At 48.0% G+C, this 45,870-nt stretch carries 47 protein-coding genes, 2 tRNA genes and 2 rRNA genes; 3 read left to right on the top strand and 48 right to left on the bottom strand.

Translation table 11 applies throughout. From position 1 onward, the window contains the following. The 15 genes from BW952_RS18400 to spoIIE all read right to left on the bottom strand — a co-directional run. Positions 1–94: ribosomal RNA gene (locus tag BW952_RS18400) — 16S ribosomal RNA — on the bottom strand; the annotation flags it as partial. A gap of 444 nt (positions 95–538) precedes the next feature. Beyond that, positions 539–2,023, bottom strand: a complete 1,485-nt coding sequence (lysS, locus tag BW952_RS18390; protein WP_045850883.1) for a lysine--tRNA ligase — start codon at positions 2,021–2,023, stop codon at positions 539–541. 19 nt (positions 2,024–2,042) lie between these two features. Continuing rightward, positions 2,043–3,041, bottom strand: a complete 999-nt coding sequence (dusB, locus tag BW952_RS18385; RefSeq protein ID WP_045850882.1) for a tRNA dihydrouridine synthase DusB — start codon at positions 3,039–3,041, stop codon at positions 2,043–2,045. Positions 3,042–3,061: 20 nt separating this feature from the next. Then, positions 3,062–3,574: a 2-amino-4-hydroxy-6-hydroxymethyldihydropteridine diphosphokinase gene (gene folK / locus BW952_RS18380; protein WP_045850881.1), complete on the bottom strand. Its 513-nt coding sequence runs from the start codon at positions 3,572–3,574 to the stop codon at positions 3,062–3,064. Next, on the bottom strand, positions 3,571–3,936 hold the full coding sequence (folB, locus tag BW952_RS18375) for a dihydroneopterin aldolase (protein ID WP_045850880.1): 366 nt from the start codon (positions 3,934–3,936) through the stop codon (positions 3,571–3,573). The genes folK and folB overlap by 4 nt, the downstream gene beginning before the upstream one ends. Beyond that, a complete protein-coding gene (gene folP / locus BW952_RS18370; protein ID WP_045850879.1) occupies positions 3,929–4,750 on the bottom strand; it encodes a dihydropteroate synthase in 822 nt (273 codons plus the stop codon). Before folP ends, folB begins: the two co-directional genes overlap by 8 nt. Positions 4,751–4,826: 76 nt before the next feature. Then, positions 4,827–5,747, bottom strand: a complete 921-nt coding sequence (gene cysK / locus BW952_RS18365) for a cysteine synthase A (RefSeq protein ID WP_045850878.1) — start codon at positions 5,745–5,747, stop codon at positions 4,827–4,829. Positions 5,748–5,895: 148 nt separating this feature from the next. Further along, a complete protein-coding gene (gene hslO, locus BW952_RS18360) occupies positions 5,896–6,771 on the bottom strand; it encodes an Hsp33 family molecular chaperone HslO (protein ID WP_045850877.1) in 876 nt (291 codons plus the stop codon). A 13-nt stretch (positions 6,772–6,784) separates the two neighbouring features. Continuing rightward, positions 6,785–7,549: a type III pantothenate kinase gene (locus BW952_RS18355; RefSeq protein ID WP_045850876.1), complete on the bottom strand. Its 765-nt coding sequence runs from the start codon at positions 7,547–7,549 to the stop codon at positions 6,785–6,787. A 107-nt stretch (positions 7,550–7,656) separates the two neighbouring features. After that, on the bottom strand, positions 7,657–9,660 hold the full coding sequence (ftsH, locus tag BW952_RS18350; RefSeq protein ID WP_045850875.1) for an ATP-dependent zinc metalloprotease FtsH: 2,004 nt from the start codon (positions 9,658–9,660) through the stop codon (positions 7,657–7,659). A gap of 104 nt (positions 9,661–9,764) precedes the next feature. Next, a complete protein-coding gene (gene hpt, locus BW952_RS18345) occupies positions 9,765–10,319 on the bottom strand; it encodes a hypoxanthine phosphoribosyltransferase (RefSeq protein WP_045850874.1) in 555 nt (184 codons plus the stop codon). A 23-nt stretch (positions 10,320–10,342) separates the two neighbouring features. Beyond that, positions 10,343–11,704, bottom strand: a complete 1,362-nt coding sequence (gene tilS / locus BW952_RS18340; RefSeq protein ID WP_045850873.1) for a tRNA lysidine(34) synthetase TilS — start codon at positions 11,702–11,704, stop codon at positions 10,343–10,345. A gap of 28 nt (positions 11,705–11,732) precedes the next feature. Further along, entirely contained in the window at positions 11,733–12,623 is an 891-nt protein-coding gene (locus BW952_RS18335) for a protein kinase domain-containing protein (protein WP_052698445.1), read from the bottom strand. Next, positions 12,607–13,311: a vWA domain-containing protein gene (locus BW952_RS18330; protein WP_231581384.1), complete on the bottom strand. Its 705-nt coding sequence runs from the start codon at positions 13,309–13,311 to the stop codon at positions 12,607–12,609. Before BW952_RS18330 ends, BW952_RS18335 begins: the two co-directional genes overlap by 17 nt. A gap of 49 nt (positions 13,312–13,360) precedes the next feature. Then, the gene (gene spoIIE, locus BW952_RS18325) at positions 13,361–15,832 is read right to left on the bottom strand and encodes a stage II sporulation protein E (protein WP_052698444.1); all 2,472 of its coding nucleotides are present in this window, start codon (positions 15,830–15,832) and stop codon (positions 13,361–13,363) included. Between the two features lie 187 nt (positions 15,833–16,019). Here spoIIE and BW952_RS18320 point away from each other — a divergent pair. Together BW952_RS18320 and BW952_RS18315 are read left to right on the top strand one after the other, a co-directional pair. Then, positions 16,020–16,093: transfer RNA gene (locus tag BW952_RS18320), tRNA-Met, on the top strand. 86 nt (positions 16,094–16,179) lie between these two features. Next, positions 16,180–16,251: transfer RNA gene (locus BW952_RS18315), tRNA-Glu, on the top strand. A gap of 41 nt (positions 16,252–16,292) precedes the next feature. On the opposite strand, the gene BW952_RS18310 is transcribed toward BW952_RS18315, so the two are convergent. The 23 genes from BW952_RS18310 to metG all read right to left on the bottom strand — a co-directional run bounded on the left by BW952_RS18310 (position 16,293) and on the right by metG (position 38,480). Further along, positions 16,293–17,363, bottom strand: a complete 1,071-nt coding sequence (locus BW952_RS18310) for a dipeptide epimerase (RefSeq protein ID WP_045850871.1) — start codon at positions 17,361–17,363, stop codon at positions 16,293–16,295. Positions 17,364–17,471: 108 nt separating this feature from the next. Then, a complete protein-coding gene (locus tag BW952_RS18305; protein ID WP_045850870.1) occupies positions 17,472–17,912 on the bottom strand; it encodes a S1 domain-containing RNA-binding protein in 441 nt (146 codons plus the stop codon). A gap of 87 nt (positions 17,913–17,999) precedes the next feature. After that, positions 18,000–18,398: a septum formation initiator family protein gene (locus tag BW952_RS18300; protein ID WP_045850869.1), complete on the bottom strand. Its 399-nt coding sequence runs from the start codon at positions 18,396–18,398 to the stop codon at positions 18,000–18,002. Between the two features lie 18 nt (positions 18,399–18,416). After that, the gene (gene yabQ, locus BW952_RS18295; RefSeq protein ID WP_052698443.1) at positions 18,417–18,887 is read right to left on the bottom strand and encodes a spore cortex biosynthesis protein YabQ; all 471 of its coding nucleotides are present in this window, start codon (positions 18,885–18,887) and stop codon (positions 18,417–18,419) included. After that, positions 18,884–19,144: a YabP/YqfC family sporulation protein gene (locus BW952_RS18290; protein WP_231581383.1), complete on the bottom strand. Its 261-nt coding sequence runs from the start codon at positions 19,142–19,144 to the stop codon at positions 18,884–18,886. Before BW952_RS18290 ends, yabQ begins: the two co-directional genes overlap by 4 nt. Before the next feature lie 80 nt (positions 19,145–19,224). Then, positions 19,225–19,485 (bottom strand): RNA-binding S4 domain-containing protein, encoded by a 261-nt coding sequence (locus BW952_RS18285; RefSeq protein ID WP_045850867.1) that lies wholly within the window; start codon positions 19,483–19,485, stop codon positions 19,225–19,227. Then, a complete protein-coding gene (gene yabN, locus BW952_RS18280; RefSeq protein ID WP_045850866.1) occupies positions 19,482–20,948 on the bottom strand; it encodes a bifunctional methyltransferase/pyrophosphohydrolase YabN in 1,467 nt (488 codons plus the stop codon). The genes BW952_RS18285 and yabN overlap by 4 nt, the downstream gene beginning before the upstream one ends. 5 nt (positions 20,949–20,953) lie before the next feature. Continuing rightward, on the bottom strand, positions 20,954–22,510 hold the full coding sequence (locus BW952_RS18275) for a putative polysaccharide biosynthesis protein (RefSeq protein WP_045850865.1): 1,557 nt from the start codon (positions 22,508–22,510) through the stop codon (positions 20,954–20,956). Positions 22,511–22,613: 103 nt separating this feature from the next. Next, positions 22,614–23,150, bottom strand: a complete 537-nt coding sequence (spoVT, locus tag BW952_RS18270; protein ID WP_045850864.1) for a stage V sporulation protein T — start codon at positions 23,148–23,150, stop codon at positions 22,614–22,616. A gap of 92 nt (positions 23,151–23,242) precedes the next feature. Continuing rightward, positions 23,243–26,758: a transcription-repair coupling factor gene (gene mfd / locus BW952_RS18265; protein ID WP_045850863.1), complete on the bottom strand. Its 3,516-nt coding sequence runs from the start codon at positions 26,756–26,758 to the stop codon at positions 23,243–23,245. 73 nt (positions 26,759–26,831) lie between these two features. Further along, positions 26,832–27,392, bottom strand: coding sequence for an aminoacyl-tRNA hydrolase (pth, locus tag BW952_RS18260; RefSeq protein ID WP_045850862.1), 561 nt, complete (start codon positions 27,390–27,392; stop codon positions 26,832–26,834). Between the two features lie 95 nt (positions 27,393–27,487). Beyond that, positions 27,488–28,126 (bottom strand): 50S ribosomal protein L25/general stress protein Ctc, encoded by a 639-nt coding sequence (locus BW952_RS18255; protein ID WP_045850861.1) that lies wholly within the window; start codon positions 28,124–28,126, stop codon positions 27,488–27,490. Between the two features lie 358 nt (positions 28,127–28,484). Further along, positions 28,485–29,444 carry a ribose-phosphate diphosphokinase gene (locus BW952_RS18250; RefSeq protein WP_045850860.1) on the bottom strand — a complete coding sequence of 320 codons (960 nt, stop codon included), beginning with the start codon at positions 29,442–29,444 and terminating at the stop codon, positions 28,485–28,487. A 21-nt stretch (positions 29,445–29,465) separates the two neighbouring features. Continuing rightward, positions 29,466–30,842: a bifunctional UDP-N-acetylglucosamine diphosphorylase/glucosamine-1-phosphate N-acetyltransferase GlmU gene (gene glmU / locus BW952_RS18245; RefSeq protein WP_045850859.1), complete on the bottom strand. Its 1,377-nt coding sequence runs from the start codon at positions 30,840–30,842 to the stop codon at positions 29,466–29,468. Positions 30,843–30,995: 153 nt separating this feature from the next. After that, entirely contained in the window at positions 30,996–31,289 is a 294-nt protein-coding gene (gene spoVG, locus BW952_RS18240; protein WP_045850858.1) for a septation regulator SpoVG, read from the bottom strand. Between the two features lie 157 nt (positions 31,290–31,446). Continuing rightward, complete coding sequence (locus BW952_RS18235) at positions 31,447–31,821, bottom strand: RidA family protein (protein ID WP_045850857.1); 375 nt, start codon at positions 31,819–31,821, stop codon at positions 31,447–31,449. Next, the gene (gene purR, locus BW952_RS18230; RefSeq protein ID WP_045850856.1) at positions 31,818–32,663 is read right to left on the bottom strand and encodes a pur operon repressor; all 846 of its coding nucleotides are present in this window, start codon (positions 32,661–32,663) and stop codon (positions 31,818–31,820) included. The genes BW952_RS18235 and purR overlap by 4 nt, the downstream gene beginning before the upstream one ends. Positions 32,664–32,731: 68 nt before the next feature. Further along, complete coding sequence (gene ispE, locus BW952_RS18225) at positions 32,732–33,601, bottom strand: 4-(cytidine 5'-diphospho)-2-C-methyl-D-erythritol kinase (protein WP_045850855.1); 870 nt, start codon at positions 33,599–33,601, stop codon at positions 32,732–32,734. A 139-nt stretch (positions 33,602–33,740) separates the two neighbouring features. Further along, a complete protein-coding gene (veg, locus tag BW952_RS18220; RefSeq protein WP_045850854.1) occupies positions 33,741–33,998 on the bottom strand; it encodes a biofilm formation stimulator Veg in 258 nt (85 codons plus the stop codon). Positions 33,999–34,177: 179 nt separating this feature from the next. Then, entirely contained in the window at positions 34,178–35,062 is an 885-nt protein-coding gene (gene rsmA, locus BW952_RS18215; RefSeq protein ID WP_045850853.1) for a 16S rRNA (adenine(1518)-N(6)/adenine(1519)-N(6))-dimethyltransferase RsmA, read from the bottom strand. Further along, the gene (gene rnmV, locus BW952_RS18210) at positions 35,059–35,616 is read right to left on the bottom strand and encodes a ribonuclease M5 (RefSeq protein ID WP_045850852.1); all 558 of its coding nucleotides are present in this window, start codon (positions 35,614–35,616) and stop codon (positions 35,059–35,061) included. Before rnmV ends, rsmA begins: the two co-directional genes overlap by 4 nt. Before the next feature lie 49 nt (positions 35,617–35,665). Beyond that, positions 35,666–36,433 (bottom strand): TatD family hydrolase, encoded by a 768-nt coding sequence (locus BW952_RS18205; protein ID WP_045850851.1) that lies wholly within the window; start codon positions 36,431–36,433, stop codon positions 35,666–35,668. Between the two features lie 31 nt (positions 36,434–36,464). Continuing rightward, the gene (gene metG, locus BW952_RS18200) at positions 36,465–38,480 is read right to left on the bottom strand and encodes a methionine--tRNA ligase (protein ID WP_076496376.1); all 2,016 of its coding nucleotides are present in this window, start codon (positions 38,478–38,480) and stop codon (positions 36,465–36,467) included. Between the two features lie 363 nt (positions 38,481–38,843). On the opposite strand from metG, the gene BW952_RS18195 reads away from it, so the two are divergent. After that, entirely contained in the window at positions 38,844–39,128 is a 285-nt protein-coding gene (locus tag BW952_RS18195; RefSeq protein ID WP_045850850.1) for a transition state genes transcriptional regulator AbrB, read from the top strand. Positions 39,129–39,166: 38 nt separating this feature from the next. Here the strand turns inward: BW952_RS18195 and rsmI are convergent, their stop codons facing one another. The 10 genes from rsmI to rrf form a co-directional block, all read right to left on the bottom strand. Next, the gene (gene rsmI / locus BW952_RS18190; RefSeq protein WP_414735802.1) at positions 39,167–40,039 is read right to left on the bottom strand and encodes a 16S rRNA (cytidine(1402)-2'-O)-methyltransferase; all 873 of its coding nucleotides are present in this window, start codon (positions 40,037–40,039) and stop codon (positions 39,167–39,169) included. Next, on the bottom strand, positions 40,017–40,298 hold the full coding sequence (locus BW952_RS18185; protein ID WP_045850848.1) for a GIY-YIG nuclease family protein: 282 nt from the start codon (positions 40,296–40,298) through the stop codon (positions 40,017–40,019). Before BW952_RS18185 ends, rsmI begins: the two co-directional genes overlap by 23 nt. Beyond that, on the bottom strand, positions 40,267–41,031 hold the full coding sequence (locus BW952_RS18180; RefSeq protein ID WP_045850847.1) for a tRNA1(Val) (adenine(37)-N6)-methyltransferase: 765 nt from the start codon (positions 41,029–41,031) through the stop codon (positions 40,267–40,269). Before BW952_RS18180 ends, BW952_RS18185 begins: the two co-directional genes overlap by 32 nt. 62 nt (positions 41,032–41,093) lie before the next feature. After that, complete coding sequence (gene yabA, locus BW952_RS18175) at positions 41,094–41,411, bottom strand: DNA replication initiation control protein YabA (RefSeq protein WP_045850886.1); 318 nt, start codon at positions 41,409–41,411, stop codon at positions 41,094–41,096. A 49-nt stretch (positions 41,412–41,460) separates the two neighbouring features. Beyond that, entirely contained in the window at positions 41,461–42,288 is an 828-nt protein-coding gene (locus tag BW952_RS18170) for a PSP1 domain-containing protein (protein WP_045850846.1), read from the bottom strand. Beyond that, entirely contained in the window at positions 42,281–43,288 is a 1,008-nt protein-coding gene (gene holB / locus BW952_RS18165; RefSeq protein WP_076496373.1) for a DNA polymerase III subunit delta', read from the bottom strand. The genes BW952_RS18170 and holB overlap by 8 nt, the downstream gene beginning before the upstream one ends. 14 nt (positions 43,289–43,302) lie before the next feature. Then, positions 43,303–43,632: a cyclic-di-AMP receptor gene (locus tag BW952_RS18160; RefSeq protein ID WP_045850845.1), complete on the bottom strand. Its 330-nt coding sequence runs from the start codon at positions 43,630–43,632 to the stop codon at positions 43,303–43,305. A gap of 45 nt (positions 43,633–43,677) precedes the next feature. Then, positions 43,678–44,304, bottom strand: a complete 627-nt coding sequence (gene tmk / locus BW952_RS18155; RefSeq protein ID WP_045850844.1) for a dTMP kinase — start codon at positions 44,302–44,304, stop codon at positions 43,678–43,680. Position 44,305: 1 nt separating this feature from the next. Then, entirely contained in the window at positions 44,306–45,709 is a 1,404-nt protein-coding gene (locus BW952_RS18150) for an aminotransferase class I/II-fold pyridoxal phosphate-dependent enzyme (RefSeq protein ID WP_045850843.1), read from the bottom strand. 66 nt (positions 45,710–45,775) lie between these two features. Then, positions 45,776–45,870: ribosomal RNA gene (rrf, locus tag BW952_RS18145) — 5S ribosomal RNA — on the bottom strand; the annotation flags it as partial.

Genomic DNA, 45,870 nt, shown 5'->3' with positions numbered 1-45,870 from the left:
TGACCAGAGCAAGCTCTGATCAAATCCGCTCGACTTGCATGTATTAGGCACGCCGCCAGCGTTCGTCCTGAGCCAGGATCAAACTCTCCAAAAAGTGTTTGACTTGCTCATTTGTTTCTTATAAGAATACGGGGTGTATTCTTATAAGAAGATAAAACTTAAAACGTTGACGTTTTTATTGATTTTGTTCAGTTTTCAATGTTCAATGTTCAATTTGTCATTTGCGACTTTAATATCTTAACATTTCATATTTGTAATGTCAATCACATTTTTGAAATGTTTTTGTTTTTGTTGTCGTGTGTTGCTGACAACGAATATAAATATACCACCGCCCAGGAGCGGACGCAAGCTTTTTTTAAAAGTTTTTTCAAAAAGAGTATTTGTTTTGCAGATTGCAAATTTCTTATCATTTGCGGACAATCGTTTTGCCTCATTCACACTATCTTAAATTAAGCGAAGATCTGTTATGGTCAGCTCGCTTTTTAAGTACATGTGATCAAAAAAATCCCTCCGGCGGTGAAGCCGGAGGGATTTTTATTTAGTCTTTATGTCTCATAAGCGGGAATAACAGCACATCCCGAATTGATGGAGAATTCGTTAGCAGCATAACCAACCGGTCAATCCCGATACCGAGACCACCTGTTGGCGGCATGCCGTATTCAAGCGCCTCGATGAAGTCATCATCCATTTCATGCGCCTCGTCATTTCCTTGCTCGCGCTCTTTTAATTGTGATTCAAAGCGTTCGCGCTGATCAATCGGATCGTTTAGCTCCGTGAAAGCATTGGCGTGTTCACGCCCAACAATAAACAATTCAAAGCGGTCCGTGAAGCGCTGATCTTCCGGGTTCTTTTTTGCTAGCGGGGAAATTTCAACCGGATGGCCGTAAATGAAGGTTGGCTGAATAAGCTCTTCTTCAACCTTTTGTTCAAAGAACTCATTCACAATATGGCCGTACTGCATCGTTTCTTTGTGATCAATGCCGTGTTCCTTTGCCAGTGCACGTGCTTCTTCGTCGCTCATTTCTTTCCAGAAGTCAACGCCTGTGTATTCCTTAACGGCGTCTACCATGTGAAGACGGCGCCATTCCGGCTTCAGGTCTACTGAGTAATCGCCGTATGCAACAGTTGTAGAACCAACTACTTCCTCTGCCACATGCGCAATGACATTTTCTGTTAACTGCATAATATCTGTATAATCTGCGTACGCTTCATACAGCTCAATCATCGTAAATTCAGGATTGTGGCGTGTTGATACCCCTTCATTACGGAAAACACGTCCGATTTCGTACACCTTCTCCATACCGCCGACGATTAAACGTTTCAAGTGAAGCTCAATCGCGATCCGCATGTACAGCTCCATATCAAGCGCATTGTGGTGTGTTACGAATGGACGGGCAGCAGCGCCACCGGCAATAGAATGCATCATTGGGGTTTCCACTTCCAGATAACCGCTGTTGTCCAGGTACCGGCGCATAGACTGGATAATCCGGCTGCGCGCGATAAAAGTTTGCTGGCTTTCCTGGTTCGTCATTAAATCCAGGTAACGCTGACGGTAGCGCTGTTCGATGTCCTTTAAGCCGTGATGCTTGTCAGGAAGCGGACGAAGTGACTTTGTCAGGAACACGTATTCCGTCGCTTTTACGGAAAGCTCGCCTACGTTCGTTTTAAATACTTTTCCTTTGATGCCGACAATGTCCCCAAGGTCTGTTGCAGTGAATAGCTCATATTGCTCTTCTCCGACAGCATCTTTACGCACATAAATTTGAATTTGGCCGCTCAAGTCTTGTACATGTGCAAAGCCAGCTTTTCCTTTGCCGCGCTTTGTCATGATGCGCCCTGCAATCACTACTTCTGCTTCTTTTGTTTCAAGCTCTTCTTTTGAAAAAGACTCGAATTCAGCTGCAATGCTTTCCGCTGTATGCGTACGATCGAAACGGCCGCCGAATGGGTCCATTCCTTTTTCCTGCATTGTCCGTAATTTTTCTCTTCTGACCAGCAGCTGGTCGTTTAATTCTTCGCTCATTTGTTTTTCACTCCTAAAGTTAAACCGCCTGAATGGACGCTTCTTTTTCTTCTACTTCACTGACGAAAGCGTATAACAGATTGGCAAGATCTTCACGCGTCTCGCATTGGTTGACTTCTTTGCGCACCTGTCCGTTTCCACGGATGCCTTTTAAATACCAGGCTGCATGCTTTCTCATTTCGCGTACCGCTACATGTTCATTTTTCAACCCGATTAACCGGTCTAAATGCAAAAGACAGACGTCTATTTTTTCACGCGGCGTTGGTTCAGGCTTTAGTTCGCCTGTTTCAAGGTAATGAATGGTCTGGTACATCATCCATGGATTGCCGAGAGCAGCGCGTCCGATCATAACCGCATCGCAGCCCGTTTCATCCAGCATTCGTTTTGCGTCCTGCGGGGTTTGCACATCACCGTTTCCAATCAGCGGGATATTTATGGACTGCTTTACTTCTTTAATGATATCCCAGTTCGCGACTCCCTCGTACAATTGCACACGTGTCCGTCCATGAAGAGCGACTGCATTTCCGCCGGCACGTTCAACAGCGCGAGCATTTTCCACTGCGAAGATGTGATCCTCATCCCAGCCCATGCGCATCTTCACCGTCACTGGCTTATCTACTGCATCAACAACAGCAGCCACCATTTCATAAATTTTGTTCGGGTCGAGCAGCCATTTCGCACCGGCATCACACTTTGTAATTTTCGGAACAGGGCAGCCCATGTTGATGTCGATAATGTCTGCGTTGGTATGTTTATCTACAAAGCTGGCGGCTTGAACGAGCGTTTCTTTTTCTCCGCCGAAAATCTGCAGGCTGAGCGGGTTCTCCCGTTCATCAATGTACAGCATGTTCATTGTTTTTTGATTTTGCAAAACAATTCCTTTGTCACTGACCATTTCCGCACATACCATGCCGGCGCCGAACTCTTTCACCGTAAGGCGGAATGCAGAGTTGCACACCCCAGCCATCGGCGCCAGCACTACCCGGTTTTTCAGTTCAACCGGTCCGATATTCAACATGAATAATCACCTTTCTGTTTTCACAAGCGGTAAAAAGCGTCCGCTGTTTTCCAAAGCTTGACGCCTTCTTTCCCTTGAACATTTCGTATATATTGCTCCAGTGACAAGCGTTCATTCGGAAGTTCGATCGATGCATCTATTTCCGCCAGCGGGATCAGCACAAAAGCGCGCTCGTGCATCCGCGGGTGGGGAATAATAAGACTATCTGATTTAATATTGTCGTGATTATAAAGTAAAATGTCAAGGTCTATTGTGCGCGGCCCCCACCGGATGTCCCGTTTGCGTCCAAGTTCATTCTCGATCTGCATACAAACCGTCAATAGTTCTTCAGGAGCCGCGGATGTCATGGCCTTCACCACAATATTGAAAAAGGGCGGCTGATCGGTAAAGCCGACCGGATCTGTTTCATAGATAGAAGAAACGGCTGCCAGACGAATTTCCGGCCGGCCTTCAAGAAGCTGCAGCGCTTCTTTTAAGTGCCCTTCCCGGTCGCCTATATTAGTACCGAGCGATAAATAAGCGATGTTAGTCATTTCGCGCGGTCTCTCGTAATTTCAATCGCCACAAATTGATAGTGACCTGGAATAGGCGGGTCCGGCTTAATAATTTTCACAGTGCATGACTGAACGGATGAAAATTGCCCGAGAATATCCGCTGCTATTTTTTCAGCTAATGTTTCCACGAGCTTGACCGGATTGCCTTCGATCACCTTTTTGCACGCCTCATAAATATCTGCGTAATTCACAGAGTACTCAAGGTTATCTGTTTCCCCAGCTTTCTTTAAAGGAACCTGAAGCGTCACATCTGCTTTAAACCGCTGGCCGAGCTTGTTTTCTTCTTGAAATACACCATGGTATCCCCAAAACTCCATGCCCGTTACGTAAATTTTATCCATGATTGATCTCCTTCCCAAGTAACGCATCCATCATTTTCATCATTCTGGCTACTGGCTTTACGTCGTGCACACGCATAATACTGCAGCCTTTTTGTGCACCGAAGCAGCATGTGGCGCCCGTTCCTTCCATTCGCTCGTCCACCGGAACGTGCAGGACATAATCAATGACCCGCTTTCTGGATGTGCCGAGCAGCACCGGGTAGCCAAGCGCCACAACCCGTTCCAGGTTTTGCATCATTTCGATGTTTTGCTCCATTGTTTTGGCAAAGCCGATGCCCGGGTCCAGAATGATCTGGTCATCCGGAACCCCCGCTTTTTGAGCGATCATGATGCTCTCGTATAAATCCTGCAGACAGTCTCGCATAAAATTCGCGTAATCGGGCTTTTCCCGGTTATGCATTAAAATGATCGGCACACCTTTTTCTGCCGCAACAGCCGCGATGTCCGGGTCTTTTTTCGCTCCCCATATATCATTGATGATGGAAGCCCCCGCTTCTACCGCACGTTCCGCTGTTCGGGCCTTGAATGTATCAATGGATACAGGAAGATCCACTGCAGCTGCGACTGCTTCGATCACCGGCGCTGTCCTGCTTATTTCTTCCGGGACAGAAACAGGTGTATAGCCCGGACGGGTCGACTCGCCGCCAATATCAATGATATGAGCCCCGTCTGCCGCCATTTGAGCTGCATGACGAACAGCCGATTCCATTTCGTCGTAGCGGCCGCCGTCTGAAAATGAATCGGGTGTTGTGTTTAAAATGCCCATAATATGTGTTTTCTCATGAAGATTTACTCTATACTTTCCTGCTTGCATGCTTAACCAACACTCCTTTTTCTTATTTTAACACGAAAAAAAGCCAGACTGGTTAACCAGTCTGGCTGAAGGTCTATTAATCAAATTGGTAAAGCGGTGTGCTCAAGTAGCGTTCGCCGTTTGATGGAAGAATCGCCAGCACTTTTTTGCCTTTGCCCAGTTTTTCAGCTACTTGAACGGCAGCGGCGATCGCAGCACCTGACGAGATGCCGCCAAGAATGCCTTCTTCACGCGCGACGCGGCGAGCTGTTTCAAATGCTGTATCGTTGTCGATTTGAATGACTTCATCATAGATTTTTGTATCCAGAATAGCTGGGACAAATCCAGCGCCAATCCCTTGGATTTTATGCGGGCCTGGTTTTCCGCCTGAAAGAACCGGTGAATCCTTTGGCTCGATCGCGTAGATTTGTGCGTTTGGCCATTTTTCCTTGATCACTTGACCCGCTCCCGTAATCGTACCGCCCGTACCGATACCAGAGACGAAAGCGTCTAATTCATCGAACTGCTCAACAATTTCTTTTCCTGTTGTCAACCGGTGAATCTCAGGGTTTGCTTCGTTTTCAAATTGCTGCGGCAGGAAATAGCCGTTTGCTTCGGCCAATTCTTTCGCTTTGCGGATGGCGCCGCCCATTCCTTCTGGTCCTGGCGTTAAAACGAGTTCTGCTCCGTATGCACGCAGCAAGTTGCGGCGCTCCATGCTCATCGTTTCAGGCATAACAAGAATGGCTTTATAGCCTTTAGCGGCAGCAATCATCGCAAGACCAATTCCAGTGTTGCCGCTTGTCGGTTCAATTAATGTTCCGCCAGGCTGCAGATTGCCTTTTTTCTCTGCGGCTTCAATCATCGCAAGAGCAATACGGTCTTTGACGCTGCTTCCCGGATTCATGTACTCAAGCTTTACATACACATCCGCGCTGTTTTCGCTTACTACATTGTTTAGCTTTACTACAGGTGTTTGGCCGACTAGATCGGCTACTGAATTCGCTACACGTACCATTAATTTGTGACCTCCATTTTAAATGCCGAGTATTTTCATTGGTTATATAGAATTTAACAGCTTTTGTTTGAAAAGTCAATTACTTTGCTTATATATACTTCGGGAGCCAGACGAAAAAAACCTGCCTACGCAGACAGGTTTTTAAGCTTTATGCTTCTTGTTTTAATTGTTTTAGTTCTTCTTCCGTGAACTGGTACGTTTCATTGCAAAAGTGGCATTGCGTTTCTGCACCGCGGTCTTCATCAATCATTTCCTGGATTTCCTGCTGGCCAAGGCTGATAATGGCACTTCCGAAACGCTCTTTAGAGCAGTTGCATTCGAAATGAACAGGCATCGTCTCTAAAAATTTCACGTTTTCTTCCCCAAGAATATACGTAAGCAATTGCTCCGGCGTTAAGCCGCGTTCGATCAGCTTTGATACCGGCTCCATCGTCGTAATGCGCTCTTCTAAAATTGTAATGGTATCATCATCTGTATTCGGCATCAGCTGAATAATAAATCCGCCTGCCGCTAAAATCGTGTTGTCTGGATTAACGAGCACCCCGACTCCGACAGAAGAAGGCACCTGCTCCGATACCGCAAAATAATACGTGAAATCTTCGCCAAGCTCCCCGGAGACAATTGGCGTCTGGCCGCTGAAGTTTTCACGCAGTCCAAGGTCTTTGACAACCGTCAGCATGCCGTCCGTTCCAACTGCCCGGCGAACATCCAGCTTGCCCTGGTCGTTTAAATCAAAATGGGTTTGCGGACGGGCGATATAGCCGCGAACCTCTCCTTTTGAATTGCTGTCCACCAGAATCGGACCGGCTTCCCCGCCGCCTTCGATCTTCAGTGTAATTTTTTCTTCGCCCTTCATCATTGCGCCCATCATCACGCCCGCTGTCATCGCACGCCCGAGTGCGGCAGAAGCGGTTGGCCATGAACCGTGTCTTCTTTGAGCCTCGCCAATGGTTTCCGTTGTATCAACAGCATACGCGCGCACTTGACCGTTAAACGCTAATGCTTTCACTAAATAATCGCTCACATTCCTCTTCCTTTCATCCGTTTCGTTTATAAATTAATAAAAGCCCTTTTAATGTTAAATCCGGGTCTACGACATCAATCATGCTGCATTCTTTTGCAATCAGCCCCGCCAGCCCGCCTGTCGCAATAACAGTAGGATTGGCATTCCATTCTTTTTTAATGCGGCTGACAATTCCCTCGACCTGCCCGACGTATCCATATAAAATACCGGCCTGCATGGCGGAAACGGTGTTTTTACCAACAACTGATTCAGGACGGGTGATTTCAATCCGGGGCAGCTTGGAGGCTCTTGTATAGAGAGCTTCGGTTGAAATGCCAATACCCGGCGCGATCAGCCCCCCCATGTAGTGGGCATTTTCATCAATATAGCAATACGTCGTCGCTGTCCCAAAATCAACGATAATGAGCGGTGTTCCATATTCATGAATACCGGCAACCGCATTGACAATACGGTCCGCCCCAACCTCACGCGGATTTTCATATTTAATGTTTAATCCGGTTTTGACACCGGGTCCAACAACAAGCGGCTTCACGTGAAAGTACTTTTCACACATGCGCTCCAGTGCCGCCATAATCGGCGGGACGACTGACGAAATAATAACTCCTTCGATTTGCTCAAACTGCAGGCCGTCATGCTGAAACAAGCTTTTGATCATCATGCCGTATTCATCCTCGGTTTTATTCCGATTTGTTTCAATGCGCCAGTGATGCTTGAGCGTTTCCCCTTCGTATACACCGAGCACAGTATTGGTATTCCCTACATCCAGTACAAAAATCACCTTCACCACACCTGTCCGTTCAATTTTCGATTCCCATCATACCATACCCGTTTTAAAAAGAAGAGAAAAGACGCCCGAAAAGAATTCTTTTCGGACGCCTGCTTCGTTTATGCTTTTGGCCCGCCGCTGTTCGGTGGGTTTTGGAGATCGTCTCGCACTTCAGGTTCACCCGCTGCATCAGCCGGAAGATTCGTCGTCTCCGTTGCAGGTGTTCCTTCCGTTTCAGCGGTTTCTCCCGCTTGATCGCCGTTGTCTTTTGATGGCTCATTATCTGAGTAATCACGCTCCGGCAATGTGCCGTGGTCCGCCAGGTGACGGATTTGGGCTGCATCAAGCGTTTCGATATCAAGGAGTGTATTCGCAATAAGCTCAAGCTTATCGCGGTTCTCTGTTAAAATTTGCTTCGCACGTTCATAGCATTCTTTAATAATCGTTTGGATTTCCGTATCAATTTCGTACGCAATCCGGTCTGAATAGTTTTGCTCGCTATTGAAATCGCGGCCTAAGAATACTTGTCCCTGCGCTTGACCGAACTGAAGCGGTCCAAGCTTGTCGCTCATTCCGAATTCCGTTACCATGCGGCGGGCAATGCCTGTCGCACGCTGGAAATCATTGTGAGCGCCTGTTGACACTTCACCGAAGATAATATCCTCTGCCACTCGGCCTCCAAGGAGTCCCGTAATCTTATCCAAAAGCTCCGGCTTCGTCATAAAGTAACGATCCTCTTTCGGAAGCATAACAGCATAGCCGCCTGCTTGTCCGCGTGGAACGATGGTTACTTTATGAACGATATCGGCGTCATCAAGCACAAGTCCGATAACGGTATGACCGGCTTCGTGGAAGGCAACAATTTTGCGTTCTTTTTTGGAAATGACGCGGCTCTTTTTCGCAGGACCTGCAATAACACGGTCCGTTGCTTCATCAACGTCAATCATGTCAATTTTCTTTTTATCCGAACGAGCTGCAACCAGTGCTGCTTCGTTCAATAAGTTTTCAAGATCTGCACCGGAAAAGCCAGGTGTGCGCTGTGCGATAGCTTTTAAGTCAACCGATTCATGAAGAGGCTTGTTTCTCGCATGAACGCGAAGAACCGCTTCACGGCCTGTTACATCCGGACGGTCAACCGTAATTTGACGGTCAAAACGGCCTGGACGAAGAAGAGCCGGATCGAGAATGTCGGCACGGTTCGTTGCCGCAATCATAATGATGCCTTCATTGGCGCTAAAGCCATCCATTTCAACAAGCAGCTGGTTCAATGTTTGCTCACGCTCATCGTGACCGCCGCCAAGACCGGCACCACGCTGACGTCCGACTGCGTCAATTTCATCGATGAAAATGATGCAAGGTGCATTCTTTTTCGCGTTTTCGAACAAGTCGCGAACACGGGATGCCCCGACGCCGACAAACATTTCGACGAAATCCGAACCACTGATAGAGAAGAACGGCACGCCTGCTTCTCCTGCCACCGCTTTGGCAAGCAATGTTTTACCTGTACCAGGAGGTCCAACAAGCAGCACCCCTTTTGGAATACGGGCACCGAGCTCAGAGAATTTGCGAGGGTCTTTTAAGAACTCCACAACCTCCACAAGCTCCTGCTTTTCTTCATCCGCACCGGCTACATCGTTAAACCGGACTTTTTTCTTTTCATCATTGTAAAGGCGTGCTTTACTTTTACCAAAGTTCATCACACGGCCGCCACCGCCGCCCTGTGCTTGGTTCAGTAAGAAGAAGAAGAAAATAAAGATGATCAGGAATGGGATGATGGTTGTGAAAAACTGAACCCACCCACTCGTTTCTTTTGCCGGAAGAACTTCCGCTGTTGTGCCTTGAGACGCTTCGTTAATCTGGTTCAGCATTGTGTCATTGCCTGTGATGTAAGCAACGAACACCTCACCCTCTTCTGCCCCTTTTAACTGTCCGCGTATTTCATACACGCCGCGCTCTGGCTGAATCGTGAATTCTTCAACGTCATCCTGCTCCAGGTATGTTAGGAATTCATTATACGTGACGTCATTCGTTGGTGCATTATTGTTGTTGAAGTAACTGACAACTCCAATAATTACAAGGAAAACGAGTAAATAAAATATCGTATACCGAAAAATTCTGTTCATCCCTTACCTCCTCCCGAGAAAAACTGACTATATGCAATGTTATCATACAAAAAGTTGGCGTTACAACTATTTGAACCTTCTTTTAGCCTATTCATTCCGACTGATTATTCCTCTTCAGCCGTCGTGTAAATCTCCGGCTTTAAAACACCGATATACGGCAGGTTGCGGTAGCGTTCCGCGTAATCAAGGCCATACCCGACAACAAACGCATCCGGCACGGTAAAGCCGATCATGTCTGCTTTGATTTTTGCCTTGCGTCCGGTCGGCTTGTCAAGAAGCGTGACAATTTTCACGGACTTCGCTTTCCGGTAATGGAAAAGCTCAGCCAGGTAGCTTAATGTCAGGCCGCTGTCGATAATATCCTCGATAATCAGCACATCCCGTCCTTCAACGGAGGTGTTCAAGTCTTTTACAATCTTCACTTCTCCTGATGAAACCGTCGATGCACCATAGCTTGATACATCCATAAAGTCGATTTCAAGATGGGTGTCGACACGCTTGATTAAATCGGACATAAACGGCATTGCACCCTTTAAGACACAAACGAACAGCGGGAAGCTGTCCCCATACTCTTCCGTTAATGAAGCACCGAGCTCCTTTATTTTCTCTTGTATTTCTTCTTCCGAAATCAATATTTCTTCGATATCGTTACGTAGCAATAGATTTTCCTCCCAAAGTTGGTTCATTCCTTTTCATAAATCAACAGCAGCGGCCCATCGCCTTCATGAACCGATTTACGGATTCCCGGTAACCAGAGAATCGTGTCGGACGCGTCCGTTACAACCGGAATATGCTCCCGATAAGCAAGAGGAATTTTTTCGTCGATCAAAAGCCTGGAAAGCTTTTTCGACCCATTCATGCCTCTCAGCTGCATTCGGTCTCCCTGCTGCCTCGTCCGAATCCAAATCGGCAGAGCCGCCCCCTCCTTCAAACGAAAACATGATGCTTCATCAGAACAATCATCGGCTGCTGCCAGGGTAAAGCTCCCGATTCCTTTCCGGTGTACGCACTCCCCTTCACGCAAAAGAGCGGGCTGATCGTCCGGCTCCTGATCAATCTCGTAAGCAAAAAGACAATGGTCGGCAATTTTACTCACAGTGAGATGGGCTGGAAGAGTTAAAGTTCCGGATGGGGCAGTTGATTGAAGCAGGTGTAAAATGTCTTGAATATGTAGAAAAGAAAACGCTGTTTTTCCATGATAAAGATAGTTTAATATTAGATGAATCGCCCTTCTTTGTAAAGGCAAAGGCACCTGCAGAAACGGCTTGATTTGAAGGGAGACGCTTTCTTGTTTCCAGATCGACATATTCTGTACCATTTCCTCTGCCAGCGACCGCAAAAACACCTCGTCCTCCTGCCGCTCCTGCGCAAACCGCTGCACATGCAAGGGCGCTTTTCGATTTTCCATTTTCAGAAAAGGAAGCGCCTGCTTCCGGAATCGATTTCTTGTATACGTCTCTTTGTCATTGCTTGGATCTTGACGGTACAAAATGGCCTGTTCGGCTGCATAGCCCTCAATGTCCTCCTTCATCACAGATAAAAACGGACGAATCATCTGTCCTTCAGCAAACGGACGGATAACGGGAATGCCCGAGTACGAATGACTGCCCCGCGCCAGCTGCATGAGCACCGTTTCCGTCTGATCATCTGCATGATGTGCTGTCGCCAGCTTGTTTGCCCCGAGCTCCTGCATGCCTTTTTGGAACAGATCATACCGCACATGACGGGCCGCCTGCTGAATACCCGTCCGGCTCCTTGCTGCTTCTGCTGCTGCATCAGCCTGCCTTCCCCAAAACGGAATGCCCTTTTCCCGGCAATAGGCCTGTACAAATAGAAGGTCAGCGTATGACTCTTCCCCCCTCAGCATATGGTCCACATGAATAGCGCTAACAGAAATGCCGAGCCTTTCCTGCTGGTCATGCAAAAAAGCGAGAAGCACCATTGAATCGATGCCGCCGGACACTGCTGCCGCCAGGTGGTCCCCCGGTTGAATCAACTTATGCTGTTCGATAAACGATTTCACTTTTTCTTCAAAAAATCGCACCTGCTCAAGCCGCCTTTCCGCTTTTCTTTCAGTTTAACAAAAAGAAGGCGAGGATGGCGGCAAAAGCACCCGCATATACCATCCACCTGGCTTGCAAAACCACTTTGCGTTTCGTTTTTTGTGGAGATGAGCTACTTTGAGCAAAACAATAAAGCAGCTCCTTCCTCATTGTCACGGCTTGATCATACTCATTATAAAGAGCCTTCGTCAAAACCGGTGCGATTTTTTGGAGGACGGCCGATGACTGAATGATGCGGACCAGTGCTTCCCGGTCGCCGAGTGCCTGGTGAACGGGCTGCCTGTGGACAAGAGCCGCGATCAAAACCGCCGCTCCGAATAAATCATAAGAAGGCTCCGCTTTTCTTGTTCCGGCCTGCCAGGCGGCCCGGTCATAGAGGGCTGTGTATTCCTTGACAGACCGGCCAAATTTGGTGATTCCGCCTACATCCACAGCGCGAATTTTATTTTTATCGCCTGTTACGATGAAATTTTCCGGCTTTAAATCACCCATCACACAGCCTGCGTGATGAAGCGCTTCTAAAAAGTGCAGCAGCCAGATCAGCAGAATAATCGCCCATTCTTGTTTTTTTTGTTTCATAAACGTATGAAGCATCGGCCCTTCAATGTACTCCATAATGTAAAACGGATGCACAGCGCCTCCTTGTTCTGCATCGTCTGCTTCAATAAAAAAAGGGCCTGGAGATGATCCCCTGACCCGCTCAAGCGCTGTGAGTGAATTGGTTTCAGCTGCGACTGAAGAGGAATCTGCAAACTTCAGTGCCGCCTGCCCGACCACTCCGGTCACGAGGTATACAATGCCGTTTGCGCCCCGGCCAATTTCGCGCTCCACCCTCCATATATGCCCGGTCCACTTTCCTTTAATCAAGTCGCCGCTTTTCACTTCATATTGATTTCTCATCATATACATCCATTTCTAAAAAGGACGATAGCGCCTGCCGCATCGCAGGACCGGTCGGTGTAATGCCGCCTGATACGAGATGAGGAAACGATTCTGCCAGCTTGCCCGCTTGGTTCGTCCAGCCGATCCGCTCTTCTGCCGCGCTGTATTTCCCGGGGAATATCCACAGCGAAAAGGAAGACGGGCCGATTCGGGACTGCATCGTAACGGATAAATCGTACAGTGCTTCTTTAACGGCCGGCAGCTTCTGCTTCATGCTGGCGCTCATATCGGTCAGAACGAGCAGCTCAAGCGCTGATTCTTCACTAATATCCTCTACTTTTTGGGCAATTTCACTTCTCGTTTTCGGCGGAAGCGACTCGATGCTGGACTCTTTGTTTAAAATGCCTCTCAGCTCTTCATTAATGATGCTGTAAATCGTTCCAGTCATCGCCTGCCTGGTTACGTTTACGACGGTTTCCGATAAGGAAGCTGCCTGTACAATCCGGCTTTCCCCTCCTCCGGCTCTGGCAATGGCCTCTACTTCATCGAGCCCCGACTCGCTGCCGTTTTCCTCAATAATGCCAATGACATTGACGGTAATGCCGTGGCGCCGGGCGAAATGAGCCATATCAACCGGGCTTTCCCCTGTATTTGAACAACCGTCTGTGAGCAGCAGCAATTGTTTCATCGTTCCTCTGTTCATCATCGTTCCGCCTTTCATTCGTTTTCTTCATAGTCGACGGAAACCGATCATTTTATACAGCACGGCGGCGGTCTGGCTTTTTTTTCTTTTTCTCGGCAGGCTCAATATCATAAATCGGAATCGCCGCCCACTCCGGTACGTTATGTTCAATGCGCGCCACACAAAGAGTCATATCGTCTTTTATTTCGTTTGACTGCGTTCGAATCACTTCATCCATCAGCAAATCCGCAAAAGCCTGTGGATCGGTGGTATCAATCGATTTAATCTTTCGCTTCATCCAAACGTCGGCGTTTTCGATAAACTCCGGTCCTTCAAACACACCGTCGCTCATCGTTATAAGCAGATCACCTGATTTTAACTGCTCGTGGACCGTTTCCACTTCGAACTGCTGCAGGATGCCGATTGGCACATTTCCTGCCTCGACCTTTAAGACTTGATCGCCCCGTTTAATAAAGCTTGGGGCAGAACCGACCTTTAAAAACACGGTGCGCGCATCCTGCAAATCAATAATCGCCAAATCCAGCGTCGAAAAGACTTCATCATTTGTGCGCAAAGACAAAATCGAGTTGATCGATTTAACGGCGACCGTTTCTTCAATGCCGGATTGTAAAATTTGCTTTAACAGCCGGATCGTCGCACTGCTTTCATCATGTGCACGGCCCCCGTTGCCCATTCCGTCGCTGATCGCAATGGCAAACTTGCCTGTCCCAATTTCAATCGCTGAAAAGGAATCCCCCGATATGAGCCCTCCGCCTTTTGCGGTGTGCGCGAGGCCTGTCACGACTCTAAAGGCTGTGGCGGACCGGAAGATGCTGCGAACCCCTGAGCCGTCCTGCTGCTCGTCCACCACAATAATGTATTCATTTAACAGGTCCGATAAAATAGGCGCAATGATCTTTTCACTTTCTCCATGTCCTTTCGAATACGGTACAGTCATTTCAATGTCCACTCCTCCTTTTTGAACACTAAATACGCGAATATCCGTTATTTCCATCCCAAACGATTCAATGGCCGTTGTAATTTTTTCTTCCTGTGTGATGTGCGTTTCTTCCTCCCGCTTCATTTCTTCAGCAAAATCCCTCATCACCTTGGACATGCCTTCAAGCTGCTCTGCCACAATTTTCCGGCTTTCCTTCATCTGCTGCTTTAGCTTTTTGTTTGCCCGGTAATACGTCAGCTGCGAGCGAATCTCTGCTTCAACGCGTGCCGGACGGAAGCAGTACTGTTCCAGCTCCTTGGCCAGGTGCGGCGAAAGAACCTCCTGCCCGCTGTCTGCATCCTCCAGTATATTTTTCATGAGCTCGTACGTTTCATTAAATTGATACGCCCAGCACTGTTCTTTTTTAAAACATGTCTGGCACGTTTTTTCCGTGATGCCGCTTAAAAATAAATCCACCTCCCGCTCTGCCGTTTCCTGCTGGACAGATTGTGCAAAGCTGCCTGACAGTGCATCAAACAAATCAGAGAATTGCTCCATTCGATTCGCGGTCACATCCCTCACCTTTCGCAAATAACGCTGCTGTTCAATGGAATGCTCGGCTGTGCCTGGAATTAACTTAGACAAATGGTCTGTCCACAATTTAGGGGTTAAGCATAATAAAACAGCGGCCGCAGCTGATTCATACAAAGCGGCCATATCTGTCACATTGCCTTCTCCGTAAAAACCGGCCAAGACGGTAGCGGTCATCAGTCCCGCAATCGCACCGCTTCGCTTCCACTCTTTAAATAAGCCCCCGAGCAGTCCCGCAAACGCCAGAATACTCATTTCATGAAAGTCATTCACACCGGCTAAGCTTAAAATAAGCCCGCTCACCACACCGGCGGCCGAACCAAATGCCGCACCTGACAGGAAAGAAATCGCTGTCACCAGATAGCGTGCCGCAATATGATCGACTTCGAGAGAGCCAATCATCCAGCCGGCCATGCCGGTTGCCGCCGATGCAAAGACAATGAGCAGGCTGATCCATTCCTCTGTTTTTAATGTCCGAATTCGGCCTGACAGGGATAAAAAAGGCATGCACTGCATAAAGATAAGCGTCAGCACAAAGGCAAGAGAGGCTTCAATTGCAGCCAGAACCAGGTCATAGGCCGGAACGAACGCGGAGCCATTGACGATATACGAAAAGACGCTTTTCACCACAATGGTCGTAAAAAAAACGAAGAATGGAACCGGTGCTGTTTCGCCTTTATGAAGTGTCCGAAAAAGCCTGTGCATCAGAAGAAAGCCAAACAGCAGCGAAAACACAACTGCTGCCTGCACTGTTGAAACGGTTAGCGCGCCTGCTAACACCGCAAGAAATACCCGTGGGCCCACTTCTTTTTTCATCATCAGCACCGCTGCAAAAAAGGAAAGCGCAAATGGCGACAGCTGCGACAGCAGCAGCGCCCGTCCAAACAAAAAGCCGGCCGGCACCAAAATCCATCCGCGATCCAGCAGAATAAAGGCCATTTTCCCCGCCATTCCTTTTTCAAAGACCTGGCCCAATACCGCTTCTCCCGACATTCCCAGCTCCGCTCTTTGCACAAAACCACTCCTTTTTTATCGTTATCGAGAAGTATAAGAGAAGCCCCCTTCAAACTTTGTCAAAAGAAGGAATTCCGTTCCAAAAATCGTTCGACAAATTTAGAATAACTATTTATGAAAAATAGTGTTGACTTTTTTTCGCCCCGCCGTTATTATAGATTTTGTGCTGTTACAGCATTCACTACTTGGCGGTGTAGCTCAGCTGGCTAGAGCGTACGGTTCATACCCGTGAGGTCGGGGGTTCGATCCCCTCCGCCGCTATAAAAAAGCATGCATGTCCATTCACCTTTCGGTTTATGCCATCACGGGATAAACCGGTGAATCGACCTGAAGGCCATTTTCATTCCGGCCCCTTGGTCAAGCGGTTAAGACACCGCCCTTTCACGGCGGTAACACGGGTTCGAATCCCGTAGGGGTCATCTCATAAAAGAACCGGCGAGCAATTGCTCGCCGGTTCTTTTTATATTTCCGCATCAGGCAGCCCCAATCCCGGAGCTCTTGTTAACTGAATCGCCGGGCCTTGAAACGGTCCTCTTTCCGATCTGTTTTTCTGCCAGAGCGGGGCATCCAGGTCAATCTTTTGAATGTTTGGGTGAGCAGCAGCAATATGAGCCGCTGCCGTTACACTTGTGACACTTTCCATCATGCTGCCGAGCATACAGGGAATGCCGCCGGCTTGTGCGATATCCGCAATTTGCATCACCCTGAAGATACCGCCGGCTTTCATCAGCTTGAGATTCAGCCAATCCACGGCCTGCATCTGAATAAGCCGCATCGCCTGCTCTGGTGAAAAAACACTTTCATCCGCCATAATCGGCGTATTCACATTGTCTGTCACAAATTTTAATGCGGCAAAATCCTCTGCCCGCACCGGCTGCTCTACAATGTCAACGTTTGCTGCCGCAGCCTCCCAGGCATGAATGATTCGAACGGCTTCTTTCCTCGTCCAGCCTTGATTGGCGTCCACTCGTAATTCAATAGAAGGACCCACTGCTTCGCGTATAGCGATGAGATTGCCATAGTCTTTTTTCCAATCCAGCCCTGCTTTTATTTTCAGCGCTGTAAATCCCTGTTTTATGCCTTCTTTTGCCTCCAGCACCATTTGGTCTTTATTGTTTAAGCTGATAGTCAAATCGTTTTGAAGGCTATTCGTTTGACCGCCCAGAAGCTGATAAAGCGGGATTTTCAAGCTTTTCGCATACGCGTCAAACAGCGCAATTTCCATACCGGCTTTGGCACTTCCATTGCCGACGCAGGACCCTCCAATCACTTGCGATAACGCCGCGATTTGCTCAATCTCCCTGTTGATTAGAAGCGGTGCAATTATGGCTTGAATGGTCGACTTGATCCCCTGCAGCCCTTCACCTGTGATCATCGCTGCCGGAGAAGCCGCTCCCCATCCCTTTGTTCCGTCTTCAAGCACAACACAAATCCGGACGCAGTCAACGGATGTGGCGCTTCTTAACGAGGTAATGAACGGCTTGATTAACGGAATAGAGGAGTGGGCCACCTTTATTTCCTGAATACGCAAAAAAGCCCCCCTTTCTCTTTGACAAAGAAAAAAAGCCCTGAATTATCGTATTCAGGACTTGTAACAGGTATGCGATTTCGTTCTATATAGAATCGACAGGGAGCAGCGTTATCCGCGTCTTCCGCCTCTTCCGCCTCGGCGTGAGTCTGTTTGACGCTTCAATGTAGAAATGCGTTCTTCACTGTCTTTCAAGAAACGGGCCACTTTCGATTCAAAGTTCTCAACGGGAGGCTGACCGCCACCGCGTGGTCCTTTTTGGCGGAAATCACCCTGGCGTTGTGGACGAGGACGATACTGTGTCTGCGGCGGCGGGTTATCTTTTGCTTTACGAATCGATAAGCCAATTTTGCCGTCTTTCTCTACGTTCAAAACCTTTACTTCCACTTCATCGCCGACTGTCAGGTGATCATTAATATCCTTGACGTAATTATCCGCCACTTCACTAATATGAACAAGACCCGTCGAACCTTCCGGCAGTTGGACGAATGCGCCAAACTTTGTAATGCCGGTTACTTTACCCTGTAACTTGCTGCCCACTTCGATTGACATAAAAAAATTGTTCCTCCTTAAAATTGTTCGAGCTTTACTTATTATTATAGTACGTAAAAAAAGCGTGTCAACATGACACTGCTTTCTTTACTGTTCTGTATTCTGTGTATTTTCAGTTTCTGTCGGAATATTAAAGATAATTTCTCCATTTTCCGAGTAAAAATACTCTCTCCGGGCCAGTTCTGCAATGTATTCATCATCCTGCAGCCGAACCAGCTCTTCTTCGGACTGCTTTTGCTGCTCTTCAAGCTCTTGGAGCAGCTGCTTCGACTCTGCCAGCTCCTGCTCCTGGCCGCTCAGCGTGCTTACCTGCGTTAAAATCCCGGACAGCAGTGTTCCTAGAACGACAAGCGCTACGACGGCAAACGCAGCTAATCGTCTCATTAGCTTTTGTTTATGCTGCATCTTAAACATCGATTTTTTTTCTTCTGTCAGGCTAAATGTATTTTTTAATGAAGCGACTTTTTCTTTATTCAATCCGCGCATCGACATGTCCTCCAGCTGTTATTTTCTTTTGCGGCCGATCGCCTTCCACGGCCGTACGAACAATACCTTTCCCACCCATAATAATAGAAACTTACTCATTCTGGCAAGAGAAACCATGCAATTGGCCAGGAAAAGGAGCGGCAGGACGAAAAAAAGGCGAATAATCGTATACACTATCCGGTAAATAAGACGGAGACAAAAAAAGAAACCGTCTATGATGGGAAGAATAAAAACGCGAAGTCCTGTTACGTAGATCAGGCAGCCGGCAAGCCAGAAAAGAAAAAAGGACAGGCGGACGACCCCATCGTTCACCCGATAAAGCGCGCTGAAAAGCAAAATGGCATAATTCATCCAAAAGAGAATGTCTGTGACATACACCATTCCTGAGCGCTCAGGGCGAATACGCAAATAAATGTCCAGCAGCACCCCAAAGCAAAGGCCCATTCCCATCATCACGATAGCGGTGTCGAATTGCGTGCCGAGGCTCATGTTGACCGTTTAAAAAAGGATTTTCCACTTCCGCTGTCCACGTACATAAAAGCCGAAATCCGGCCGTCAATGGCGGCTTTTTTATTCACCGTGTCAAAATGCTTCATCTTCAGCCCTGTTCCACGCACTTTTAATTTCCCCATGACGGTTTCAATTAAGAATTCTGTGCTGTCAAAACGCTCCACCTGCAGAACACCTGTTAATTCAACGCTTTTACGCCCGTCCATCTTTACGGTATGGTCCTGCTTCATCTCCATCGCATCCATCCCCTTTACAGCCCATTTTATGCTGCAAGCAGGCAAAATATGAAAAGAACCCTTGGAAACGGCTCCTTCGGTTATTCGCCGAGCTGTTCTTCTTTGAGGATGGTATACATGCCGGCGGCTTCGTCTTTTTTGGTTGTATCAAGCAGCTTGTCGATTTGCACAGTCATGACGCGGCGTCCGAGCCGAATGGTCAGTTCATCGCCCACTTTTACACTGGAGCTTGCTTTTCCTTCGTTTCCGTTGATCAAGATCCGGCCCTGATCTGCGACTTCCTTTGCCAGCGTGCGGCGCTTGATAATACGTGACACTTTTAAAAATTTATCGAGTCTCATAATTGGTTTTCCTCCTTTTTCGCTGCATGCCAAAATGCGTCAAGTTCATTTAATGTAAACGCGGAAAACGGCTTTCCGCTTTTTTGCACCTGTTCCTCCACAAAACCAAAGCGGCGGCGGAACTTTCGGTTGACCGCTTCAAGCGCTTCTTCCGGATGGATATCATAAAAGCGTGCGACGTTGATCAGCGTAAACAGCACATCACCGAACTCGTCGCGAAGATGGTCGGCGTCGCCTGATTCCGTTTCCGCTAAAAACTCGGCCCACTCTTCTTTTACTTTTTCCATGGCGCCTTCTGCATCCGGCCAGTCAAAGCCCACATTAGCGGCTTTTTTCTGCAGGTCGTACGCTTCCATGACTGCCGGCTGGCCTTTTGGAATGCCATCTAATACCCGCTCGGGCGCCCGTCCTTTTTCAGCTCGTTTGATTTCCTGCCAGTTCGCCTTCACATCCTCCGCTGTTTCGGCTTTTGCGTCACCGAATACGTGCGGATGCCGGCGGATCATTTTAGACGTTGTGGACTGAATCACGTCCTCGATCGTAAACATGCCCTCGTCTTCGCCAATTTGAGCATGAAGGAGCACCTGGAGCAGCACATCGCCAAGCTCCGCCGCCATTTCGTCGTCATCTTCATTGTCAATGGCTTCAAAAAGCTCATAGGCTTCCTCCAGCAAGTATCTCTTCAGCGAAGAATGGGTTTGTTTTACATCCCACGGACAGCCGCTTTCCGGGTCGCGCAGCCGGGCAATCACACCCCGCAGCACAGAAAACTCCCGGTATGTATCCTGTTCGTGCTGAACGGGCGGCACATAAACGCTCGTTATGTTGTTCAGCTCCATACCGCGATCCAGCTCCCAAAGCGGCACGGTCCGAATCACCTGCTGCTTGCTGCCGGCTGCGGTGACAATCGTGACCGGGTGGTCGTCCGGGTACTTCTCCATCAATGTCAGCTTTACATCGGATGCCACAAATGCATCGTACACCTGCGCAATGATGATGTGACTGAAAATATGGAGGTCCTCCCGCTGCAGCGCCGTGCCGTCAAGCAGCTGAAATCCGTCCGCCGGGTCCACTTCCACACTCGTAAACAGCGCATCTAAAAAGCTGTGTCCACCGGCAATAACAACGTCCGCATTTCCTTTGTTTTTCTCCTCCAGCAGCAGCTGAACGGTTTTTTCAGCAGCCATCGGATGGCCTGGAACAGCATACAAAACCGGTTCATGGATGGCTTTTTCCAAAAGCTCGGCTGTGATTTCCTCATATACACTGGTAAAATCATCGTGTTTTTCGTACACATAATCGAAGCTCTGGCACACTACATCCTGCTGCAACTCCTCCACTGCAGGATGATCCACCGTTCGAAGCCAGACGGTTTTGGCCCCTGTCAGCAAGCGGTACACACCTAAAGGCATTTGATCCAAGTCGCCGGCCCCGAGCCCGACGATGGTAATTTGATTCGTCATCGTGTTCACTTCCTTTTCGTCCACATCCTTGCGCGTCTGGCAAGCGTATCGCCAAACGGCAAAACACGTAAATCGTCGTCATTCCATATTCTCCATTTTATCATGAAAATGAAAAACAAACAGGCGCCAAGCAGTGCCCCGCTTACGGCAGCCAGTCCACTCGCCAGCCTGCCGGAATCAGCCGGCAGAACGATCTGAATAAACAAAAATACAACAAGCGCCATTACAGCCGCTGCTGCTGTTGTTTTGGCGACAAACACACCCGTTAAAAGCGAGGAGCGGTTTTTTTTCCACATGATGAGCAGGAACACAACACCAGTGAGAATCGATCCTGACGTCGCTGCAGCCGCACCATACAAGCCGTAGGACGGAATCAGAACGGCATTTGCTCCCCATTTAACAAAAACGGTGAGCACGGTTGCAGTGGCTGGCACCCAATCGTTTCCTCTTCCTTGAAACACGGCGTTCATCGTCGCCATGATGGAATAAAAAAAGATCGACAAGCCGAATACAGCTAAAAACCCTGAGCCATCTGCTGTTTTAAACAGCATTGTATTCAGCGGCACCATCACAGCCGCAAGCCCTGCTGACGCGGCCAGCCCTAGCGCAAAGCTTACTCTCAGCGCCAGCCGGCTGAACACGGCCTCTCCTTGACGATTTTGTTCCTTCCATGCTTTTGAGATCAAAGGCACAATCGTCAGTGAAATCGAGACAGCCGCCACAACGCCGAGCTGCAGCAGCGGCTGGCCTCTGTCATAAATTCCTTTCCACCCTTTCGCCATCTCTTCCTCCATTCCAGAAGCGACGAGACCACTGTATACCTGGAAGGAATCAGCCAGCTGCAAAAAAATGAGCGTCAATGCCGACAAACAAACAGCCGTACCGCGTGTAACGATCATCTTTGCCATGCGGCGGTCAAATAGGAACAAAATCGCCGGTTTTTTTCCCCGGCTGTGTGTAAACAAAACAATGGAAGATGCCGCCATCCCGAGCAAGGATCCGACAACCGCACCGAGCCCTGCCTCGTACAAAGACCGGTCTGAGAAAACGATAAAGAAGGAAAACAAAAGGATCGCCGCGACCCGCACAGTCTGCTCCACCATTTGAGAAGAAGCCGTCGGGATCATATTGCCGCTCCCTTGGAACAGCCCTCTCTTCACCGCAATGTACGGAATAAACAAGAAAAAAAACGCACTCCATTGAATAAGCGGAGTGAGGGCCCGGTCCCCCATTGCTGCCGCCATCCAGCCCGCACTAAAGAAAACAGTCAAACACGCTGCAATGCCCATCAGGCCAATCGTTAGAAAAGCGGTGTGAAAAGCGACCTGTCTTCGCCTCTCGTCCGGTTCCGCCGCGATGCGGGACAGAACAACAGGAAAGCCTGAAACCGCCAGTCCTGCCGCAATGCCGTAAAACGGATACACCTGCTGGTAAATATAAAAGCCGGTATCCCCGACAATATTTTGAAACGGTACACGATAGACCGCACTTAATACTTTCACAAATAACGCTGCCACAGTAAGCAAGACCGCGCCTTTTAACAAGGACTTTTCTGCTTCCACGAAACCACCTCTTTGACTACTCTACTCATTTTTTTCCTTTTTGAAAAGAAAAAGAAGCGTCTCGAAGCCGGCATAGCCGACTGTAAGACGCTTCTTTCCTTGCTTATCGCTCCATTTGCTTGCCGAAAAAAGCGGCGGCCACAAACGCAGATTTTTGCTCGGCTTCTCCTGCAGACCGGTCCTCTGAAAACAGCGCAACCGCTCCAATGGCGTCGCCCGCCGCAATAATCGGTGTAATAAAGTACGATTCCACTTCAATTGTCCGGCCGTCTGTTAATTCGACGCTGTGCTTTTCGTTGCTTTCTGCTGAACGCCGTTCCTGAATCACAGACTCTACAATCGAGCCGATTTTCCGTTCCAGAAAGTCCTTTTTTTTCACACCGGCAGCGGATATGACGGTGTCTCTGTCACAAATTAAAACGGAATAGTTCAAGCTGCTGTTTAGCGCCTCGGCATATTCCTGTGAAAAGTCGCCCAGCTCTGTAAATGGAGAATATTTCTTTAAAATCACTTCGCCATCCCGGTCCACAAAAATCTCCAGTGGATCGCCTTCTCGGATTCGAAGGGTACGGCGAATTTCTTTTGGAATGACCACACGGCCCAGATCATCAATGCGTCTTACAATACCTGTCGCTTTCATCGTAGACTGCCTCTCTTTCACCATCAAAATATCGAAGCCATTTCTTGGCGTTAGTATCTTTCATAGAGAGGCATTCTATGCACGGGCCGCCATTATTTTTTTGCGGTTTCCAGGTCTTTAATTAAATCAAAGGCTGCGCTGAACCAGCCTTGCTCTGGCGCTTTTTTCACATCAATGGTAATTTTCAGTCGGTTTTCGTCCATGCCGAGTCCACACATACGGTCAAACGTATTGCAGATGGCAAAGACCTTCGAGCCATCGATTTCCTTTGTGCCTTCTTCGCTCACTAAAATCGTCACGGTATCCTTTGACTGCTTAATGGATTCCAGCTTGGTTTTCGCCGCATGGATTTTCATTTCGGCTACTTTAAACAAATCGGCTACTTCCGCTGGATAGTCGCCAAAGCGGTCGGTCATTTCTTCCTTCAGCTCGGCAATTTCATCAAAGGAGTCTGCTGAACGGAACCGTTTGTACATATCAATTTTTTGAGCACTGTCTGTAATATAGGCATCCGGAATATACGCGTCAATCGTCACATCCACCTCGAATACAGGCACTTTCTGCTCTGCTCCGCTGCCCTGCTTTTGCTCAACCGCTTCTTTCAGCATTTGTGAATACAAATCAAAACCGACTGAATCAATAAACCCGTGCTGCTGGGAGCCGAGCAGATTACCGGCACCGCGAATAGATAAATCACGCATCGCGATTTTAAAGCCGGAGCCAAGCTCAGTAAACTCCTTGATCGCCTGAAGACGCTTTTCCGCCGGTTCAGACAATACTTTGTCCTTCCGGTACATAAAATACGAATACGCAACGCGGTTGGACCGGCCAACGCGGCCGCGGATTTGATACAGCTGTGACAAGCCCATCCGGTCTGCATCGTGCACAATAAGCGTGTTAACGTTTGGAATGTCCACTCCGGTTTCAATGATCGTTGTGGTCACCAGGACGTCAGATTCTCCTTCTAAAAAGCCCAAAATGACCGCTTCAAGCTCTGTTTCGGTCATTTGGCCATGTGCATACGCTACACGGGCATCCGGCACAAGCATGGAAATTTCATCGGCCCGGCGCTCAATGTCCTCCACCCGATTGTATAAATAAAACACCTGTCCACCGCGGGCGATTTCCCGCTCCGCCGCTTCACGGATGAGACCCAGATTGTGCTCCACTACGTACGTTTGAACTGGGAAACGGTTTTCAGGCGGCGTTTCAATCACCGATAAATCGCGAACACCGAGCATCGACATATGAAGGGTCCGTGGAATCGGTGTGGCTGTTAACGTCAGCACATCGACATTCGTTTTCAGCTGCTTGATTTTTTCTTTATGCGTCACGCCAAACCGCTGCTCCTCATCCACAACCAATAAGCCAAGATCCTGATACTGCACGTCTTTTGACAGAAGCCGGTGTGTGCCGATCACAATATCGACGGTTCCCGCTTTAATGCCCTTTAACGTTTCGGTTTGCTGCTTGCGTGTGCGGAAACGGCTGAGAAGTCCCACATTCACCGGGAAGTCCTGAAGCCGCTCCTTGAGTGTTTCATAATGCTGCTGCGCCAGAATGGTTGTCGGGACTAAAATCGCAACTTGCTTGCCATCAGCGGTTGCTTTAAAAGCCGCACGGATGGCCACTTCTGTTTTCCCGTAGCCGACATCCCCGCAAAGCAGGCGATCCATCGGCTGTTCCCGTTCCATGTCACGCTTAATTTCCTGAATCGATCTTAGCTGATCTTCCGTTTCTTCATACGGAAACGCTGCTTCAAACTCCCGCTGCATGTCACTGTCCGGCGAAAATGCATAGCCTCTGGCTGCTTCCCGCTCGGCATACAGCTTAATTAAATCGTCGGCGATATCCTGAACAGACGATTCAACTTTCTTTTTCACCCGTTTCCAATCGCTGCCGCCGAGCTTGTAAATTTTCGGTTCTTTGCCTTCCGAGCCGACATATTTCTGGACAAGCTCAATTTGATCAACCGGCACGAACAATTCGTCGGTTCCCTGGTATTTGATTTTCAAATAATCTTTATGAATGCCGTTGATCTGCAGCGTTTCAATGCCAAGGTATTTCCCGATCCCGTGATTGACGTGAACGACGTAGTCGCCCGTTTTTAATTCGGAATAGCTTTTAATCCGCTCGGCATTGGACAGCTTTTGGCGCCGTTTGCTTTTTGGCGCTTTTTTATTAAACAGCTCCTGCTCCGTAATGACCGCAAGCTTTAGGAGCGGAAATTCAAAGCCGGACGTTAAAGCACCCGGGCCGGTTTGCACGACCCCTTCAATGACTTCATTTTGATCCTCAAGCATCGTAATTTCCATGCCGTAATCATGAAGCGTTGCTTTTATTTTTTCGGCCCGTTCCGGCGTTTCCCCAAGAAACAAAACGGTTGTTGCGGACTTTTTCCATCGCTCCACTTCACTTTCAAGCACGTTCATCTGTCCATGAAAGCTTTGCATCGGCCGTGCCGAGAAATTGACGATGTTTTCTGGCTTGCCGCCGGCAGTTTGACGCATAAACAAAGACAGGTATACGGAAGACTGCGCCGTTCCTTTTACCGCTTCCTGCAGCGAATGCGCAAGGGTTAAGCCGTGCACCGCTTTTCCTTCCTCGATCAAAGAGGTATACCATTCCGCTTCTTCTTTTTCCAGCGACTCGCTGATTTCTTTTATCCGGCTCATTTCATCAAATAGAACCACACCGTTATCCGGCAAATAGGAGGTGACAAGAGCGGTTTCATTGTACAAAAGCGACGTATACTTGCCGAGCTCGTTAATCCGGATGCCTTGTTTGAGCTTTTCAATGTCTGCCCCGATAAACGCGGTGAGCTGCTTTTTTACCTCCGGGCTGCCAATCTTCTGCATCGTGTCATCCAGTGCATCCTGAAGACGGCCTGCCAGTGAAGCCAACTCTTCGGCTGCCGCCGGCATTTCCGCAGCCGGTCCAATTAAGATGGATGTCATGTTTTCAATCGAACGCTGCGTGTTCGGTGCGAATGTACGAATGGAATCAATCTCTGTGTCAAACAGCTCAATCCGGACCGGATGCTCAGAGGTAAGCGGATATAGGTCAATGATGCCGCCGCGAATGCTGAATTCACCTGGCGCATACACCATGTCAGCCCGCTCGTAGCCCATTTTGACCAATTCATGCTTTAATTCGTCGAGTTCTACTTCTTCTCCCACGTGAAACGTTTTTTGAAGTCGCTTCCATACATCCTTGGACGGGAGCAGTTTCTTCAGCCCGGCAACCGGAACGATATAAACACCGGTTCCATGCAGCGCCAGATGGTTGAGCATCTCAATCCGCTGAGCGCGAAGCTCAGGGCTCGCAATGCTGATTTCCGCCGCAATGAGTTCATTGGCTGCGTATAAAAACACCTGCTCCTCCGGTACAAACTGTACGATGTCGTCATACAGCTTCTGCGCCTGAAGCATGTTGTATGTAATGACCATAACCGGCTGCTGAAGCTTTCGATGCGCAGCAGACGCAAATACAGCCCGAAGCGAGCCCGACAAGCCCGCCGCCAGCTGTTCCTTCATGCCGGCTTCTATTCCGTTCATAACGGACGCTGCTTCGTCATTTTTTAAAAATAAATCAAGTAGATGGTTCATCCCCACCGCTTCCCCCTTTTTCCAAAACAGAAAAACGCTTTGGGGCATACGCCCAAAGCTTTTTTCGCTTTCTTTACTGATTAAACTGGTTCATTGTTTCGATAAATGTATGGTCGATGGCATGGATACAGGCTGCTGTGCTTTTTTCAACAGCTTCATTCATCAGAACTCTTTCGTCGCTGCTAAATTTGCCGAGCACATAATCAACGGTTTTCACCGGGCCATCCGGACGACCGATGCCTACGCGTACGCGCTTGAACTGATCTGTTCCGAGATGAGCAATGGTTGACTTGATGCCGTTGTGCCCTCCCGCGCTGCCTTTTTGGCGAAGCCGGATCTTGCCCTGCGGCAAATCGAGATCATCATACACGACAATGACATCCTCTGTATCGATATCATAGTAGCGCATCACTTCTCCAATGCTTTCACCGGATAAATTCATATATGTGAGCGGTTTTAATAAAATGACTTTTTCCGCTCCTTTACGGGCAATGCCGTAAAGGCCTTTATGCTTTGCTTCTGTTAATTCAGCACCCAGCTGCTTCGCCAGGTCATCGATGACGTCGAATCCGATGTTATGGCGAGTTTCTGCATATTTAGCACCTGGATTGCCAAGGCCAACGATTAGTTTCATGCTTGTTTGCACCTCAATTTTCACAGTTATCCTCAGTATACATGACTGCATGCAAAAAAAACAGGCAGATCACTCTGCCTGTTCGATGAACGTCATTAGCTTTCCTTCGTTTCTTCTTCAGCAGATGCATCTGACTCTTCGCCTTCAGATCCTTCGCCTGCTTCCGCATCCTCAGTTTCTTCTTCCAGTTTCTGCGGTGGAAGAACAGATACAACCGTTTCTTCGTCTTCATGCTCGATTGTAAAGCTATGCTTGTCACGAATATCTCCTACTGAGATCGAATCGCCAATGGCAAGCTCTGACACATCTACAGACACGTGCTCAGGGAATTCAGAAACCTTCGCCGTTACAGTCAATTCAAACAATGGCTGCTGAATGACGCCGCCTTCTTTCGCACCAACTGCTTCGCCTTCAATATCCACACGTACTTGCGATGTGATTTCTGAAGAACGGTCCACTGATAAAAAGTCAGCGTGCACGATAAAGCCTTTGATTGGGTCCTGCTGATATTCCTGCAGCACAACGTCGTGCGTTTTGCCATCTACGTTTAATGAAATCAATCCATTGCGTCCTACTTCACGAATCACTTTAATGAATTCTGTTTCTTCAACCGATACCGGCGCAGATTCCACACCTTTTCCGTATACAACGGCCGGGAACGAGCCTGCTGTCCGGATTTCCGTTAATGCTGCTCTCGTAAAGCCCTCACGTTTTTTTGCTTGTAATTTACTCATAGCTGATCTTCACCTTCCTGATTTATAAATCGTCCGATTTTTTATGTGTACAGGATGTTTATTCCCCGCCCGTTCTTTTTTTAAACATTGCATCCGGAAAAAGCGGGTGTTTTTCACCTTGAAGCATACATTCAGCTTTTGTTGCCGCTGATATATTCTGATTAGCGCTGATAAAAGCTGGTCAACGCCGGTATATTTCTCGCGGCGCCGGTAAATGACTGGCTAACGCTGATATACTAAAATACCGGCGTTGGCACGGAGGATATCGGCGCTTTTTTCATTTTACCGGCGTTAGCTTCTTCTCCGGCTAAGATGAAAAAAAGCCGGCACCTCCCGGGCACCGGCTTTCTTCATGCTATTAATCAAATAATGTACTGACAGACTGGTCTTCGTGAACGCGGATAATCGCTTCACCGATTAACGGCGCAACCGATAATTCAACCACTTTGTCTGTTTTCTTTTCAGGCGCAAGGGCAATGGAGTTCGTCACGACAAGCTCTTTGATTTTCGAGTTTTCGATACGTTCCATCGCTGGGCCTGACAGGACAGGGTGTGTACAACACGCGTATACTTCTTTCGCGCCGTTTTCAGAAATCGCATTGGCAGCGAGGGTGATGGTTCCGGCTGTATCGATAATATCATCGATCAGAATCGCAATTTTACCTTCTACATTTCCAACGATGTTCATGACCTCTGATACGTTCGGACGCGGGCGGCGTTTGTCGATGATCGCAATCGGTGCCTTTAAGCGGTCTGCCAGCTTACGTGCGCGCGTTACGCCGCCGTGGTCAGGTGATACAATCACGATTTCGTCTTTGTTCAAGCCTTTTTCCTGAAAGTATTCACCCAGAATCGGCACGCCCATTAAATGGTCGATTGGAACATCAAAGAAGCCCTGGATTTGCGGTGCATGAAGATCCAGTGTAATTAAGCGAGTCGTGCCTGCTGTTTCAAGCAAGTTCGCGACCAGCTTGGCTGTGATCGGCTCGCGTGCCCGTGCTTTACGGTCCTGACGCGCATATCCATAATACGGAAGAACCACATTAATGGTTTTCGCAGAGGCGCGCTTTAATGCATCAATCATAATGAGCAATTCCATCAAGTGTTCGTTTACCGGGCCGCTTGTCGACTGGACGATGTACACGTCGCAGCCACGAATGCTTTCTTCAATGTTGATTTGGACTTCTCCATCGCTAAAACGGGTCACGGAACATTTTCCAAGCTCAACACCGATAAATTGGGCGATTTCCTGCGCAAGTGCCGGATTGGAATTCAACGAAAAGATTTTTAAATTTGGATCTAAATACTGATTGCTCATGATGACCTCCACTGTCCTGATTTAATCATTTTTTGGAAATATTTTTTGAACGTAATTTTCTTTATTCACCTGGCGGGCACGGGCAATCGCCATTGATTCCTCTGGCACTTCATCCGTTATCGTCGATCCTGCTGCTACGTAAGCGCCTTTCTTCACCGTGACAGGTGCGACAAGGTTTGAGTTGCAGCCGATGAACGCACCATCTTCAATTGTCGTCAAAAATTTGTTTTTGCCGTCGTAATTGACTGTGATGGTTCCGCAGCCAATATTCACATCGCTGCCCACTTCGGCATCACCGATATAGCTCAAGTGAGACGCTTTGCTGCCTTTTCCGAAAACGGCTTTTTTCACTTCAACAAAGTTGCCGATTTTCACTTCATCCGCAAGTGTGGATTGAGGACGAATGTGCGCAAATGGGCCAATGTTAACGTTTGAGCCAATCCGGCTGTCAAAGGCCGCTGACTGGCGAATGACCGTTTGATTGCCTACTTCACAATGCTGAATCTCACTGTTTGGTCCGATCGTGCAGTCTTCTCCGATCGTCGTATGGCCTGACAGCATTGTGCCCGGATGGACGATTGTGTCTGAACCGATTGAGACGTCCGGTCCGATATACGTATTTTGCGGATCTACAATCGTAACGCCTGCACGCATATGACGCTCATTAATCCGAGCCCGCATCAAGCGCTCCGCTTCACTAAGTGCAACGCGGTCATTTACGCCGAGCGTTTCATCAAAGCTGTCGGTCTGGTAAGCAGAGATCGTTTCACCCGCTGCTTTTAAGATTTCAATGACATCTGGCAAATAGTACTCACCCTGTACGTTTTCGTTTGATACGTTTTTCAATGCGTCAAACAATGACTTGTTATCAAAGCAGTACGTGCCTGTATTGATTTCTTTCACAGCGCGTTCTGTCTCAGATGCATCCTTGTGTTCAACAATGCGGCTGACAGAGCCGTCTTCACCGCGAATAATCCGGCCATATCCATCCGGCTTTTCAGCATGCGCGGTTAAGATCGTCGCTTTTGCATCTGTTTCTTCGTGGTGCTTCACGAGTGCTTCCATCGTTGACGTTTGAATAAGCGGTGTATCGCCGCAGACAACGAGTGTAATGCCTTCTTTTCCACCAAGCATCGACTCTGCCTGGACAACAGCATGTGCCGTGCCAAGCTGCTCTTCCTGCAATGCATAAGCAGAACGGTCCTGCAGCTGGGCTTTTACTTTTTCAGCACCGTGCCCAACAATCGTCACGATTTGTTCTGTATGTAAACCTGAGATTTGATCAATAACATGTTCCACCATTGGCTTCCCGCAGACCGGATGCAGCACTTTGTACAATTTCGACTTCATGCGCGTTCCCTGTCCGGCAGCCAAAATGACCGCGTAAATGTTCGCCATAAAAGGCCTCCTACTCTTTTCACCTTATTATCCACTATTGAATATATCTTAAATGCGGCTTTATTTCAATCATCGCCGCAAAATGACACATTATTGACAACGCAAAAAAGAGCCTTCTTTGGGATTAAGGCTCCTGGGCAAAAAAAAACAAGATTACGCTTCTTCAAGCGCAACCAAGTCTTCATTCTCCAACTTGCATACACGTTCATATTCCTCGAGTACTGAATCCTGAATTTTGCCGCGGGTCCCTGAATTAATCGGGTGCGCAATATCGCGGAATTCTCCCTCAGGTGTCCGTTTGCTCGGCATGGCGACAAACAATCCGTTATTCCCTTCAATGACGCGAATGTCATGAATCACAAACTCCCTGTCAAAGGTAATGGACGCAATCGCTCTCATTCTTCCGTCTGTTTGGATACGGCGTAATCTTATATCTGTAATTTCCACGCATATTCACCCCCTTTTCCCATTTTTAAAAAAGCATAAACTATTAATTCCATAATCGTTGCAATATTCCTTCTTTTTTAACTAAAAAAATTTCAGCCATTAAAAAACCAGCATGGCGGATTTTTTAATGGCTGCATATGGAATAGTGAATCTTTTTTTACTTCACAAGGGCAATGACTTCGATTTCCACTTTCACGTCTTTCGGCAGGCGTGCGACTTCCACGCATGAACGGGCTGGCTTATGGTCGGAGAAGTATTCGCCGTACACGTCGTTAAACGGCGCGAATTCATTCATGTCAGATAAGAAAACCGTTGCTTTCACAACCGTTTCGAGAGAAGCGCCCGCTTCTTCAAGAACCGCTTTGACGTTCGCGAATACTTGATGCGTTTGGTCCTCGATTGTTCCTTCAACCAGTCCGCCTTCTGCTGTGAGCGGAATTTGGCCAGAGCTGTAAAACAAATTATTTACAATAATCCCCTGTGAATACGGTCCGATAGCGGCTGGTGCTTTTTTTGTGTTGACGATGTTCATTCTGATGTCCCCTCCAAAAATTCAATGTTTTTCGTAAAATAATTGCCTTCTACAACAGTGATCGCTGCATTCTTTTCATTTACATCCTGCAGCTTAACGAGCGAAATGTAATCATCAATTAAGCAGTCTGGATACGCGGCTTCAACCAGCACAGCAATCCCCGCTACGGATGCGTTGAATTCAGACAGCAGGCTGATCATTCCGTTGATCGTGCCGCCGCCCTTCATAAAGTCATCAACGAGCAGCACTTTTGATCCCTCTTTTAAGCTTCGCTTTGACAGTACCATCGCCTGAATGCGCTTTGTGGACCCGGACACGTAGTTGATGCTGACGGTCGGGCCTTCTGTTACCTTGCTGTCACGGCGCACAACAACAACCGGCACATTTAAATGCGCGGCAATGGCATGTGCGATCGGAATTCCTTTGGCTGCTACCGTCATGACTGCATCGATTTTTTTATCTGCATAAGCGGAAGCGAGAAGCTTGCCGATTTTATTCATGGTCGCCGGATTCCCGAGCAAGTCCATAATGTATAAGTAGCCGCCCGGAAGCAGACGGCCTGGATTTTCAATCTGCCGGCACAATTCAGAAATAAAGGCTTTCGCGCTTTCTTTATCCACGCGGGCATAAAATTTCACTCCGCCGGCTGCGCCCGGCACTGTTTGCAGCGTGCCAATCCCCCGTTTTTCAAATGTTTCTTTAATAATCGCCAGGTCTTCACTAATGGAGGACTTGGCCGAGCCAAATCTTTCCGCAAACACGGTTAAGGAAACGAGCTGATGCGGATGCTCCAGTAAATAATGCGTCATATCGATAATACGTTCACTTCGACGAAACTTCATCGTTCTATTTAAACCTCCCAGGGAGTAAAACCGAATATTTTAATTATAATATATCTTAATATACGGTTTTAATCAACCAGATCCCCATCGCCGAGCATTCGGACTGCGTACACCTGATCACAAAATCCACGAAGGCAATTGTAGACACGATGCATCCTTGAATCGTGGCGGATTAAGCCGAAAACAGTCGGACCGCTCCCGCTCATTAACACGGCGTCTGCTCCGAACCGAATCATTTGCTCTTTAATCAATGCCACTTCCGGATGCGCCTGCAGCGTGACAGATTCCAGCACGTTCCCCATATTCCGGCACATTTTCTCATAATTATTTTCTTTAATCGCTTCAATCATTGCTCTTGTATCCGGCCGTTTCATCCGGTCAAGCTTCAGGTTTTTATACACCTCACCTGTCGAAACGCCGATGGTCGGCTTGGCCAGCACCACCCAGCAGTTGGGCGGAGACGGCAAATGTTCGATTTTTTCTCCCCGTCCCGTTGCAAGCGCTGTGCCCCCGTATACACAAAAGGATACGTCCGACCCGATTTCCGCGCCAAGCTGCGCCAGCTCATCGAGAGACAGTCCGAGATCCCATAATTGGTTTAAGCCTTTTAACGCAGCCGCCGCATCACTGCTGCCGCCTGCAAGCCCTGCCGCCACCGGGATGATCTTGTCGATTTGAATCGAAACACCCTTTTTAATGTGATACCGTTCCTTTAACAGCTTTGCAGCCTGGTACGCTAAATTACGGCTGTCATCCGGAACAAAGCGGTTGTGGGAGATAATGCGGATTTCATTTTTCTCCAAGCTTTCGAGCTCCAGCCGGTCAGCTAAATCCACCGTTGTCATAATCATTTCTACTTCATGGTAGCCATCCGGCCTTTTGTGCAATACATCAAGCGTCAGGTTTATTTTTGCCGGCGCTTTTATCATCAATTTCATTTCATTCCACCTACTTCGCGTTTTCACAATAAATTATTGTCTTATTTTATCACAAAGAAAAAGAGCCGGCTCAAAAGATTCGATTTGAATCTTCTGAGCCGGCTCCCCGGTGTGCTGCTTTATGAAAAAAGCAAGCTATTTATACTGCGCTGCCTGCCGCTGCATCTTCAAATGTCAGTTCAACTGTTTCAGTGAGCACATCCGCGTAGCTATATGAAACGCGTTCGAATGAATTCTCGTCCTGATCAAGTTCTACGACAAAAACAGCAGGATACGTCTCCGTCAAAATACCGGAACGCTCAATCGTCTTACGTCGTCCACCATTTGCTTTCAACATCAATCTTTTACCTAAATGACTATCAAGCGATTTCTTTATGTCAGCTAATGTTTTCGGCATCTGCATCCACCTCACTATGTTTAGTGTAGCACAAACTGTTATTTTAGTCAAACAAATAAAATATTTTATCAGCGTCGTCAATCAATGTCAATATCTTTTACTCGCCAAATACCGATTTTTTTCGATAACGCTAGTATTTCCCACTTCAATAAAAAAAACCGCTCTTTTTTCAGAGCAGTTTATCCTTTTCCGATCCCGTTCGCTTCCAACGCCTGCGTCAGGCGGGCAAATTCAGCGAGAGACAGCGTTTCCCCCCGTCTGGACGGGTCGATTTCAGCTTCTTCCAGCGCAGCGAGAAGATGATCTTTCTTTTCTTTTCCGCCCGGGAGGCCGTTGACCAGGTTGTTTAAAATGGTTTTCCGGCGCTGGGCAAAGGACGTTCGGGTCACTTGAAAGAAAAAGTCCTCATTTTCCACCTGCACAGCCGGCTGTTCCCGCACATCAAGCTTGACAATAGCCGAATCGACATTTGGCGGCGGCATAAAGACCGTTTTCGGTACAATAAAAGCAATAGACGCTTCTGTATAATATTGAACCGCAATAGAAAGCGAGCCGTATTCCTTTGAAGAAGGCTTGGCTGAGATACGGTCCCCAACTTCCTTCTGCAGCATGACGACAAACCCGTTGACGGGTATTTTGTCTTCAAGCAGCTTCATAATAATCGGCGTTGTCACGTAATACGGAAGGTTTGCGACGACCATCAGCCGTTCAAAGCCGGCAAATTCCTGCTCCACAACCGTTTTGACGTCTGCTTTTAAGACATCCTCGTTAATCACCTTGACATTGTCATACGGCGCAAGCGTTTCATCTAATATAGGCAGCAGGCGCTGATCAATCTCAAATGCTACAACCTTCCCGGCCGCGCGGGCTAAATGCTCCGTCAGGGCGCCAATGCCCGGGCCAATCTCAATAACACCGGTTTCTTTCGTTAATCCAGCCGTTTCTGTAATCCGGTGCAAAATATTCGGGTCAATTAAAAAGTTTTGGCCGAGGCTTTTTTTAAATGAAAACCCGTGCCGGGCCAATATATCTTTTGTCCGGGACGGTGTCGCGATATCCTTCATCCTTGTTCCTCCTCCAATACTTCTTGTAATGCTTCAGCAAATTGCTGCTTTGTAATTTGAAACATGAGCAGCCGCTTATGCAGCTGTTTTCCGTTCACATAGCCGATCTTCAGCTTTTGGCCGAGCGCTTCCCGTCTGGCTGACGAAACCGGACCGCCAACCAGCCCGGCGGCTACCAGGTCTTCCTTTGTAATCTGCTCCTCGGCTTCATCCTGCATATACTGGGCATCGCGCAGCGCGTTACGAATCGCTTCAATAGATGCATGCTCGACGCCGACACCCCGGCCATGCTTTTCAATGGCTGCCGATTTAGGCAGGAAAGCGTGACGGCAGCCAGGAACATGCTGATCGATCAAGCTGCGAATCCGCTGTCCCGGATAGTCCGGGTCCGTCAGAATAATGACTCCCCGCGTTTGCTGTGCATGCCGAATTTGCTCGATCACACGGTCATCGACCGCTGAACCTCTCGTTTCAATTGTATCTGCATTCACAGCCAACTTAATTTTGACTGTATCATCTTTTCCTTCAACAACAATGATTTCTTTTACTTTCATTTTCCCTCCCGTGCATGTAAAAAAGCGGAGGCTGCCGGGAGCCTCCTGCTTAATGTAATTGAAACAATCGATTGGCATTGTGCATTGTTGCCTCTGCCACTTCCTCGTACGATACGTTTTTTAATGCTGCGATTTCTTCTGCCACCAGCTTCACATACGCCGGCTCATTGCGTTTGCCCCGATAAGGATGAGGCGCTAAATACGGACAGTCTGTTTCGATCAGCAGCTTATCGAGCGGCACCGCCTGGGCGACTTCCTTCGGCTTTTTCGCATTTTTAAACGTGACTGGACCGCCCAGTGAAATATAGAAATTCATTTTCACACATTCAAGCGCCGTTTCAGCACTGCCGCTGAAGCAGTGCATAATGCCGCCCACGTCAGCTGCCTCTTCTTCTTTTAATATGTCCACAATATCCTGCGTCGCATCGCGGTTATGAATAACAATTGGCAGATTGACCTTTTTAGCCAGGCGGATTTGACGGCGGAACACATCCTTTTGTACGTCCTTCGGCGATTTGTCCCAATGATAATCGAGACCCATTTCTCCAAGCGCGACGACTTTCGGATGTGACGACAGCTCTTCAATCCACGCTAAATCCTCGTCCTTCATATCAATCGCGTCGACTGGATGCCAGCCAACGGCCGCATATAATGCTTCATGCTGTTCAACCAATTCTATTGCACGGGTAATGGTCGGCCGGTCAAAGCCGACGACCACCATGCGGCTTACGCCCGCTTCCTTTGCACGCTGAATTGCTTCTTCCACATCTTCTTCAAATTGTTCTGCATTTAAGTGAACATGTGTATCGAATAGCATGTTATCCCACCTTTTGTTTCACGTGAAACAATTATTTAATTCTAGCTCCATTTGGCAGATTTTCCGGCACTTCCGCCAGTGTTAAAATGCCGTCTTTTGAGCCGGCTAAAATCATTCCTTGTGAAAGCTCTCCACGCAGCTTGACCGGCTTTAAGTTGGCGACGACTACCACTTTGCGGCCGACGAGCTCTTCCGGCTTGTAGTGCTGGGCAATGCCTGACACGACCTGACGCTTTTCAAAGCCGAGATCCAGCTGCAGCTTCAACAGCTTATCCGCTTTTTTCACAGGAGACGCTTCGATGACGGTTGCGGCACGAAGATCAATCTTCATAAAGTCATCAATGCTGATTTCTTCTGCAACAGGCGCATACTCCTCCACCGGTTTTTCTTCCACAGCAGGCGCCGGCCCTTGCATTTTTTCTTTAATAAACGCAATTTCCTCTTCCATATCAAGACGAGGGAAAATCGGTTCGCCTTTTTTCACAACGTGTACACCCGCAGGAATCGCACCGAATGCGGAAAGGCTATCCCAGTTTTGCAGGCTTTCATCCGTCAGCTGAAGCTGTTCAAAGATTTTCGACGGTGTGCCTGTTAAAAATGGCGTTAGCAAAACCGCAGCGCGGCGCAACGATTCAGCCAGGTGATACATCACTGTACCGAGCTTTTCTTTTTCCTCTTCCTTCGCCAGCACCCATGGCTGTGTTTCATCAATGTACTTGTTCGTCCGGCTCACAAGCTGCCAGAGCGACGTGAGCGCAACGGAGAACTCCATGTTTTCCATCGCTTCTTCGTAATCACGAACGGTTTTTTCATTTATGTCAACGAGTGCCTTTTCAAACTCGCCCTCTGATCCGCTGTAGGCAGGGATTTCACCGTTGAAATATTTATTGATCATTGCGACCGTCCGGTTGAGCAGATTGCCCAGATCATTGGCCAGATCGTAATTAATCCGCTCAACGAAGCCTTCCGGTGTAAAAACCCCATCGGAGCCGAACGGCACTTCACGAAGCAAGTAATACCGAAGCGCATCCAGGCCGTAGCGGTCGATTAACGTAACCGGATCGACAACATTTCCTTTTGATTTGGACATTTTCCCGTCCTTCATCAGCAGCCACCCGTGGGCGAATACTTTTTTCGGAAGAGGCAAATCAAGCGCCATTAACATAATTGGCCAATAAATCGTGTGGAAGCGGACAATTTCCTTGCCGACAAGGTGCACATCCGCCGGCCAGTACTGATTGAACTTTTCATTGTTCTCCGTTCCGTAGCCAAGCGCCGTAATGTAGTTTGACAGCGCGTCGATCCAAACGTATACAACATGCTTCGGATTGCCCGGCACCTTTACGCCCCAATTAAATGTAGTTCGTGATACGGCCAAATCCTCAAGGCCCGGTTTAATGAAGTTATTGATCATTTCATTTTTACGGGATTCCGGCTGAATGAAGGTCGGGTTTTCCTCATAATACTTGAGGAGCCGGTCCGCGTACTTGCTCATCCGGAAAAAGTAGGATTCTTCTCTCACTTTTTCTACCGGGTGGCCGCTGTCCGGGCTTTTGCCGCCTACGACTTCGCCTTGCTCGTTTACTTCTTTATCCGTCAGCTGTGTTTCAGTATAAAAGGTTTCGTCCGGAACGGAATACCAGCCTTCGTACTCTCCGAGGTAAATATCCCCCTGATCGAGAAGCTGCTGAAAAATCTTCTCCACCACGTTTTTATGGCGTTCCTCTGTTGTCCGGATAAAATCATCGTTGGAAATGTGCATGGTGTTCCAAAGGTCTTTAATGCCGGAAACAATGTCATCCACATATTCTTGCGGTGTCACGCCTTTTTCATCCGCTTTTTCCTGAATCTTTTGGCCGTGCTCATCCGTGCCTGTCAAATACATCACATCAAACCCGCGCAGGCGCTTGTAGCGTGCCATTGCGTCTCCCGCAACGGTTGTGTACGCGTGTCCAATATGCAAGTTGCCGCTTGGATAATAAATAGGGGTCGTTAAATAAAATGGTTTTTTATGCTCAGTCACTGAAAAGTCCTCCTTAAAAAGCATTTCACTAATAGGTACCCATGCTTTTTTAGTCACTTCTTTTATTTTCTCCCATATACGAATAAATGTAAATAAGATGCCCTTTTTTTTAACGGATTTCTTTGTCGAACATTCGATTTTATTCGACATATTTCGACAAGTTTCAAAAATATTTTTTTGCCTTTTTGCACCATTTGTCTAAAAACGTTGATTTATCAAGGGATGAAGCCTTTACAGTTAATTGAAGAATTAGATTTTATTTGTTGACGTTTATGGCAACACTTGGTACAATTACGTCATAGGGTAAGTATTTTGTCGAATGCTGACGAATGAATGTATACAAGGCCATTTGGATAAAGCACATATATTAGAGAGGGGTTTTTTTAAATGAAATCAACAGGAATTGTACGTAAGGTAGACGAATTAGGACGGGTTGTTATTCCAATCGAATTGCGCCGCACTTTAGGCATCGCTGAAAAAGACGCTTTGGAAATTTATGTAGATGACGACAAAATCATCTTGAAAAAGTACAAGCCAAGCATGACTTGCCAGGTAACAGGCGAAGTATCAGATGACAACATTAAGCTTGCTGACGGCAAACTAATCCTTAGCCACGAAGGCGCTGAGATTTTGATGAAAGAAATCGAAGACGCGTTTGCAAAAGGAAAATAAGATCACACAAAAAGGTGCCTCAAACAGGCACCTTTTTTTCATATATGGTAAGCAGCGTACACGTCCCGCTTGGGTACATTTCGGTCCTTTGCCACCTGCTTGATGGCTTCTTTTGACTTCAAGCCTTTTTCGTCGACGTAATGATCCACGTGCGCTTCAACGGACAAGTCCTGCCACCAGCTCACTTCTGCTTCTGCAGCCGGCTCTTTGCCGCTGCCTTCAACAATTAAGCAAAACTCGCCTCGAATCTCTGATTCGGCCGACCATTTCACTGCTTCCTCAATCGTTCCGCGCAAAAATTCTTCAAACTTTTTCGTCAGCTCGCGGCTTAAGACGATTCTCCGTTCTGCTCCAAGATATTCTTCCATTAAGGCAAGTGTTTCTTTTAAGCGATGCGGCGACTCGTATAAAATAAATGTATGCTGCATACCTGCCAGCTTCTCAAGCTCGTTTTTCTTTTCTTTTTTGCCTCGGCTTAAAAAGCCGTAAAAGTAAAACGGCTGAGGCGTCAGGCCGGATGCAATTAAAGCGGTCACCGCCGCATTAGCACCTGGAAGCGGCACGACGCTTACGCTCGATTCAATGGCCATCAGAACAAGATCGTGACCCGGATCGGAAATACACGGGGTGCCGGCATCGCTGACAAGCGCCACTGTTTCCCCGCCCAAAATGCGGTCAATCAGCTTTCGGCCTGCCGCTTCACTGCTATGTTCATGGTAGCTGACGACCGGTGTCGCAATCTCAAAGTAATTGCACAGCTTTTTTGTATTGCGGGTATCTTCTGCCGCAATCACGTCGGCTTCCTTCATGATGCGAATAGCTCGTATAGTGATATCCTCTAAATTCCCGATAGGCACCGGAACGAGATACAGCAGCCCTTCTTCTTTATCAAAGCTTTTCTGCGAATTCAACCGCCACACCCCTTTTCTTTAAATACGCTTCTTTTTTCCGGCGCGGAAGCTGTTTAAAAGCGTATTCTGCACGCATCGCTTCCTGCTTTGTTTCAAACGATTCATGGTGAATAAGCGCAACAGGCAGCCGGGCGCGCGTATACTTTGCTCCTTTTCCCGCGTTATGGGTACTCAAACGCTTGGGTACATCGTTTGTATACCCGGCATAAAGAGAGCCGTCCTTGCACTTAAGAACGTAAAAATGGTGGCTCATCTCCATATAAGAGGGTCCTCACTTCCTCTGTATAATCGCCTTTTTCATCATAAACGAAAAGCGGCGGCAAAATTTTCAAATCAGGCGCCCCGTCTTTAATGCCTTCAACCAAAACGGTATTCGCTTCTTTGTTGCCTGCTTTCGGATACACAAATCGGATGCGCTTCGGCTCTATCCGGTAGGCCCTCATCAATGTCACAATATCCAGCAGGCGGCCCGGCCGGTGAACGAACGCCGCTTTGCCGCCCTGCTTTAACAGACGCGAAGCCGATTGAATGCAGTCTTCGAGTGTGCACATAATTTCGTGGCGGGCAATGGCGAAATGCTCGTTCGGATTTATTTCATTTTTAGACGCTGTTGAAAAATACGGCGGATTGCATGTGACGAGCGTATGCTTTTCCTTCCCGAGGAAATCAGGCGCTTGCTTTAAATCGTCATGCACCATATGGATCTGGTGCTGAAGCTTGTTGTAGTCCACACTGCGAATGGCCATATCGTACAGGCGCTCCTGTATTTCCACCCCGGTGATCGGCATGCTCGTTCTCGCTGACATTAACAGCGGTACCACGCCATTTCCTGCACAGAGATCGACGATAGAGCCCCGCGATTTAGAGACAGACGCAAACCGGGCTAATAGCACAGCATCCAGTGAAAATGAAAAAACGGACGGACTTTGAATGATCCGCAGCTCCTCCGCCAGCAAATAATCAAGCCGCTCATCATGCTTTAATTCAACCATACCATGGTACTCCCTTTGCACAAAAGAACCTTCCTCATGAAAAGGAAGGCTTCACTCTTTTTTTATTTTTTATTTAAAAAGGATAAACAAAACAAACAGTCTTCATCCTTGCGCGGGCTGCCAAAATGCACACTGCAAATGTGGAAGCCTTCCTGATACAAACGGGCCAGATTATCGTACCCTTCACCGATATCCGCTCCGCGTGCCTGTACATTCACAGCTCCTGACGGTTTTCGCCCCTGATCACGCTCCAGCTCCTCAAGGCGGCGGCGCAGATGATCATTCTCAAGCGTCAGTGAATTGTTTTCTTCCAGGATTTCAGCCAGCTGCATTTTCACTTCACCGAGCTGCTGATAAAGCTCTCCTATTTGAAGCTCCATGTGGCTGACTGAGTCAAAAATGCCTTTTTTATCTAACTTTTCCACCGCATCAATCACCTGCTTTCACAGAAACGGCTCCTTCTTTCCCGATCTCATCTGATGAGAATTCAAGCGTCCGTTCTAATTCCGGGATGTGCACCTGTACGAGCCTTTCCAAAACATTCAACCCGGTTACACGGCCGTTGCCGCTTGGTGTTTGTACTCTCTGGCCCACATCCGGCAGTTCACGGCGCGCATCTTCATATTCATCGTTTTCATACTTCAGACAGCACATCAGACGTCCACACAGTCCAGAAATCTTTGCCGGATTCAAGGACAGGTTTTGATCCTTCGCCATCTTAATGGACACCGGCTCAAAGTCACCTAAAAAAGTAGAGCAGCAAAGCATCCGTCCGCACGGTCCAATACCGCCAAGCATTTTCGCTTCATCGCGAACACCAATCTGGCGCAGCTCAATCCGTGTTCTGAAAATAGACGCTAAATCCTTTACCAGCTCGCGGAAATCAACGCGCCCATCCGCTGTGAAATAAAAAATAACCTTGTTGCGGTCAAATGTATATTCCACATCGACAAGCTTCATATCAAGCTTGTGCTCAGAAATCTTGCTTGTGCATGTATCAAACGCATGAATCGCTGCCTCACTGTTTTCCTGAACCGCCAGGCGGTCCTTCTGGTCAGCTGTGCGAATCACTTTCTTCAATGGCAGAACAACATCATCTTCATCGACTTCTCTTGGTCCGACAACGACATGCCCATATTCAACGCCGCGGACCGTTTCCACAATGACATGGTCCTCAAGCTGAATGCTGAGATCTCCCGGATCAAAATAATATATTTTACCCGCTTGTTTAAAGCGTACACCTACTACATTACACAAAGGCGTGTCCCCCCTGTAACTTTAACAAAAGCTGCTCCATCAGCAGCTGCTGATTCATGTTGCTGTTGAGTTTTCGTTTCGCTTCTAAAATGAACGCCATCCGTTCTGCAAGCTGTTCCGCAGATAACGGCAATGCGTCCTGTTGTAGCATGGCGAGACGATCAGGAAATGCCAGACTGTCTTGCTCATCAGTCATAATGGAAAGCAAATCCCTATGGATCAAAACGAAAAGATCAAGGGCAAGACTGACCTGCTGTTTCTCTTTAAAATGTGAATGAAAGTCTTCTGAAAGCGAAACAATGGCCGACAGCCCTCCGCCTTTTAGACCTTCATACAATTTTAACACTATTGAACGCGCCTGTGCAAACCACTCATCCTTTGCCCATTCAATCGCTTCTTCCTGGTGATTGGTCAGCTTCGACACAACAGAAGCCATTGGAATGCTGATTTCACGCTCAATCAGCCGCTGCTTCAGCTCATTCGAGTCCATCGGCTTAAATGTCAGCTGCTGACAGCGGGATAAAATCGTCGGCAGCACACGATTCATTTGTTCTGTTAATAAAAAGGCGACCGTGTTGGCGGACGGCTCCTCTAAAAACTTAAGCAAGCTGTTCGCCGCGCTGGCCGTCATTTTATCCGCCTGATTAATAATATATACTTTCCAGCTTGATTCAACCGCTGTTTTCTTAAACTCCTGCTGCAAAAACTGGATTTGTTCTTTTTTGATCGACAAGCCATCCGGCTCAATCAAGTGAAGATCCGGATGGTTCCCGTGCTCAATCCGGCGGCAGTTAATGCACGAGTTGCACGGCTTTGTTTGTTCCTCCGGCTGGAGGCAAAACAAGCTTTTGGCAAAAAGGAGCGCCGTTGCTTTTTTGCCTGTACCCGGATCTCCTTCAAACAAATAGGCATGAGCGACACGATCGCGCAGCAGGCTGTTTTCAATCATCCTCATCACAACCGGCTGGCGCTCTTCTGCTTCTTTCCACGAATTAGACACGTGATCCACGCCCTTTAAAATTGATGAAACTGCTCAACTGGAAGTACAAAGACCGTTGCACCGCCAACCGGCACCTCAACTGGATACGGTACATACGCATCAACATTGCCGCCCATCGGCGATACGGGAGGGGCCACCTGCTCGCGCGACTGGCAATTTTTCTTAATCACATCAAGCGCTTCCTGCACCCGCTCATCTTCAACACCGATCATGAACGTCGTATTGCCCGCTTTTAAAAAACCGCCTGTTGATGCAAGCTTTGTTGCACGAAGCTGATGATTAATCAATGCCTGTGACAGCTTATTGCTGTCCTGATCCTGTACAACCGCCATAATTAATTTCATACTATCTTCCCCTCTCACAGGATTTCTTTTATTATACCAAATCTTTTAGCCGAGTACTTTTTCAATTTCGGCAAGTGCATCCTGAAAAACGCGTTCTTCTTCCTGTTCCGCGTCAATGATGACCATTCGGTTCTTGTTTGCTTCGGCGAGCTTTAAATAAGCTTTTCTCACCTTTTCATGAAAAGAAAGGTCTTCCAGGTCCAGCCGGTTCACCTCTCGGCCGTCATGCTGATGAATACGCGCAAGACCTACCTCCGGCCTTACATCAAATAGCAGTGTTAATGAAGGCATGACGCCATCAATCGCAAAGTCATTGATCGAGCCGACCTCGTGCATTCCGAGTCCTCTCGCCTCTCCTTGATAAGCGAGAGAGCTGTCCACAAACCGGTCACACAGGACGATTGCTCCCGCTTGAAGTGCGGGGATGACTTTCTCTACTAAATGCTGGCGGCGGGCAGCCGCATATAAAAGAGCTTCCGTCCGCGCATCCATCGCTGTGTTTTCTTTATTTAAAATGACCGAGCGGATTTGTTCCGCAATCGCAATCCCGCCCGGCTCTCTTGTCTGAATAATCGGCAGCTTTCTTCGCTCAAGCTCTTTGACAATTCGGTCGAGGACGGTCGTTTTACCGGCTCCCTCGGGTCCTTCTATTGTAATAAATAGTCCTGACATATCAATTCTCCTTCCGAAAAACAACAATCTTTTGTTCCGTTAATTGGTGTCCACCGTGAAAACGGGCTCCATTCTCCTGCAGCCATTGAATCGCCTGAATATGCGCATCCGATAAGCATTCGCCTTCCATGACGAGCGGGATGCCCGGCGGATACGGAATAATCATCTCTGCTGCGATGCTGCCCACCGCTTCTGTAAACGACACGGCTTCTTTCTGGTGCTGCTTATGCTCATTATAAGGCAATGAGAGCACCGTTACACGATCAGATGGAGGAACGTCTAAAAACGGCACCGCCAGCCGATCATCAGGCAAAACGAAAGAGAACAGTTTTTCTGCCAGCTTCTGCTCAAACGAAGCTTCCCCTTCTTTTAACAGAGGAAAAATAAGCAGCACTTGATACGGATCAGCTAATTCCGCATACACACCCTTTTCCTCAAGCAGCGCTTGCAGGCCAAACCCGGTTAAGCCATTTGCTCTTACCAGCAGTTTAAACGGATCATCGACTGACAGGCATACAAGCCCCTTTGATTGAAGAAGCTGAACAATGTTCCGTTTCACCTTCAGCGCATACGCATAATCCGCCTGGCTGTATAAAGCGAGATACGAACGGGCAAAGTCAAGTGATGCCATAATCGGATAGGACGGGCTGCTGGACTGTAGCGCCTGCAAATAAAAATGAATCCTTTCCCGGTCAATGTCTTCCGATTGAATATGAAGAAATGCGCCCATTGTCATTGCCGGCAGCATTTTATGCGCAGACTGCACGACGAGATCAGCCCCCATCTGCAGCGCACTTTTCACTTGAGGAATCACCTGTGCACTCAAATGAGCTCCATGTGCTTCATCAACAAGCACCAGCGCTCCATGTGACCGCGCGATGGCCGCCAGTTCTTGAAAAGAGCCAGTCATTCCATAATACGTCGGATACGTAAAAATGACGACTTTGCTTTCCGGGTAGGCTTTAAATGCTTGTGTCAGCGTATCAGCTGACATCAGAACGGCCGTTTTTGTTCGATCGTCCATTTTTGGCTGAAGAAATACCGGATAAGCTTCTGCCATCTTTAACGCATTTAAAATAGATTTATGGCAATTGCGCTGAACCAGTACAGTATCTCCTATGGAAATGGTCCCTAAGATCATCGCCAGGTTTCCTACTGTACTCCCGTTCACCAGAAATTTGCTTTCATGTGCATCATACACGTCAGCCAGCAGCGTTTCCGCTTGTTTGATACAGCTTTCCGGCGCATGAAGATCGTCAAGACCTGTGAGCTCAGTTACGTCCAACGAAAGATCCGTCCATGAGGCCAGCAATCCGTTTTTATGTCCCGGAACATGAAAAGAAACAGGATCTTTCTGTATATGCTTCTGTAATGCATCGATCATCGGCATGGAAGAATGATTCATTTCATCAGATCTCCTTTTCAACATATAAAAAAAAGAGATGACGTAGTGTCATCTCTTTCTCTTGTTGCCAGGCGGCGTCCTGCTCTCACAGGGGGAGACCCCCAACTACCATCGGCGCTGAAGAGCTTAACTGCCGTGTTCGGGATGGGAACGGGTGTGAC

This window comes from Domibacillus enclensis (genome assembly GCF_900156125.1).
In the GTDB taxonomy this organism is placed as follows: domain Bacteria; phylum Bacillota; class Bacilli; order Bacillales; family Domibacillaceae; genus Domibacillus; species Domibacillus enclensis.
Note: the sequence above shows the minus strand (reverse complement) of the source record. Positions and strands in the feature narration are given on the sequence as shown.

Excerpts from the sequence above, each read along its gene's own strand:
- BW952_RS18180 (WP_045850847.1), bottom strand. The coding sequence starts at position 41,031 with ATGGTTGAATTAAAGCATGATGAGCGGCTTGATTATTTGCTGGCGGAG.
- BW952_RS18160 (WP_045850845.1), bottom strand. The coding sequence starts at position 43,632 with ATGAAATTAATTATGGCGGTTGTACAGGATCAGGACAGCAATAAGCTG.
- yabA (WP_045850886.1), bottom strand. The coding sequence starts at position 41,411 with ATGGAGCTTCAAATAGGAGAGCTTTATCAGCAGCTCGGTGAAGTGAAA.
- BW952_RS18235 (WP_045850857.1), bottom strand. The coding sequence starts at position 31,821 with ATGAACATCGTCAACACAAAAAAAGCACCAGCCGCTATCGGACCGTAT.
- ftsH (WP_045850875.1), bottom strand. The coding sequence starts at position 9,660 with ATGAACAGAATTTTTCGGTATACGATATTTTATTTACTCGTTTTCCTT.
- BW952_RS18330 (WP_231581384.1), bottom strand. The coding sequence starts at position 13,311 with ATGATGAACAGAGGAACGATGAAACAATTGCTGCTGCTCACAGACGGT.
- rnmV (WP_045850852.1), bottom strand. The coding sequence starts at position 35,616 with ATGAAAGTAAAAGAAATCATTGTTGTTGAAGGAAAAGATGATACAGTC.
- BW952_RS18150 (WP_045850843.1), bottom strand. The coding sequence starts at position 45,709 with ATGAATCATTCTTCCATGCCGATGATCGATGCATTACAGAAGCATATA.
- dusB (WP_045850882.1), bottom strand. The coding sequence starts at position 3,041 with ATGTTGAATATCGGACCGGTTGAACTGAAAAACCGGGTAGTGCTGGCG.
- tmk (WP_045850844.1), bottom strand. The coding sequence starts at position 44,304 with ATGTCAGGACTATTTATTACAATAGAAGGACCCGAGGGAGCCGGTAAA.
- mfd (WP_045850863.1), bottom strand. The coding sequence starts at position 26,758 with ATGAACCATCTACTTGATTTATTTTTAAAAAATGACGAAGCAGCGTCC.
- BW952_RS18255 (WP_045850861.1), bottom strand. The coding sequence starts at position 28,126 with ATGAGTAAATTACAAGCAAAAAAACGTGAGGGCTTTACGAGAGCAGCA.
- veg (WP_045850854.1), bottom strand. The coding sequence starts at position 33,998 with ATGCCGAAAACATTAGCTGACATAAAGAAATCGCTTGATAGTCATTTA.
- BW952_RS18205 (WP_045850851.1), bottom strand. The coding sequence starts at position 36,433 with ATGCTATTCGATACACATGTTCACTTAAATGCAGAACAATTTGAAGAA.
- BW952_RS18185 (WP_045850848.1), bottom strand. The coding sequence starts at position 40,298 with ATGGAGATGAGCCACCATTTTTACGTTCTTAAGTGCAAGGACGGCTCT.
- ispE (WP_045850855.1), bottom strand. The coding sequence starts at position 33,601 with ATGAAATTGATGATAAAAGCGCCGGCAAAAATAAACCTGACGCTTGAT.
- rsmA (WP_045850853.1), bottom strand. The coding sequence starts at position 35,062 with ATGAAGGATATCGCGACACCGTCCCGGACAAAAGATATATTGGCCCGG.
- BW952_RS18305 (WP_045850870.1), bottom strand. The coding sequence starts at position 17,912 with ATGTCAATCGAAGTGGGCAGCAAGTTACAGGGTAAAGTAACCGGCATT.
- BW952_RS18290 (WP_231581383.1), bottom strand. The coding sequence starts at position 19,144 with ATGGAGATGAAGCAGGACCATACCGTAAAGATGGACGGGCGTAAAAGC.
- spoVT (WP_045850864.1), bottom strand. The coding sequence starts at position 23,150 with ATGAAAGCGACAGGTATTGTAAGACGCATTGATGATCTGGGCCGTGTG.
- cysK (WP_045850878.1), bottom strand. The coding sequence starts at position 5,747 with ATGGTACGTGTAGCGAATTCAGTAGCCGATCTAGTCGGCCAAACACCT.
- glmU (WP_045850859.1), bottom strand. The coding sequence starts at position 30,842 with ATGGCGAACATTTACGCGGTCATTTTGGCTGCCGGACAGGGAACGCGC.
- lysS (WP_045850883.1), bottom strand. The coding sequence starts at position 2,023 with ATGAGCGAAGAATTAAACGACCAGCTGCTGGTCAGAAGAGAAAAATTA.
- folK (WP_045850881.1), bottom strand. The coding sequence starts at position 3,574 with ATGACTAACATCGCTTATTTATCGCTCGGTACTAATATAGGCGACCGG.
- folP (WP_045850879.1), bottom strand. The coding sequence starts at position 4,750 with ATGCAAGCAGGAAAGTATAGAGTAAATCTTCATGAGAAAACACATATT.
- BW952_RS18285 (WP_045850867.1), bottom strand. The coding sequence starts at position 19,485 with ATGAGACTCGATAAATTTTTAAAAGTGTCACGTATTATCAAGCGCCGC.
- pth (WP_045850862.1), bottom strand. The coding sequence starts at position 27,392 with ATGAAACTAATCGTTGGCCTTGGCAATCCAGGTGCTAAATATGCAGAA.
- yabQ (WP_052698443.1), bottom strand. The coding sequence starts at position 18,887 with ATGAGCCTCGGCACGCAATTCGACACCGCTATCGTGATGATGGGAATG.
- purR (WP_045850856.1), bottom strand. The coding sequence starts at position 32,663 with ATGAAGTTTCGTCGAAGTGAACGTATTATCGATATGACGCATTATTTA.
- yabN (WP_045850866.1), bottom strand. The coding sequence starts at position 20,948 with ATGACGAATCAAATTACCATCGTCGGGCTCGGGGCCGGCGACTTGGAT.
- BW952_RS18300 (WP_045850869.1), bottom strand. The coding sequence starts at position 18,398 with ATGCGCGGATTGAATAAAGAAAAAGTCGCTTCATTAAAAAATACATTT.
- BW952_RS18335 (WP_052698445.1), bottom strand. The coding sequence starts at position 12,623 with ATGAGAAATCAATATGAAGTGAAAAGCGGCGACTTGATTAAAGGAAAG.
- folB (WP_045850880.1), bottom strand. The coding sequence starts at position 3,936 with ATGGATAAAATTTACGTAACGGGCATGGAGTTTTGGGGATACCATGGT.
- BW952_RS18195 (WP_045850850.1), top strand. The coding sequence starts at position 38,844 with ATGAAATCAACAGGAATTGTACGTAAGGTAGACGAATTAGGACGGGTT.
- BW952_RS18250 (WP_045850860.1), bottom strand. The coding sequence starts at position 29,444 with ATGAGCAATCAGTATTTAGATCCAAATTTAAAAATCTTTTCGTTGAAT.
- metG (WP_076496376.1), bottom strand. The coding sequence starts at position 38,480 with ATGCTTTTTAAGGAGGACTTTTCAGTGACTGAGCATAAAAAACCATTT.